The sequence below is a fragment of the Thermophilibacter provencensis genome (assembly GCF_030372065.1).
In the GTDB taxonomy this organism is placed as follows: domain Bacteria; phylum Actinomycetota; class Coriobacteriia; order Coriobacteriales; family Atopobiaceae; genus Thermophilibacter; species Thermophilibacter provencensis_A.
The window spans coordinates 1-56,500 of the sequence record NZ_JAUDEA010000008.1 but is presented as its reverse complement, the minus strand read 5'-3'; the positions used below and the strand labels follow the sequence as shown (position 1 = coordinate 56,500).

The following is a 56,500-nucleotide window of genomic DNA, read 5'->3' as shown; positions in this document are numbered from 1 at the left end:
CGAGTACTGGCAGCTCTGGACCGGCGCCAAGGAGCTGGACTAGCCGGGGGAGAAGGACTCGCGCTCGAGTGCTCGCGTGGACGCGCGCCGACGCTTTTGTCGCAGGAAGTGTCGCCTGGCGTCCCCGCTTTAGAAACGGGGACGCGAGCCGACGCTTTCTGCCGAAGAAGTGTCGGTTTGCGTCCCCATAGGCCATGGATGCGGGCGCGTCTCCGCTGGGGCGGTGCTGGCGTGGTATCGTTGCGAGGCCAACCGTCAACCGTGGGGAAGGGGACACCGCATGACCGAGCTTATCGCCGTTGCCGTGGGCGGCGCCGCGGGCAGCGTGGGGCGCTGGGGCCTGGGGCTCCTGCTCGCGACGCTGCTGCCGGGGTTGCCGGCGGGAACGTTTGTGGCCAACGTGCTCGCGGGCCTGGTCATCGGTGTCGTTTCCGGCCTGCACGCCGTCTCCCCGCTGCCGGAGCCCGCGCGCATGCTGCTCACGGTGGGTCTGTGCGGCGGCCTCTCCACGTTCTCGACCTTCTCAAACGAGACGCTTCAGATGATCGAGTCCGGCAACGGCGTGGGGGCTGCTCTTAATGTGGTACTTAATGTTGGAACGTGCCTCATCGCCGTGTGGGCGGGCACGCGCCTCGGCGGGGCCCTTGCGGCGTAGGTGTACTGATGCCGACCTTACACGAAGGCCATTATGAGGCAAGATCGAAGCTCCAAAATGACCTTCGTGTAAGGTGGGGTGTGCTACAAGGAGGAGACAGCATGGCAAAGCAGGTCTGGCAGGGCGGCAACATGCTCTACCCGCTGCCCGCGGTGATGGTGAGCTGTGCGAACGCCGCCGGCGAGAAGAACATCGTCACGGTGGCGTGGGCCGGCACCGTGTGCACCAACCCTCCGATGCTCTCGATCTCCCTGCGCCCGGAGCGGCACAGCTACGGCATTATCCGTGAGTCGGGCGAGTTTGTGGTGAACCTCGTGACGGCGCGGCTCCAGCGCGCGTGCGACTGGTGCGGCGTGCGCTCCGGCCGCGACCACGACAAGTGGGAGGAGTGCCACCTCACACCCGCATCGGCGGCAAAGCTCGAGCTTGCGCCCGCAATAGAGGAGAGCCCGGTCAACATTGAGTGCCACGTGCGCGACGTGCTCGAGCTGGGGAGCCATCACCTGTTCCTTGCGGACGTCCTGGCCGTGCAGGTGGACGACGCCCTGCTCAACGCTAACGGCAAGCTCGACCTGGCGCGCGCCTGCCTCACGGCCTACAGCCACGGCGAGTACTTCGAGCTGGGGCGCCGCCTCGGGACGTTTGGCTACTCCGTGCGCAAGAAGGCGCCCAAGGACCGCCGCCCGCGCCGCCGCTAGTATCCGCGGCTCATGCGCCGGCGGATGCCAAAGTACTCCATCACCAGCAGCACCAGCAGGATCGCCATCGAGACGAGCGAGCCCACCACGGCGCCCGCCAGCCCTGCAAAGTTGACGAGCAGCATCGCCACGGGAACGGCAAACGCAAAGGCGATGAGGTAGAGCTTGGAGACCTCGCCCTGCGCGCGCAGCACCGTGATGATCTGGTACAGGAAGTCGATGCACGCGCACACGCCGCCCGTGCCCACCATCACCAGGCAGAGCCCGCGGAACTGCTCGAAGTCCAGGCCGTACATGAGGCTCATGAGCGGGATGCCCACCGTCCCCATGGCGAGCGCCATGCCGCCCGTGATGAGCGCGATCACACCAATCATGGCAAGCACGAGCAGGTCAAAGCGCCGGTGCCGCTCGGGATCATCCCAGATGCGCGCCAGGCGCACGAGCTGCGGCTTGTAGATGAAGCCCGCCACCATGAGGATGGAGTGCGCCGGGAAGTACATGGCGTTGTAGTAGAGCTGGTTGTCATAGGAGAGCGCGCCCTCCATCGCAAACTTGGGCACCGAGTCGATGAGGTTGTAGAGGAAGAGCGCCACAAACAGCGGGAAGCACTCCACAAAGAGCTCCTTCACGCCACGTACGGTGGCGGGCAGGCTCTTCTCGGTCTCAAAGTACGCCAGCGGCACGGTGAGAAGAACGAGCGAGGCCACAGCGCCCACGGCCATGGCAAAGCTCGCCACGGCAAGGTTGCGCGTCACGAGCAGGACCAGCGAGAAGGCCACGAGCCCCAGCACGCAGCGCGCCGCCTGCGAGAGGCCGGCCAGGTAGAGCTTGTCCTTCTGCTGCAGGCGTCCCTCGTAGACGTCCGCGAGGCCGTCGGCGGCGCGAAACACCAGCACGCCCATGCAGATGGAGAACATGTACGCGTCGTATCCGCGGAACTGGCACCACATCCAGCCCACGAGCAGCATGGCCGCGCAGGTGACAAAGCGGTTGATCTGGTAGTCCAGGAAGGAGCGCATGTCGTCGAGGTCGGAGACCTGGTAGGTGCGCACGCCGTAGTTGGCGAGGAACAAAAGCAGCGTGCCCACCGTGAACGCCATGGAGAAAAGCCCCGCCTGCTCGGCGCCCACGAGCCAGGTGGCAACCATCGTGAGCAGCGGAAAGAGCATGCCCCACGTTGCCTGGCCGATGGTGTTGCACACGTAGTCGCGCGTGGTCTGGTGCGCGAGGTACTGCTCGGTCTGCTCGGAGAACTTGCCGCCAAAGACGGCGGCGATGAGGCGGTTCCACCAGTCGTTCACCACGCGGGCCAAGAAGGTGGGCTGCTTGCTGGACGCCTGCGCCGGCTTCTTGCGGCGCGCCTTCGTGACCACGCCGTAGCGCGGCGTCTTGGGCGTCGTGCGCGCCGGCCGCACGGGGGTGATCTCATGGCGTTTGAACGGGTTGCGTGGCATGGACGGGGCGTCTCCTCTCGAGGTTCTTCTCGGCACACGATTGTACCGCCCGCCCGCGACAGAAATGTAAGGCATGCCCCCGCGTGAACAACGCGTTTCTCGCCGGGGTCTTTTGTGTTGGGACTTTCGCACGGGGGCGCTCTCGGGGTACCCTCTAGAGAGAAACCGCACGCCCGTCAAAGGAGCAACGTTGGCCGAGAAGACCATGCACGTGGACGGCGCATCCTCTATTATGCCCGCCCTCGACGTTCCCGAGAGCATTGCCGAGAACATGGACCTGTTCCTGCGCCTGGTGCGCAACGTGCTCGGCGAGTTTGACCCGGACCTGCTCGAGACCTTTGACGTCCTGCTCTCCGACGCCTTCCGCGCGGGCGTGGACGAGACGGCCTTCCAGGACCTCACCCGCATCATCGACGGCCTCTCCGAGGAGCGCGCCACCCTTGTGATGCGCGCGTTCACCGCGTACTTCCACCTCGCCAACATCTGCGAGGAGAACTACCGCGTGACGTCGCTGCGCGCCCGCGAGAGCGCCGTTCCCACGAGCGAGCCCGCCGATCCGGTGAACGACATCACGATGGCGTATCGCCAGCTCGTGGACGAGTGCGGCCGCGGCCGCGCGATTGCGCTGCTGAGCCGGCTGGAATTTCGCCCGGTCTTTACCGCGCACCCCACCGAGGCGCGCCGCAAGGCCGTCGAGGGCAAGATTCGCCGCATCGCGGACCTTCTGGGGGAGCGCGGGGGCCTTTCCGGCGTGGCGCTCGCGGAGAACGAGCGGCGCCTGCTGCAGGAGATCGACGCGCTCTTTAGGACCTCGCCGATCGCGCACAAGAAGCCCACACCCGTCGAGGAGGCCGACACCATCGTCGACATCTTCGACAGCACGCTCTTTGACATGGTGCCGGACGTCTATCGTCGCTTTGACGACTGGGAGCTCGGCGAGAAGGCCGGAACCGTGCCGCCCGTCTGCCCGGCGTTCTTCCACCCGGGAAGCTGGATTGGCTCGGACCGCGACGGCAACCCCAACGTCACCGCGCGCGTGAGCCGCCAGGTGGCCGAGAAGTTCCGCTGCCACGTCCTCGAGCGCCTGGCCGACGCCACGCAGGCGTGCGGGCGCAACCTCACGCTCGATGCCATCTCGACCCCGCCCTCCGAGCAGCTCATGAATCTCTGGAGCCATCAGGTGGAGATGAGCGAGGCCCTCACGGCGCGCGCCCTCGGCGTCTCCGCGAGCGAGCTCCATCGCGCAACCATGCTCGTCATTGCCGAGCGCCTGCGCGCCACCATAGACCGCACGGCGGACGTCATGTACGCCAGTGCCGAGGACTACATCGCTGACCTGCGCGTCGTTCAGTCCTCGCTCGCGCGCGCCGGGGCGGTGCGCACGGCCTACGGCCCCGTCCAGCGCCTCATCTGGCAGGCGCAGACCTTTGGCTTCCACCTCGTTGAGATGGAGTTCCGCCAGCACTCGCTCGTGCACCGCCGCGCGCTTGCTGACATCGAGGAGCACGGCCGCTGGGGCGAGCGCGGCGAGCTCGAGCCCATGACGCGCGAGGTGCTGGACACCTTCCGCGCCATCGCGCAGATCCAGCGCAAGAACGGCGTGAACGCGGCGCGCCGCTACATCATCTCCTTTACCAAGTCGGCCGAGGACGTGGCCAACGTCTACCGTCTGGCGCACCTTGCCTTCGCGCACGAGGCGGACGTCCCCGTGCTCGACGTCATCCCGCTCTTTGAGCAGGTGGAGGACCTCGAGAACGCCGTTGCTACGCTCGACGCCATGATTCGCCTGCCGGAGGTGCAGCGCCGTCTCGACCAGACGGGACGTCGCCTCGAGGTCATGCTCGGCTACTCGGACTCCTCCAAGGACGCCGGCCCCACCTCGGCCACGCTCGTGCTGCACGCCACGCAGGGCGCCATCGCGCGCTGGGCGGAGGAGAACAGCATCGACCTCGTGCTCATGCACGGCCGCGGCGGCGCGGTCGGGCGCGGCGGCGGTCCCGCAAACCGCGCCGTGCTCTCGCAGCCCAAGGGCTCCGTCAACTGCTGCTTCAAGCTCACCGAGCAGGGCGAGGTCATCTTCGCGCGCTACGGCAACCCCACGCTGGCGCGCCGTCACGTGGAGTCCGTCGTGGGCGCCACGCTGCTGCAGTCCGCGCCGTCCATCGAGTGGACCAACACCAACACCACCGAGAAGTACGCCGACCTCGCGCACGAGCTGAACGAGGCGTCCCGCGAGCACTACCTCGACCTCCTGCACACCGAGGGCTTTGCCGAGTGGTTCTCCACCGTGACGCCGCTCACCGAGGTGGGCCTCATGCCCATTGGCTCGCGCCCCGCAAAGCGCGGCCTGGGCGCCAAGTCCCTCGACGACCTGCGCACCATCCCGTGGATCTTCTCGTGGAGCCAGGCGCGCATCAACCTTGCGGCGTGGTACGGTCTGGGCACGGCCTGCGAGCGCGTGGGCGACCTCGAGCGCCTGCGCGCGGCGTACGCGGAGTGGCCGCTCTTCACCACCTTTGTGGACAACGTCGAGATGTCGCTCTCCAAGGTGGACGAGCGCATCGCGCGGCTCTACCTGGGCCTGGGCAACCGCGAGGAGCTTGCCGAGAAGGTCGTGCAAGAGATGGAGCTCACGCGCCGCTGGGTGCTCGCCATCGTGGGCGACGAGTGGCCGCTGCAGCACCGTCGCGTGCTCGGCCCCGTGATTCGCATGCGTCTGCCATTTGTGAACGTGCTCTCCGTGACGCAGGCCCTGGCGCTGCGCCGTCTGCGCGGGGAGGAGCTCACGCCCGAGCAGCGCGACCGTCTCACGTACCTCATTCTCTGCACCGTCTCCGGCGTGGCGGCGGGCCTGCAGAACACGGGGTGACGCTGCCGGCGCCGGGCGATGGCGCCGGGCCCTGTGCCAAGTTGCCTGTGGGGCCGTGGCGCCGCTTTCGTGCTCTTGGCATGCCGTCAGTTGGGTATTTTCCACAGGGCGCCAATTAGGGCCCGGGGTCTAATATTTTATTTTTATGTATGTGTACGAAATGCGAATAGGCGAGAAGAACAAACTGTTTCGCGTTTATATTTTATCAAAGCCCCTCCCATCTCGTTATTGACGTATACATGAGATTTAGCACCGGGCCCACGTTTGTCGGCCTTGCCCAGCACAAGAAAATAAACGAATAGTAGACCCGTGGGCAATGTTCCCCCGGCCGCCTGACGCGCGGCAAGGGACGTGTCTCAGCAGAAACATATGTTCTTTTTATGTCCGGTCACGCTGCTATGCTCCGGGCAAGGGATAGAGACGCGGCACTGGGGGAGGGGACACGCGATGGAAGCAACGTCCGAAGTCATGAGCGTGCGGGCACCGCTCCAAAAGCCGCGTTCTTCTCGCCCTCTAGCGGTCCACGTCCGCGGCGGGGCCGTCCGTGAGGGCGCGCCGGCAGTCGGCGAGCCGTTCGCGCGCCCTGCGGGGGAGCTCGGGGTAGTGAGGGTCGATGTCCTCGAGCACGCCAAGCAGCACCTCCGAGACCAACGCGCGCGCGACCCACTTCTGGTCTGCGGGAATCACGTGCCAGGGCGCCCGCTCGGTGGCGGTGCCGGCAATCATGTCCTCGTAGGCGCGCTGGTACTGGTCCCACTCCATGCGCTCGGCGAGGTCGCTCTCGGAGAACTTCCAGTTCTTGGCGTCGTCGTCTATGCGCTCGAGGAACCGCTCGCGCTGCTTGTCCGCGCTCACGTTGAGGAAGACCTTGACCACGCGGTTGCCGGTGCGCCAGAGGTAGCGCTCGAAGGCGCGGATGTCCTCGAAGCGCTCCTCGAAGTAGCGCCTCTCGCTCATGTCCGTGCAGCGGCGCGGCAGCTGGTAGCTGCGCCAGAGACCGTGCACGCGCACGACCAGGCACTCCTCGTAGTAGGAGCGGTTGAACACCGCGATCTTGCCGCGCGGCGGCAGCGCGCCGAAGCTGCGCCAGAGAAACCCGTGCGCGCGGTCCACGCTGGTGGGCTGCTTGAAGCTGCGCACGTCGATGCCCGTGGGGTTGATGCCGCCCAGCACGTGGCGGATCATGGAGTCCTTGCCCGCGGCGTCCATGGCCTGCAGGATTATGATGACGCTTTCGCGCGCCTCGGCGTAGAGGCGGTCCTGCAGCGCCTCGATGCGCGCCTTGTTGTCGGCGAGGGTCCGCTCGTATTCGGGTCGCCGCGCGGAGTCGATCTTGAGCGAGGTGGGAAAGCGCTCCAGCTTGAGGTTCTTCTCGCCCGTCACGGTGAAGTCTCGGATGTCCATGCTGCCTCCCTGCTTGCGTTTTCTACCTTGTTCCCGTTTTCTTGCCCAGCGTGACGCCGCGCGGTCGACGGGGGCGGGGCTGGGCCGGCGCCCCGGAGGCACCGACGGGGGCGCAGGCCTTCTTACACCACAAAACAACGCGCCATCGAGGGAGACTTGTCCGGCCCCCCTCCGGAGGCTTAGGTCGGCCGGAATGTTGCGAATTTTGGGCCGCGGCACTGAAAAGGGGCGTGCGGGGGTCGCAACGGACGCTCGTCTCCTTGAGGGGACAGTGACATGACTCAAGATTTCGAAACGCTCGCGAGAGATTTTGTGCCATGACCGGCAAAAGCGTAACGCAGGTGGTCGGCGCGGCGTCAGACGCCCCGGATGTGGCCAGACGGCTTGTTGCCGCCGCCTGCGCGTCCCAAAAGTTCGCCCAATGTTACAAAATCGGCGAGCGGCCCTTGCGTTTCCATGAGTTAGTCCTATATTACTTGTGTTCAGTTGGTGAAGGGTAACTTCCGGGGCGGCCAAGCGCGGCAGGCGGCGGCGCGGGGCGACAAAGCGCGTCGAGCGCGGCAAACGCCCGTCCAGACACGGCCGAGCGCGTCCCGGGAGCGCCCGAAGGGGTACGAGAAGGACCCGCAGAGGTCTGAGGAGGCTCTATGGCTGCATCTGCACAGCTCCCGCTGGCGATGGTCGGCCCCGACGAGGTGGCGCGCGTGACGCGGGTTCGCGGCGACGCCGACCTGCGCCAGCATCTCGCCGAGCTCGGCTTCGTTGAGGGCTCGGAGGTCAAGGTCATCTCGCGTGCTGCTGGTGACGTCATCGTAAGCGTGAAGGGCGCGCGCCTTGCGCTCAACCGCACGATGGCAAACCACATCACCGTGATGCTTTAACTGACGCGAGGGGACCGATCCCCCGGCGTCGCGGAAGAAGGGAAGGTACATGGCAACACTCAAGGACGTGAGGGTGGGGGAGAGCTGCACGGTGTCCAAGCTCACGGGCACCGGAGCGCTCAAGCGCCGCATCATGGACATGGGTCTCACCAAGGGCACGGGCGTGTACGTGCGCAAGGTGGCCCCGCTCGGCGACCCCATCGAGATCACGGTGCGCGGCTACGAGCTCTCCATCCGCAAGGACGAGGCAGCGTACGTCGAGGTCACCGACGTCAGGCAGGGCGAGTAGCGGCGGCGGGACTCCCCGCGGGTCGCAGGCACGGCCGGGAGCGGCCGTTTTTCTCGCCGAACAAGTTAGCCATTTCTAACAAGTGATACCACGCAAGTAGCAATTGGCTAACTCGAAGAGGCGCGCACGCGAGAAGCGCGCACGGCACACAGAGGCACGCACAAGAAAGGCACGGTATGGCAGAGACAACCATCGGTCTCGCAGGAAACCCAAACTGCGGCAAGACCACGCTGTTCAACGAGCTCACGGGCTCGAACGGCTACGTCGGCAACTGGCCCGGCGTCACCGTCGAGAAGAAGCAGGCGAGCTGGCGCGCCGACAAGTCGGTCACCTTCGTCGACCTGCCGGGCATCTACTCGCTCTCACCCTACACGCCCGAGGAGGTCGTCTCGCGCGACTACATCGTCGGCGAGCGCCCGGACGCGATCATCAACCTCGTGGACGTGACCAACCTCGAGCGCAACCTCTACCTCACCACGCAGCTGCTCGAGGCAGGGCGCCCCGTGGTCATCGGCCTCAACATGTGCGACCTGCTCAAGGAGCGCGGTGACGTCATCGACGCCAAGAAGCTCTCCGCGGCGCTGGGCGTGCCGGTGGTGGAGGTCTCGGCGCTGCACAGCACCAACCTCGACGAGCTGGTGAGAAGGGCCGTGTCCGCCGGTCAGGCGGGAAAGGTCCAGCCGGGCGCCAAGTGCTTCTCGCCCGAGGTGGAGGATGCGCTCACGCAGATCGCGGGCATCATCTCCGGCAGCTGCGACGCCAACCTCGCGCGCTGGTACTCGGTCAAGGTCTTTGAGCGCGACGCTGAGGCGGTAAAGCAGCTGCACCTCAGCTCAGCGCAGCTCAACCAGGCCGAGAAGGTCATCAAGGCCGTCGAGAAGAGCCGCGACGACGATGCCGAGTCCATCGTCACCTCCGACCGCTACGACTGGATCGCCGAGACCATGGGCGCCTGCGTGAAGAAGGCCCCCAAGAAGCTCAGCGTTTCCGAGAAGATCGACCGCGTGGTCACCAACCGCGTCCTCGGCCTGCCGATCTTCGTGGCCGTGATGTTCGTGGTGTACTACCTCGCGGTCTCCACGGTGGGAACCTGGGGCACCGACTGGGCCAACGACGGCGTCTTCGGCGACGGCTGGCTGTGGAACCCCGCGGACCAGGCGGCCTACGAGACGGCCACCGAGGAGTATGACGCCGGCTACTACGGCGACAAGATCGACGGCTTCCTGGCGGCGGCAGAGGCCGATGGCGTGAGCACGGACGGCGTCGCCGACGCGGTCGCCACCCTCGCCGAGGACCCGGAGGCCGCCGACGCCCAGGCCGTCGTCACCGACTTCGTCGCCGAGGCCGAGGCTGCCGGCGTCGTGGCCACCGACGTCCCGATGCATGACGGCGACGGCAACTTCCTCGACTCGAACGAGGAGGTCGTCACGCGCATCGACGCCAACGGCGACCCGGTGCTGGCCGACGGGCAGGAGCTCGCGGTCATCGACACCGTGACCGCCGCCGACTTCGAGGAGGCCGTCGCGGCGCAGGAGAGCGCGCCGGCACTCGATGACTACAGCAGCTTCGTGCCGTCGATCCCCTCGCTCATCGAGGGGGCGCTCGTGGCCGCCGGCGCCTCCGACTTCGTCCAGGCGCTCGTGCTCGACGGCATCGTCGCCGGCGTCGGCGCGGTGCTCGGCTTCATCCCGCAGATGCTCGTGCTGTTCATGATGCTCGCGTTCCTCGAGGACTGCGGCTACATGAGCCGCGTGGCCTTCGTCATGGACCGCGTGTTCCGCCGCTTCGGCCTCTCCGGCAAGAGCTTCATCCCCATGCTCATCTCGTCCGGCTGCGGCGTGCCCGGCGTCATGGCCACCAAGACCATCGAGAACGAGAAGGACCGTCGCATGACGGCCATGCTCACCACCATGATCCCGTGCGGCGCCAAGACCCCGATCATCGCCCTGGTCATGGGCGTGCTCATCGGCGGCTCCGACGCCTGGTGGGTGGCCCCGATGTTCTACTTCCTGGGCCTTGCCGCCATCATCGTCTCCGCGCTCATGCTCAAGAAGACCAAGATGTTCGCCGGCGACCCCGCGCCGTTTGTGATGGAGCTGCCCAACTACCACCTCCCCACGATTAAGAGCTGGTGGCTGCATGTGTGGGAGCGCATCTCCGCGTACCTCAAGAAGGCCACGACGATCATCTTCGCCGCGTCCGTGGTGGTGTGGTTCCTGCTTGAGTTTGGCTTTGCCAACTGGGAGGGCGGCGACGGCTCCTTCGGCTTCATGTCGCTCATGCCCGGCGTGCCCGAGTACTACACCGACTACTCGCTGCTCGCCATCGTGGGCAACGCCATCGCCTGGATCTTCGCGCCGCTCGGCGCGGACAGCTGGCAGGCCGCCGCTGCCTCCATCAACGCGCTGATCGCCAAGGAGAACCTCGTCTCCACCTTCGGCGTCATCTACGGCATCGGCGACGCCACCGAGAACTCCGTGACCATGTGGAGCGGCTTCGCCGGCATGTTCACCGACGCCTCCGGCATCCTGCACGTCGGTGCGATGTGCGCCTTCGTGGCCTTCAACATGCTCGACGCGCCGTGCTTCGCCGCCATCGGCACCATCCGCAAGCAGATGGACTCGCCCAAGTGGTTCTGGTTCGCCATTGGCTACCAGTGCGTCTTCGCCTGGTGCGTGGGCCTGATCATCAACCAGCTCTGGGAGCTCTTCGTGCTGGGGAGCTTCGGGCTGTGGACGGTGGTCGCGTTCGTGCTGCTCGCGGGCATGATCTTCCAGATCGTGCGCCCGATGCCCAAGCAGGACGAGAAGGACGAGAAGGTCCTCGCCCAGCTCGCGTAACCCAAAAGGGGACGGGTCCGTTTTCGCAGCAAAAAAGGACAGGTCACTTTTGGGCCACCGACCAACAAAGGGTCCCACAAAGGGGCAGGCACCCTTCGTACCATCCGGGCGCGTCGTCGGCAACCCCTGCTGGCGGCGCGCCCTTCTCGCGAGAGGGAGGAGACGGCAATGGCAGATGCAATCATCTTCGTCGTGGTGGTGATGGCGGTGATCGTGGTCGCCGGGCGCTACGTGCGCACGCTGCGCCGCGGCGGCTGCGGCTGCGGCTGCTCGGGCAGGGACGAGGCACACGTCGCGCGCCCGACGGTGGCCGACACCGACGAGGCCCACTACCCCTACGCGGTCGACCTCACCGTCGAGGGGATGCACTGCGAGCACTGCCTGGCCTCGGTCGAGTCCGCGCTCGACGCGATCGGCGGCGTGTGGGCCCGCGCGAGCCTGCCCGACCGCGTGCGCGTCCTCTCGAAGGACCCCGTCGACCGGGCGGCGCTCTCCGCAGCCGTTGAGGCCGCGGGCTACCACGTGGCCGGCTAGGGGCGCGCGATGCCCGGCCGAGAGGAGGTCGCCCGCAGGGCGCGCGAGGTCCTTCTCGCCGACCTCTCCCGCCACCCCACGATCTCCGAGCTCGCCCGGGCGTGCGGCACGTCGCCCACCGTCCTCAAGGAGGCCTTCCGCGAGGAGTTTGGCATGCCCGTCTACCAGTGGGCGCGCCGCCGCCGCATGATCGCCGCGGCGCGCCTGCTCGCGCGGACCGACCTGCCGGTGGCGGACGTGGCGCGCGCCCTGGGCTACGCCAACGCGTCCAAGTTCGCCCGCGCCTTCGCCAGCTGCCTGCGCTTGAGCCCGACGGCGTTCCGGGAGCGCTACCGCCCGCGCGCGGGCGCCGGCCTTCCGAGAAGTTAGACACGGTACGCCCTTTTGGAGCGACGGGTCGACCTCCGCGCCGAGAGGAACAATACTGTCGGGGACAAGACGGCCAGACGAAGGAGGAGCCATGTCTCTTCACCATCACGTTCTCTTTGCCCTGGGCGGCGCCGCGCTCGCCGGTGTGACCGCGGGCCTCGCCGCCAAGGGCACCCTGCACAGGGCGGCCGTTGCCGCCACCACCGCGGCGATGCGCGTCTCCGACGCCGTGAGCGCCGAGGCCCAGTCCGTCGTGGACGACGCCAACGACGCCTGCGCCGAGGCGCGCCGCCAGGCCAAGATCGACGCGGCGGTCGCAGAGCGCCTCGCCACTCTCGAGGGCAAGGTCCGGGCAGAGGTCACCGCGCAGGTCGACGCCGAGAGCGCCGCCGCAGAGGCGTAAGGCCCATGCTCTTTGAGATCGTCTCGGAGATTCCGGGGCGCCTGCGCCTGCGATGCGGGCGCGACCTCATGACCGAGGCCGAGGCTCGCGGGGTCTCCCACTCGCTCATGGCCGTGCCCGGCGTCCTCTTCGCGGAGGCGCATGCCGCCAACGGCTCCATACTCCTGCGCACGGACCCGGCTGACCCCGCCGCGCGCACGGCGGCGCTCGATGCCGTGCGCTCGCTTGACGTTCTCGCGCTGCCGTCCGTCGAGGAGCCCGGGCTTGGCCCGCGCGAGACGGAGCTCGAGATGGCGCTCGAGAACAACCGCTTTCAGATGAGGGTCGTGCGCCTCCTGCTCGCGCGCGCCGCCCGCCGCGCGCTCGTGCCCGCCCCGGCGCGCGTCGCGCTCGTCTGCGTGCGCGCCGCACGTCACATCCTGCGCGGCATTCGGGTCCTGCTCTCCGGCCGCATGGCCGTCGAGGTGCTCGACGCGGCCGCGCTCGCCGCGGCGCTCTCCCGGAGGTCCTTCTCGGAGGCGGGGACGATCGCGTTTCTCCTGCGCCTCTCCTCCCTCATGGAGGAGCACGTCAACGCCCGGGCGCGCCTCGCGCTGCGCGACGGCCTCGTCGTGCGCGCGGAGAGCGTCTGGCAGGTGGTCGACGGCAGGGACGTGCGCATCGCCACCGTGGACGTGCGGGAGGGCATGGTGCTCCACCTCGCGCAGGGCGGTGTCCTTCCCGTAGACGGCACCGTCGTGGGCGGCGTGGGCGAGCTCGACGAGTCCTCGATGACCGGCGAGGCGGCGCTCGTGCGCAAGGAGGCCGGGTCCACCGTCTTCGCCGGCACCGCGCTGCGCGACGGCGACCTGCTCGTCCGCGTGGCCGCCGTCCCCGGCGCCGCGCGCATAGACCGGATCGCCCGCATGGTGGAGGAGTCCTCCGACCTCAAGGCCTCGGCCCAGGGCAGGGCGGAGCGCCTGGCGGACGCCATCGTGCCGTACAGCTTCCTCGCGTTTCTCGGCATCCTGGCCGTGACGAGGAACCTGCGCACGGCGATGTCGGTCCTGATGGTGGACTACTCGTGCGCGATCAAGCTCTCCACGCCGGTGGCGGTCATGAGCGCCATGAACGAGGCCGCCCGCCACGGCATAGTGGTGCGCGGCGGCAGGTACCTCGAGGCCATGGCTGCGGCGGACACGGTGGTCTTTGACAAGACGGGGACGCTCACCAACGCCGCACCCGCCGTGGAGCGCGTGATCTCCCTCGGGGACCTCGGCGAGGACGAGGTCCTGCGCCTGGCCGCCTGCATAGAGGAGCACTTCCCGCACAGCATGGCGCGCGCGATCGTGGCGGAGGCGGAGCGTCGCGGGCTCTCCCACGAAAGCGAGCTCCATGCGGAGGTGCGCTACATCGTGGCGCACGGCATCGCCACGCGCGTGGGCGAGAAGGACGTGCTCATCGGCAGCGCCCACTTCCTCTTTGAGGACGAGCTCGTCGAGCGGCCCGCGGGGCTCGACGAGCTCGTGGAGCGCGAGGCTCCGGCCGCGTCGGTGATCTACGTGGCGTGCGACGGCGCCCTGGTGGGTGCCATCTGCGTGAGCGACCCGCCGCGCGCGGAGGCGAGCGAGGTCGTGAGGGAGCTGCGCGGGCGCGGCATGGACGAGCTCGTGATGCTCACGGGCGACGCCGAGCCCGCGGCGCGCCGGGTGGCCTCGGAGCTCGGGCTCACGTCGTACCGCGCGCAGGTGCTGCCGGAGGGCAAGAGCGCCCACGTCGAGGCGCTTCGCCGGGAGGGCCGCACGGTCATGATGGTGGGCGACGGCATCAACGACTCGCCTGCGCTCGCCGCGGCAGACGTCTCCGTCGCGATGGGCGACGCGAGCGACGTGGCGCGCGCCGTGGCCGACGTGCTCGTGACGGAGCCCTCGCTCGGGGCGCTCGTGACGGCGCGCGACCTCTCCGAGCGCCTCATGGCCCGCATCCGGCGCGACTACCGCCTCATCGTGGGGTTCAACACGCTGCTCATAGCCCTGGGGCTCGGCGGCGCGATCTCGCTTACCACCGCAGCCTACTTGCACAACGCCTCGACGCTCGCGATCACGGCGCTCAACGCGCGCCCGCTTCTGCGCGAGTAGGGGGGCGCGGGCGGGCCGCGCGCCGGCGCGCCCGGCACCCGCCCCGCGCGCCCGCCGCGGCCTACAGCGTCCAGTCCTCCCCCGCGCGCTGCAGCTCCACCATGCGCGCGAACGCCCCCCGGCCGCGAGAAGCTCCGCCGGCGAGCCCTGCTCGACCATGCGCCCGCCGTCGAGCACGCAGATCTTGTCGGCGCCGCGCACGGTGGAGAGCCGGTGGGCGATCATGAGCACGGTGCGGCGGCTGCCGTCCGCCCCGCGCGCGAGGCGCCTGAAGGCGGCCTGAATGCGCGCCTCGTTCTCCGGGTCCGCGAAGGCCGTTGCCTCGTCGAGCACCACGATCGGGGCGCGCTTGAGAATCGCACGGGCGATCATGAGGCGCTGGACCTCGCCGCCGGAGAGGTAGACGCCGCCGGCGCCCACCACCGTGTCGATGCCGTCGGGGAGCTTGGCTACGATGTCGTCGCACCGCGCGGCGGAGAGCGCCTCCAGGACCTCCTCGCGGGTGGCGTCCGGGCGCGCGGCGCGGACGTTCTCCAGCACGCTGGCCTTGAACGGGCAGTTTGCCTGGAAGACGAAGGCCACCTGCTCCATGAGGACGTGCGGGTCCATCTGTCGCACGTCCACGCCGCCCACCAGCACCGATCCCGCGCCCACGTCCCAGAAGCGCGGCACGAGCGAGGCGGCCGTGGTCTTGCCGCCGCCGGAGGGGCCCACCAGGGCGACCGTCGAGCCCGCGGGCACCGTGACGCTCACGTGGTCGAGCGCGGGCGCCTCGGCGCCGGGGTAGGTGAAGCTCACGTCGCGCAGCTCGACGGAGGCGTCGCGGGGCGTCTGCGGCGCGGCGGGCCCCTCGATCACGGGCGCCGCGAGCACCTCGTCCACGCGGCTGACGGCGTCCGCCGCCGACTGGAAGGCCTCGGACATGAACATCACGCGCGTCATCGCGGTGGGGATCACGGCCGAGAAGATCGTGTAGAACGCGAAGTTGGCGAGAAACGCGGCGAAGTCCCCCTCGCCGGGCGCGACGAGGATGGCGGCGGGCACCAGGAACGCCGCCACGCAGTTGATGACCGTGAGCGAGAGCGACTGCGGCACCTGGCACCACTTCACGGCATAGTCCTGGGCGAGGCGCGTGAACTCCTCGATGGCGTCGTGGAAGGCGCGGAAGGAGCGGACCGTGGCCTGGAACACCTTGAGCACGGGGATGCCGCGCACGTACTCGGTGCCGGTCTTGTTCATCTTGACGAGCGCGCCCTGGTAGCGGGTCATGAAGTCCATGCCGCGGCCGCCCATCATGTAGAGCATGCACGCCAGCGAGATGACCACCGACGCGAGGCACGCGAGCCCCAGGCGCCAGTCAAAGACGAAGAAGAGCGCGAGCATGCCGACGATCATGGCAATGCTGCCTGCGGTGTCAGGGAGCTTATGTGCGAGAAGCCCCTCGGTCTCGGCGGCGCAGCCGTCCACGACGCGGCGCAGTGCGCCCGAGGCATGGTCGTCGAAGTAGCCCAGGCTCGTGTGCATGAGGTGCTCCGTGGCTGCCTTGCGCATGTTCGCCGCGGTGCGGAAGGCGGCGAGGTGCGTGCACATGAGGCCCGCGAAGTAGAGCAGGATGGAGAGCACGGAGAGCCCGAGCGCGCGCCACCCCAGGCCCGCGATGCCGGTCGCGGCGCCCCAGTCGGGCTCGATGGAGATGAGCTCGCGTGCCACCAGCCAGATGCAGAGGTAGGGGCCAAAGCTCACGAGCATGGAGACGGCGGAGGGCGCGCGGCCAAGATAGGTGAGCGCGCGCCGCGGCCCGGCGAAGGCGAGCAGGCGCCCGACGGGCCCAGGTTGCTTGGACATAGATGCCTCCCGGTTCTTCTCGGTTGTTTGTTAGCACTGACTAACTTACTATGGGCGTGTTCGGCGGGGCGTTCCGGGGAGCGAGATTGGGACGGATTCGAAAGTGGGCGGAGCTCTCGGAGCTCTACATGGCGCAGGTCGAGCAGTTCGGCGTGGAGCTGCGGCGCCGCGGCGCGGCGCTGCTGGCGGCGCGCGTGGCCGTCGCGGGGGCGGCGCGCCGGCCGGGCGCCGGGCGGGCGGCGGCGTGGCGGTCTTCGGGCAGGACCGCTCAGAGCGCACCTACCCCCTGCGCGCAGGCTCGGTGCAGGACGCGGTCTCGATGACGCTGCTGCCCGAGTGGCTCGGGCGCCTCGAGGGCGCGCGGCGCGACGCAGCCCGCGAGCTCGTCTATGGCGTGGGGGAGACGTGCACGGGCGAGGTTGCGGCCGCGCTCGACGCGCTCCTGCGCGCCGTGACGCCGCTTTTCGGGGGAGCGCTGGCGGACGAGGGTCAGGTGATGCGGCAGATGGGGCGCGCGGCGGAGGTGGCGCTCGTCTGGCACGAGGAGCGCGAGCGCGCCGAGGCGGCGGCCGGCACGCTCGAGCAGGCGCGGCTCGTGTGCGCGGCGCGCCATCACGTGGCGCAGCACCTGGGGGAGAGCCTCACCCTCGACGGGATCGCGCGCGACCTGCTCACGAGCCGCTCGAGGCTGTGCGCGGCCTTCCGGGCGGAGACTGGCGAGGGCCTGGGCGCCTACGTGCGCCGCGCGCGCATGGAGCGGGCGGCAAACCTGCTCGAGGTGGCGTCGGTGAGCGTGGCCGAGGTTGCGAGCGCCGTGGGCTACCCGCGCGCCTGGCGGTCAAAAGGGGACGGCGGTCAAAAGGGGACGGGTCCGTTTTCGCTGCAAAAAGGGGACGGGTCCGTTTTGACAGCGAAAACGGACCCGTCCCCTTTTGACAGATAATGGTACTGTTTGACGGTACTTGTCGCGCCGGCGAAGGAGCGCGCCGCATGCGGGCCGACGACGGCGGGGCCTCGCCGGACTTCTCCAGGAGGGCACATGGTCGACAACATCCCGCAGGCGTTCACGTGGGCGGCGCTCGGCTGCGGCTTCACGTGGATCATGACCACGGCGGGCTCGGCGGTGGTGTTCTTCTTCCGATCCGAGCGCAAGCTCATGCACCACATCTTCCTCGGCTTTGCCGCGGGCGTCATGGTGGCGGCGAGCGTGTGGTCGCTGCTCAACCCAGCGATCGAACAGGCCGAGGCCCAGGGCGTCCCGGGATGGCTGCCCGCCGCGGGCGGCTTCGTCCTGGGCGTGGCCTTCCTAATGGCGCTCGACACCTTCCTGCCGCACCTGCACGCGGACGCCGAGGAGCCCGAGGGCGTGCCCTCCGGGTGGAAGCGCACGACGCTTCTGGTATCCGCGGTGACGCTGCACAACATCCCCGAGGGAATGTCGGTGGGGCTGCTGTTTGCGATGGCGGCGCAGTCTTCGGGCGCGGCGGGGGAAGCCTACCTCGGCATGGCCGTGGCGCTGGCGATGGGCATCGGCCTGCAGAACTTCCCGGAGGGCGCGGCGATCTCCCTGCCGCTCGCGCGCGAGGGCATGAGCCGCAGGCGCGCCTTTCTCGCCGGCAGCCTCTCCGGCATCGTGGAGCCGGTCTTCGGCGTGGCGGTGGTGCTGGCCAGCGGCTGGATTGCCCCATATATGCCATGGCTTCTGGCCTTTGCCGCGGGCGCGATGATCTATGTGGTGGTGGAGGAGCTCATCCCCGAGGCGCATCTCGGCGAGCACTCCAACGTGGGCACGCTCGGGTTTATCGCCGGCTTTGTGGTGATGATGGTGCTCGACGTGGCGTTGGGGTAGGGCGCGCGGCCGCGCCGCCGCTGCGTGGGCGCCGCCCGGTTGCCTCGCGGCGTGCGCCGCTGTCCCAAAAGGTCCCTGTCCCTAAGTGGGACAGACCTAGGTGACCAGCCTCGGGCAAGTTGTGAAGAAAGTGTGTTAACCTAGGTTTACACTAGGGATTCGAAGCAAGTTAACCTATTCTAACTATGCGCCGAGAAGAACAAGCGACTCGAAGCGACAGCGTCTCGGACCGGCGCAGTGCGTTTAACCCTGCCCAAGCGGCGGATCCTCTCCCCGCCGCGAACGGCGCACCTTCGCGCCACCTGCCAACCCCCTCTGCGGCAGGTGGCGCCTTTGTGTGTGGCGTCAGCTGCCGGCGTGTCTGTCTGCTGCGTCTTTGCTGCGCTTTCAGCCCTCGAGCATGGGCAAGCGAGTCTCAGCCAGCCCTCTCTGGACAACGAGTAAACCATGGCGTACTTTATCGACTGAAGTTAGTGTCATCTAACAAAAGGAGACGGACGTGGGACAGGGCATGGACAGCAGCGCGGTCGGCCTCGGGATGGCTGCGACGCCCGAGGAGCTCCTCGAGGCTCAGCTCGTCCGATGCCTCGTGTGCCAGGCCGGTCTGGTGATGGCGGGTCGCAAGCCCGCTGCGGTCTTTGGCTTCAGGCCGCGCACGACGGATGCGACGGACACCGCGGGCGCGGCGGCACGCACGGCGGACGCGACACGCGCGGCGGTCGCGGCGCCACGCGAGCCGAGTACACCGCACCCGCGCCGCCTCGTCGCGCGGCTGCTCTCGGTCTATGCGGGGCAGACGCGCCCGCTGGGGCTTCGCATCTCGTGCCTCGGGTGGCGCGGCGAGCGCGTCATGCTGCTCGTCTGGAGGCCCGAGCTCGTCGAGGTTCTTCTCGCCGAGCGGGAGGTCCGCCGCTTCCTGGCGCGCCGCGGGCTCCCGGGCGACCCCGCGTCCCTCGTCTCCAGGCTCGCCGGGCTTCTCCGCTCATACTACGCCGGTCGGCGCCCCTTCCCGCACGAGGTGGGGATCGTCCTGGGATACCCGGTCGAGGACGTCGAGGGGTTCCTGGCCGACGGCGGCCGCAACGCCGCGGCGTGCGGCAGGTGGAAGGTCTACGGGGACGTGCGTGCCGCCCGGCGGCGCTTCGAGGAGCTGGACCGGGCGGATAGCCACGTCAAGAGGCTTTTCTCCGCGGGGGTCCCCATGCGGGAGCTGCTGCGGATGGGAGCGGCATAAGGGCTGCGGCCACCGGCCGCGCGAGAAAGGAACGCAATAGGCAAGAACGTCGCGATCGTGTACTGGACGAGCACGGGCAACACCGAGGAGATGGCGCGCGCCCTCGAGGAGGGCGTCGGCGAGGCGGGCGGCACGGCGCGGCTCGTCGCCGTCGCCGACTTCTCGGCAGACGAGGTCTCCGACTACGACGCCCTGGCCTTCGGCTGCCCCGCCATGGGCGCCGAGGAGCTCGAGGCGGACGAGTTCGAGCCGGTCTGGGACGCCTGCAAGGACGCGCTGGGCGAGAAGCCCGTGGTGCTGTTCGGCAGCTACGACTGGGGGACCGGAGAGTGGATGGACACGTGGAAGGAGGGTGCGGAGGATGCTGGCGTGAACGTGGTCGCCGCGGTCATCGCCAACCTGGCGTCCGACGCTGCCGCCGTCTCCGAGCTCAAGGCCGCCGCCGAGGCCCTCGTTAAGGCCTAGCGCCCCGCCGGCCCGCCCCGCCGCCGGCATCCCGCCCGCGGTCGGCGACCCGCGACCCGGAACGCGCAAGGCCCCCGGGGTTCCGGAGAGAAGTTTCGCGCAGCGCACTTCTCGTAGGAACTCCGGGGGCCTTCTCTACGCGCTCAGGGGCGAACGCAGCCTACTTCTTGACCTTGCCCTGGTTGGCAACGGCGTTGATCTTGGCCTCGATGGTGGCCGGGTCGCCGATGTAGTGCTTGTCGACGACGTTCCAGTCCTTGTCGAAGGTGTAGGCGCACGGCACGCCGGTCGGGATGTTGACCTCGAGGATCTCCTCGGGGGTCAGCTTCTCGAACTGCATGACGAGGGCGCGCAGGCTGTTGCCGTGAGCGGCGATGAGCACGCGCTTGCCGGCCTCCATCTGCGGCTTGATCTCCTGCTCAAAGTACGGCCAGGCGCGGGCGATGGTGTCCTTGAGGCACTCGGTGTAGGGGAGGTCCTCCTTGGGTACGTCGCGGAACATCTCCTGGACGTGCGGGTCGCGCTCGTCGCCGGGCTCGAGGGCGGGCGGCTGAACGTCAAAGGAGCGACGCCAGATCTTGACCTGGTCCTCGCCGTGCTCGGCAGCGGCGTCGGCCTTGTTCAGGCCCTGGAGGGCGCCGTAGTGGCGCTCGTTGAGCTGCCAGGCCTTGGTGACGGGCAACCAGTTGCGGTCGAGCTCGTCGAGCACGCAGTTGAGCGTGTGGATGGCGCGCTTGAGCAGCGAGGTGTAGCAGACGTCGAAGTCGTAGCCGGCCTCCTTGAGGGCCTTGCCGCCCGCGTGGGCCTCCTCGCGGCCGGTGTCGGTGAGGTCAACGTCGGTCCAGCCGGTGAAGAGGTTGAGCTTGTTCCACTCGGACTCGCCGTGGCGGACGATGACGAGCTGCATGGTCTGATCGTCGTTCATTGGAGACACGTCCCTTCTCGATGCTGAGTTTGTGCGGCGGGCGCCGCCCAACATGTATAGTATGACGCAATGGGTATAGTTGCGTTAGGTTAACACTGAGGTTTTTCAGCTGTCGGAGGGAGCGGGAGCGTGAGTACGACCGATTTTCTTGTCATAGCGGTGATTGCGGTGCTGCTGGTGCTTGCCGTACGCTCCATCGTGCGGTCTCAAGCCAACGGCTGCTCGGACTGCGGCAGCCGCGGGAGCTGCTCCGCGCACGTTACCGGTGCGCCGTGCCCCGCTGCCAAGGATATGCTCAGCCACGTGGAGGACCGCCTCAACAAGCTGTAAAAGGGGGACGGGTTCTACCTCTCAGAGTTTTTGGGACAGGCCTCGAGTGTTGTTCGAGGCCTGTCCCAAAAACTCTGAGAGGTAGAACCCGTCCCCCTTTTACAGCTCCTAATGGGAAACAGGGGCGAAACACTTCTGTGAGAACCTACGAAAGACTATGAACCGCTCGCGTCCGCACCGGGGAGGACCTCGCATGAGCACCGAGAAAGACATCGACTTCGTCCTGCGCACCGTCGAGAAGCGCGACATCCGCTTCGTGCAGCTGTGGTTCACGGACGTTCTTGGCAACCTCAAGTGCTTTGCCATCTCGCCGGAGGAGCTGGAGGAGGCCTTTGAGGAGGGCATTGGCTTTGACGGCTCCGCCGTTGACGGCTTTGCCTCTCTTGAGGAGTCGGACATGCTGGCCTTCCCGGACCCTGCCACGTTTGCGCTGCTCCCGTGGCGTCCCAAGGAGTCCGGCGTGGCGCGCGTCTTCTGCGACGTCTCCACCCCCTCGCGCGAGCCCTTTGACGGCGACCCGCGCCGCTGCCTGCGCAAGGTCTTCGAGAAGGCCGACGAGCAGGGCTTTGTTCCCAACGTGGGTCCCAAGATCGAGTACTTCTACTTCGATAACGACCTCGATCCCGTGCCGCTGGACACCGCCGGCTACTTTGACCTCACGCCGATGGATCGCGCCAACGACCTGCGCCGCCAGACCACGCTCACCTTGGAGAAGATGTCCATCCCGGTGCAGTACTCCTATCACGCCGCCGGCCCGTCCCAGAACGGCGTTGAGCTGCGCTTCACCGAGGCCGTGAGCTGCGCGGACAACATCATGACGGCGCGCCTGGTCATCAAGCAGGAGGCTGCGGGCCAGGGCATGTTCGCCTCGTTCATGCCCAAGCCCATCGCGAGCGCCCCGGGATCGGCGATGTATCTCTACCAGTCCCTTCTCGACCACGAGGGCGAGAACCTCTTCTGGGGCCCCAAGGAGCACCACCCCGCGCACCTCTCCGACATCGGGCAGCACTACATTGCGGGCATCCTCAAGTACGCCCCGGAGTTCACGCTGGTCACCAACCCCACGGTCAACTCCTACAAGCGCTTTGTCTCCACGGGCGAGGTGCCCACCTATGCCACCTGGGGTCGCCGCAACCGCTCCGCGCTCGTGCGCATCCCCACGCACAAGCCCGGCAAGCACATCGCCACGCGCATCGAGCTGCGCAGCCCCGACCCCACGGCCAACCCGTACCTGGCGCTCGCCGTCACCATCGCGGCCGGACTCAAGGGCATCGAGGAGAGACTCCCGCTGCCCGAGGAGTCCACGTGCGACACCTTCAACCTGAGCGAGGCCGAGCTCGCCGCCAAGGGGATCTGCCGCCTGCCGCGCACCCTCGGCGAGGCCATCGACCGCTTTGAGTCCTCCGAGCTCATGCGCGAGGTTCTCGGCGACCACATCTTCACCTACTTCGTGCGCGAGAAGCGCCGCGAGTGGGAGGAGTTCTGCACCGCCGTCACGGACTGGGAGCGCGAGCACTACTACGGTGGCGTCTAAGCCCGTCAATGGGGCCGCCCCGAATGAGCGCAAGGGAGCCGCGAGCCGCTTGGGCACGCGGCTCCTCTCTTACTGTGCCATGCCGTACCAGGCCGTTCCCTCGTAGCACCAGCCCTGGCGCTTGAGGGCTACGAGCTCGTCGTAGCTCGTGGTATAGTGGTGCGAGCCCGTCTGGGCGTAGGGGTTAAAGAGCCGGTAGAGCCGCACGCCGCGCTCGTCATCCGAGTACCAGCCAATACCCTCCTGCCGCCAGCCGAGGCGCCCAAGCTGGTCATACTCGGCCTTGTTTGTGGTGTAGTGGTGGTCCCCTCCGCTCACGTAGGGGTTGTAGAGCCGGTAGACGGGCGTCTTTGACGAGAGGGGCGCGGTCCAGGCCTCGCCCTCGGCGGACCAGCCCAGCTCGACCAGCGCCTCGCCCTCGTCGGCGTCCGCAGTGTAGAGATGCTCGCCGGTGTAGGGGTTGTAGAAGCGCAGCATCGTCATGTCAGTGGGCTCGGGCTCAGGTTCGGGTTCCGGTTCCGGCTCCGGCTCGGGCGTTGGCTCCGGCTCCGGTGCCTCTTCGGCCGACTCATCGGGATCCGTCCCCTGCTCGGGCCGCTCCTCCGGTTGCTCCTCGGGCTCGCCCTGCGGGTCCTTCTCGCCCTGGTCCTCATTTGGCTCCTGCACCACTACCTCGTCGGTGGTGGGGGAGTCTACAACAGCCTCGTCCGCGCGGGCCGCCAGGGGCGAGCCGGCGACAAGCGCCAGGGCGGTGACAAGCGCAACGGCGAGAAGTGCGGCGTGCTTTCCTGCATATCCCATGCGCGTCATGGCGTACCCTCCTGTGACGATGTTGGCCTCTCTCACCATACGCGCGGGCGTCACGTTTTGACCCTGCGCTTCTCCGTGCGGCGTAGATTTGGCGGTGGTCAGCGCGGGGGGGCACGGAGCGCATGCTGAAAGTGGCCACAGTGGTCAAATATGCAATTTTCTTCTCGAAGTATGCAGAAAACCGCAACCTTGAGGACGAGTATGCAGACCAGCGGGTTCTCGCGCGCAAAATCATGTCAATCTTGTTAAGAAAGCCAAAGGCGCGGGGCTTATGAGGGCAAATGAACCAAACTAGCTCCTTGGCGACAGGCGAGGCCGCGGCCTCGACACGGGGAAGACCCCGTGCCCTCTGTCGGGAAAGGGCGTGACCACGCGCCAAAGCACTGGGGGAAGGAACCCTATCATGAAGCTCTCCAGCCGGATTGCGGGCGGCCTTGCGGTTGCCTGCGCACTCGCCGTGACGATCGCGGGATGCAGCGGGGGAGGGCAGACCAGCACCCCCGCCTCTGACAACACCTCCGAGGCGTCCTACACCCTCGTCACCGATGGCACCATCACCGTTGCCTCCGACCTGGCCAACGCCCCGCTCGACTTTGTTGACGAGAACACCGGCGAGGCCCAGGGCTTTGAGATCGACCTCATCAACGCCGTGGCCGACAAGCTCGGCCTAGAGTGCGAGGTCCTTCCCGCGATGAAGTTCGACACCATCGTCCCGCTCATCGAGCAGGGCGGCAAGGCCGACGTGGGCGTCTCCAACATCACCATCACGGACGCCCGCATGGAGCAGGTGGACTTCACCGACTCCTACATGGACTCCAACCAGGGCCTCGTGACGCTTGCGGCAAACGCGGACGTGACCGAGGACGATCTCAACGTCGAGGGCACCAAGATCGCCGTCCAGGCGGGCACGACCGGCGCCTCCTGGGCCGAGGAGAACCTGCCCAACGCGGAGATCGTGGCGCTTGACGACCCGGTGGTCGCGATCACCGGCGTGCAGACCGGCCTCTACTCCGCCGCGGTGGCGGACCTGCCCGTGATGACCTACCTCTGCTCCAGCTCGTTCACCGACTGCCAGGTGGCCATCGAGATCCCCACGGGCGAGCAGTACGGCATTGCCGTCAACAAGGACAACCCCGGCCTCACCGAGGCCATCAACGGCGCCCTGGCCGAGCTCGAGGAGGAGGGCTACATCTCCGAGCTCGAGGTCAAGTGGCTCGGCGCCGAGCTCTAGCAGTAAGCGTGCAAAGGGGACAGGAACCTTTGCACATCACAATGGGAGGAAATGAAATGTCCAGCATGACCCGTCGCAACTTCGTCGCAACCCTCGGCGCCGCCGGCGCCCTCGCCCTCGCCGGCTGCGGCGGCTCCGAGCAGCCCGCCGAGAACACCACCGACCAGACCACCGATGACCAGACCACCGACCAGACCCCCGAGGAGGCCTCCTACACCCTCGTGAAGGAGGGCGTGCTCACCAACGTGGCCGAGCTCGGCTTCTCGCCCTTCGAGTACATCGACGAGGACGGCAACACCGTGGGCTTTGACGTGGACCTCTCCAACGCCATTGCGGAGAAGATGGGTCTCACCTGCGAGTGGCTGCCCAACCAGGCCTTCGACACGCTCGTCCCCACCATCAAGCAGGGCGGAAAGGCCGACATCTCCATCGCTGGCGTCACCATCACCGACGAGCGCCTTGAGGACGTTGACTTCTCCGATCCCTACCTCAACTCCAACCAGGCCCTCATCGTGGCCGCCAGCTCCAGCTACGCCACCGACGACCTCGACACCGAGGAGATCCAGATCGCATGCCAGACCGGCACCACCGGCGACGCCTGGATCCAGGAGAACCTGCCCAATGCCACGCGCGTGCCGCTGGCTGACGTCACGGCCGGCATGATGGGCGTCTCCACGGGCTCCTACCAGGCCATGGTCATCGACCTGCCCGTTGCCCAGAACATGCTCGCGCAGTCCTTCTCCGACCTCAAGGTCCTCGAGGAGATCCCCACGGGCGAGCAGTACGGCATCGCCGTCTCCTACGACAACCCGGGCCTCAAGGACGCCATCAACGACGCCCTCGCCCAGATCGAGGAGGACGGCACGATGGACGAGCTCAAGCAGAAGTGGTTCGGCACCACCGAGATCTAAGCGAGAAGAACCTGCGGGCCGCGGCCGGTGCTGACAAAGGTGACAGGGCACTTTGTCATGATTGCCGCGGCCCACGCGCATCATGACAAAGTGCCCTGTCACCTTTGTCAGCACCGAAACGGAGGAAGCATGCAGCATAAACGGGGGGCGCTTCTCGTTGCGCTCGCGCTGGCGCTCACGGGCGTCTTTGCGCTCGCGGCGCCGCAGCCCGCTCAGGCGCTCACCACCGAGAAGGCCACCGCTCGTCCCAACGAGGACGGCGGTGACGGTGTCATTGGCGGGATGGACACGCGCCTCACCTGGGAGGGCACGGTCGAGGGCGGCGAGGAGGTCACCTCGGTCACGCTGACCCTTCCCGAGGGCTCCACGTTTGACGGCTCCACCACGCGCATCACCGCCCTCGAGGGCCTGAAGCGCATGGACGTCACCGGCGAGGCCACGCCTTCGGGCCCCTCCATCACGGTGAGCTTTGACCAGCCCGTTCCCGAGGGGTCGCTCCTGCGCCTTGAGATCACCAACATGCAGTTCCCCTCCGAGGGTGGGGAGTGCGTCGTCTCGGGCAGCTACGAGAGCGCGGGCCAGACCCACGAGCTCGCCGACTCCAAGCCCATCGAGACCATCGCCAACACCCCGCTGCAGTCGATCGTCAACTGGCTCGACGAGCAGCCGTGGGTGGAGGCGTGGAACTCAAACCAGTTCCTGGGCATGTTCCTCAAGCCCCAGCTGCTCGTGACGTCCTTCTCGTCCCTTGCGCCGGGCTGGATCCTCTGCCTGGGCATCGTGGTGGCGGCCTACCCGTTTGCCATCGCGCTGGGACTGCTGTTTGCCATGCTCAAGATCTCCAAGTGGCGCATCCTGCGCGCCATCGCGGTGATCTACATCAACGTGCTGCGCGGAACGCCGCTCTTCCTGCAGATCTACATCATGTTCTTTGGCCTGCCGATGCTCAACATCAACATCGACAACAACCTGCTGGGCATCATCGTCATGGCCATCAACTCATCGGCCTACCTCGCCGAGATCTTCCGCGCGGGCATCCAGTCCATCCCGCAGGGCCAGTACGAGGCCGCGAGCTCGCTTGGCATGAACTACGTGCAGACGATGTTCACCATCATCCTGCCGCAGACCGTGCGCCGCGTGATCCCCACCGTGACGAGCGACTTCATTACCGCCTTCAAGGACACGTCGCTGCTCTCCTCGGTGGGCGTCATGGAGCTCATGATGTTCTCCAAGAACCTCACCACGGTCTCCGGCAACATCACCCCCTACGTGGCCGCCGGCATCTTCTACCTCATCGTCACGCTGCCGCTGATCAAGGTCGTGGGCATCGTCGAGGAGAACATCGCCCGCTCCGAGCGTGGCGGCGGCCCGCGCCCCAAGCGCCGCGCCGACGTGGCCGACAACGCCGCCGCCCAGATGAAGGAGGTCGCCGCCGATGCCTGCTAAGAAGTTCGGTCACGCGCGCACCATCGACGTCCCGCCGGCGCTTCCCGCCGAGGAGGCCGCGCGCATTGCCTACGAGGCCGACCAGGGCCTCACGAGCCACCACTTCACGCCCGGCGAGCACCCCATCGTGCGCATCGAACACCTCAACAAGAGCTTTGACGACACGCTCGTCCTGAAGGACGTGAACCTCAACGTCTGGCCTGGCGAGGTCGTGGTGGTCCTGGGTCCCTCCGGCTCCGGTAAGTCCACGATGCTGCGCTGCATCAACCTACTCGAGACGCCGAGCGCCGGTCACATCCTCATCGAGGATGACGAGATCACCAACAAGAGCGCCGCTGAGGTCAACAAGCTGCGCCGCGACGTGGGCATGGTCTTCCAGCAGTTCAACCTCTTCCCGCACCTCACGGCCAAGGAAAACGTCATGATCGGCCAGACCAAGGTGCTCAAGAAGGACAAGGCCGAGGCCGAGGCGGAGGCCATGAAGCAGCTCGATGCCGTGGGTCTTGCGGACCGCGCGGACTTTAAGCCCGCGCAGCTCTCCGGTGGCCAACAGCAGCGCGTGGCCATCGCGCGCGCGGTTGCCATGCACCCCAACGTGCTGCTCTTTGACGAGCCCACCTCGGCCCTTGACCCCGAGCTCGTGCGCGGCGTCCTCGACGTCATGCGCGACCTCGCGGAGAACTCCGGCATGACCATGATCGTCGTGACCCACGAGATGGGCTTCGCGCGTGACGTGGCCGACCGCGTGGTCTTCATGGAGGAGGGCGTGGTGGTGGAGCAGGGCCTCCCCGAGAAGGTCTTCGACCACCCCGAGAACCCCCGCACCGCCGAGTTCCTCGGCTCGATCAAGTAGCCCCTTCTTCTCGCGCTGTGGGCCGCCGGAATGTTCCTTCGAGAAGTGCGCTTCGCGAAACTTCTCTACGGAACATTCCGGCGGCCGTCGTGAGCCCCTTCGACGTTCCGTAAGAAAGTTCCGCGCAGCGCACTTTCTGGAGGAACGTCGAAGGGGCTCCTCGTGTGAGGTGGAGTAGAAGTCTTTGTGGTAGTATTCGGTAGTTCATGCGTCCTTACTTCGGGGGGTCGACCGGATGCATCACAAGAACATTCTGCTTGTCTCCGCCACCACGCTCCTGCACGATCGCATGCGAGAGCTCTCTCACGCCATCGACGTCTCCATTGCCCTTGCAAACGAGGAGACCTTCTCGCAGGCCGTGAGCTCAGGGCATGAGTTTGACCTTGTGATTCTTGACGGCGAGGGCATGAGCCAGGACATCCTCAATGCTGTTGACGCCTTTGTCCAGGAGAACGGCTTCATCCCCATGCTGCTTGTCCAGGACCCCGACAAGCTGGCTATGCTCCACATGCCCACGCAGGGCTCCAACGACTTTATCCTCTCCACTGCAGGCTCCGCCGAGTTTGAGCTGCGCTGCACGCTTCTGCTCTGGCCGGGCGAGGAGAGCGCCCCGGCAGACCTTGTCACCGTGGACAACATGACCATCAACCTGGCCACGTATCAGGTCTACATTGACGAGAAGCCCGTGGACCTCACGCTCATGGAGTACTCGCTGCTGTCCTTTTTGGCCACGCACCCGAGCCGTGCCTACTCGCGCGAGACGCTGCTGCACCGCGTCTGGGGCTTCGAGTACTGCGGCGGCACGCGCACCGTTGACGTGCACATCCGTCGCGTGCGCTCCAAGGTGGGCCCGCAGGTGGCAAGCCACATCGTCACCATCCGCGGTGTGGGCTACCTCTTCCGCATCTAGTCGTCTGCGGGCCGAGAAAACCGCGCCTCTGTACCAGATTCCAAAATGAGCGCCGAGAAAACCTCGGGGCTGTACCAGATGTCCGAAGACCTGCCGAGAAAAGCGTCCCCCTGTACCAACCGATGGTCCGCATTCGGATCAATGCTGGTACAGAGGGCGGGTTTTATCGGCGAGAAGTGCGGTGGCGGGTACAGGGGCCGGTATTTCTCGGCACCCCATCGAAGCGCGTGGTACAGCCCCCTGATTTTCTCGCCACGGTCTTGAGAAAGTGGTACGGAGGCCGATATTTCTCGTCGGCACGCAAGACAGGCCTGGCGTGCCCTTTCAGACAACCAAAAGCAACATGGCACGCATGTGACAATTCCCGTACACCTGTCTTGACGGCGGAGCGCTGGGGGTACATTCCCTCTTGACCACGAAGGACGCATCCGCGCCGACGTTTGGCGCGTCAGAAGAAGAGAGGCAGCCATGAGCGAGTATCCATATGGGACCTCCGATCCCGAGCGTTCCGAGGAGCCCCAGACCGAGGTTCGCCCGGAGCCGTACACCCCGCCGGTGCCGGGTGCAAACACCACCCCGGAGCCGCCGGAGTTTGACTACGGACAGCACGCCGCCCACGCTCACCATGAGGACCACGACCAGCACAACAAACGTGCGTACTCCGGGCTCAAGGCGGTTCTCGCCGGCCTTCTTGGCGGCGTGATCGGTGCGGCGGCGCTCACGGGCGCGCTCTACGCGGGCGGCGTGATCGGCAAGACCACCGTGGTCGCCGGCGGCAGCTCGGGCCAGCAGGTCACGATTGACCCCAACGACGAGGACACCACCGTAGCCAACGCCGTGGCGGCAAAGGCCCTGCCCTCCGTGGTCACGGTCTACAGCACTTACGCCGACGGCGAGGGCATGGGCTCCGGCGTCATCTATGACAAGAACGGCAACATCATTACCAACAACCACGTCATCGAGGATGCCGAGTCCATCTCGGTTACCATGAACGGGCAGAGCTACGCGGCGACCCTCGTGGGCACCGACGCCTCCTCCGACCTGGCCGTCATCCACGCTGACTTTGGCGATGCCGAGGTCACGCCCATGGAGATCGGCAACTCCTCGGACCTGCAGGTGGGCGACTGGGTCATGTCCGTGGGCAGCCCGTTTGGCCTTGAGAACTCCGTCTCGCAGGGCATTGTCTCGGCCCTCTCGCGCAACACCCTCATGGAAGGCGCCTCGGGCAACACGCTCTACACCAACCTCATCCAGACCGACGCCACGATCAACCCCGGCAACTCCGGCGGCGCGCTCGTGAACGCCGAGGGCCAGCTTGTGGGCATCTGCACGCTCTACTCGTCCGACACGCAGAGCTTTGCCGGCATTGGCTATGCCATCCCGAGCGACTACGCCGTGGAGGTTGCCGACAAGATCATCGCCGGAGAAACGGTCACGCACGCCTACATCGGCCTTACCATGCAGACCGTGAACGCGCAGAACGCCTTCAGGAACAACCTCGCTGTTGACCAGGGCGCCTACGTGGTCGAGGTTGCCGAGGGCGGTCCGGCAGCCGCGGCGGGCATCCAGGTGGGAGACGTCATCACCGCCATTGGCGACGAGCAGATCACCTCGGCCGACGGAGCCATCCTCGCGGTGCGCTCCCACAGCGAGGGCGAGACCGTGCCCGTGACCGTGATGCGCGGCAGCGAGCAGATGACCTTCGACGTGACCCTTGGCTCCGACGAGACCCTCCAGCAACAGCAGCAGGAGCAGCAGAACCAGACCGTCAACGTGAACGGCCAGGACGTCTCCCTCGAGGACCTCATCGATCTCTACCAGCAGTATCAGGAGCAGCAGTACAGTCCCTTCGGCGGCCGCTAGGCGCAAGAGGCAAGAAGAACGGCGACTCGGGCCCCACGGCATCTGCCGTGGGGCCCTCTTTGTCACCACCTTTGTCACCAACCCACCCCCATGCCCTTCTCGGCGCTGGTGATACCGACCGGTTTTGGGCAAAAGATTTGATATCCAACGCCGTCCTGCACGTTAAGGGGCCCCTGCCAAGCAGAACGACCTGCGGAAACGTTGACCACGTGACCCGCGATGCCTTCCAAAGGCATTGAGTACATAAAAAGTGTTGCCCAAAACCACCTCAAACCTCACGGAAACGGCCTCCCCGCGAGCGCGGGACGGCAAAAGTGCGCCAGGTGCATTCCGGGCGAATGAAAAACATCAAACTATGGCAATTCTCGTTCCAAAGGCGCGATGCACTTCTCGGCAATTGTTGTCCGGTGGTACGAGTAAGCTGGTCATAGTCGAGAAGGACGGAGAGCCCCATGGCAGAGATCAAGTGCCCGCACTGCGGCGAGGTATTTCAGGTAGACGAGTCCGAGTATGCCCAGATAGTGCGACAGGTCCGAGACGCCGAGTTCACGCGCGAGCTCGCGGAGCGCGAGCGCCTTGCGGAGCGCGAGCGCGCGAGTGCCGTGGACGCCGCCGTGGCCCTCGCCCGGCAGGAGGCCACCCAGGCCACCGCGGAGCGCGACGCGGAGATCGTGCGGCTGAAGGCCCAGCTTCGCGAGGGCTCGGATGCCCTTGCGCTCGAGCGCGCCAATGCCGAGAAGACCCTCGCGGAGCGCCTTGCGGAGGGGGAGCGCCGAATTGCGGAGCTGGAGGCCCAGCTCAAGACTCGTGAAGCGTCCTTTGCCTCGGAGAAGGCGCTCGCCATCACGGAGGCAACGGGCGAGCAGGACAAGCAGATCGTTCGCCTTGAGAGCGACCTGCGCGCCGCCAAGCTCGAGCGCGAGCAGGTGGAGGCATCCCTCAAGCAGCAGCTCACGGAGCAGGCCAACCTCAAGGACCAGACCATCCGCGACCGCGAGGATGAGATCGAGCGCCTGCGCAACCAGCGCTCCAAGCTCACGACCAAGCTCATCGGAGAGACGCTCGAGCAGCACTGCGAGATGGAGTTCAACCGCTGGCGCAGCCTCGGCTTTCGCAACGCGGAGTTCCACAAGGACAACGAGGTCGTGGACGGCTCCAAGGGCGACTACGTCTTTCGCGAGAAGGACGCGGACGGCGTTGAGATCGTCTCCATCATGTTTGAGATGAAGAGCGAGGAGGACGCTTCCGCCGCGCGCAGCCGCCACAAGAACTCGGACTTCTTCAGGAAGCTCGACCAGGACCGGCGCAACAAGGGCTGCGAGTACGCCGTGCTGGTCTCGCTGCTTGAGCCGGAGAGCGAGCTCTACAACTCGGGCATCGTCGACGTGTCGTACGAGTACGAGAAGATGTACGTCATCCGCCCGCAGTTCTTCATCCCCATGATCACGCTTCTGAGAAACACCGCCGAGAACGCGCACTCCTACCGCCGCGAGCTCGCCGAGATTCGCCAGCAAAACATTGACATCACGCACTTTGAGGACGCGCTCGAGAAGTTCAAGGAGGGCTTTGGCAAGAACTACGACACGGCGAGCCGCAAGTTCCAGACCGCAATCGAGGAGATCGACAAGACGATTCAGCACCTCCAGAAGGTGAAGGAGAACCTCACCTCGTCCGAGAACCAGCTGCGCCTTGCCAACAAGAAGGCCGACGAGCTCACCATCCGCAAGCTCACGTGGAAGAACCCCACGATGCGCGAGAAGTTCGAGGAGGCGCGGAGCGAGAAGCCCGTGGAGCCCGACGACGTGGAGTGATATGCCCCGGGGGATGAAGTAAAGTTGTTGGACCCAAAAAGCGTTTCGCAAGCTAGGCAGGGAGGCTATGTGTGAATCTCGAGACTTTCTTCGTCGAGGTCGTCGGCGTCTCTGACGCAAACCTCGCTCATGTTCTTGCCGAGTCGGCGGCTGAGACCGCGCTCAAGAAGGGCGACCTCCTCCTGACGCGTGGGGAGACGCCCACCACGGTGCACTTCCTCGCGTCCGGCGTGGCTCGGAGCTTCTCGTTTGACGCGGACGGCCATGAGGTCACGGACTGCATCGTCTGGCGGCCGGGAAGCGTGCTCGCGCCCACTCCAGAGCTCGGAGATCCGTCCATCGCGACCGTTGAGATGCTCACGGACGGCACCGTCGTCTCGGTGGGACTGCCGCTCATCGCCCGTCTTCTGGAGACGAGCCTGCCCGCCAACCACCTCTACATTCGCCTTCTGAGCGAGGCGTGGCGCGAGCACTGGACCGTCCGTCGCATCGTCTCGCAGATGCGCGCCCGCGATCGCTACCTCTGGTTCCTGGAGACCCACCCCGGCCTCATCGACGAGGTCCCCAACAAGTACGTGGCGTCCCTGCTCGGCATGACGCCCGTCACGCTCTCGCGCCTGCGCGGAGAGCTGCGCGACGAGCAGGAGGGATAGGGAGAGGCGCCCGCGCGGACCTATGCCGTGCGGACGTTGGTGACGCCCAGCGTCTCGAGCACGTCCGCGGTGATGCCCTCGGCCGTCATGCCGCAGCTGGCGAGAAGCTCCTCGGGCACGTAGCGGTCGGGGAAGGCGCGGGGCAGTCCGTAGCAGCGAACGCGCACGCGGCCCCGCTCGGCGAGCACCCGAGCGCAGCGCTCGCCAAAGCCGCCGTCCACGATGCCGTCCTCAATGGTGACGACCAGCTCGTGGTTCTCGGCAAGGTCGGCGAGAAGCCCCTCGTCGACGGTCGTAGCCAGGCGCGGGTTTACCAGGGTGGCGCTCACGCCGCGCGCGGCGAGCTCGTCCGCGACCTTCTCGCCCAGCGGGAAGAGGTCGCCCAGGGCGAGAAGTGCCACCTTGGAGCCCCTGCGCACAAGCTCATACCCGCACGCGTAGTCGGAGGGGCGCGCGAAGTCCGGCCTGGACTCGACGCCTGCCACCGGGACGCGGATGGCCACGGGCCCCGCGGTCTGGTCGAGCGCCCAGTCGAGCATGTCGAGGTACTCCTCGCGGCAGGTGGGAGCGAGGTAGGGGAGGCCGGGCATGTCGCCGAGCATGGCGATGTCGTAGAAGCCGAGGTGCGTGGCATCCGTGGTGCCAAAGGCCGAGGCGCCAAAGACGAGAATGACGGCGGGTGCCGCGTTGAGGCAGAGGTCGTGCCAGAGCTCGTCATAGGAGCGCTGGAGGAAGGTTGCGTAGATGCCGAGCACCGGGCACGCCCCGCCGCGCGCGAGCCCGGTCACGTAGGTGACGGCGTGCTCCTCTGCGATGCCCACGTCAACAAACTGGGCGCCAGCGCGCTCGCGCAGCTCCGGGGTGAAGCCCATGATGTAGGGCGTGGCAGCGCTCACGGCCACGAGAGAGCGGTCCCGCTCCATGCGGCGCACGAGGTGGTCCGCCGTGATGCTCGCGTAGTCGTCCGAGCCGAGGTCCTGCGCGGGGCTGCCGGTTGCCACGTCAAAGGGGGTGGCGTGATGCCAGCCCTCGGGGTCGGCGAGCGCGGGCTCGTAGCCGTGGCCCTTCTCGGTGTGGACGTGGAGGACCACGGGGCGGTCCGTGCCCGCGAGCTCGCGCAGCGCCTCCTCGAGCGCGGCGACGTCGTGGCCGTTCTCGAGGTAGCGGTAGTCGAGTCCGAGCGAGCGGAAGACGTTGTGCTCGCTCGCGCCGCGGGTGGCGCGCAGCTCAGCGAGGTTGCGGTAGATGCCGCCGTGGTTGGGCGCGATCGACCACTCGTTGTCGTTGACTACGATGATGAGGCCGCTTCCCAGCTCGGCGGCGTTGTCAAGGCCCTCGAAGGCCAGGCCGCCGGAGAGCGAGCCGTCGCCGATGACGGCCACCACGTCGTACTTCTCGCCGGCGAGGTCGCGTGCCGTGGCAAGTCCGCAGGCAAGGCTCACCGAGGTGGAGGTGTGGCCCATCGCAAAGAGGTCATGCTCGGACTCGCCGGGGTTGGAGAAGCCGGAGACGTCCTCGTAGCGCGCGGGGTCGAGAAACGCGGGCGCGCGGCCCGTGAGCATCTTGTGGGCGTAGGTCTGGTGCGAGACGTCGAAGACGATCTTGTCCCGCGGGGTCTCAAAGACGCGGTGCAGGGCAACGGTGAGCTCGACGACGGCGAGGTTTGAGCCCATATGGCCGCCCACGACGGACGAGCTCTCGATGATGCCGCGGCGAATCTCCTCGCAGAGTGTGGGGAGCGCGCGGGCAGGGAGGGCGCGCACGTCTTCCGGCGAGCTGATGCGCTCAAGATACATGGTGCCCCCTCCTCACGGTTGTCTCTCATCATAGTTGCAGCAATACAGCATCTCACATTTTCAGGCCGGAGTTGTGTCGCATCTGCGGAAAGAGCGTTCGGAATGCAAAAGGCGCACGCCCGGCAAAAGCGCGGCCGGGTTGCGGGGCCGCTGCCCGTACAATCGGGTCGCTCGGGTGGTGATGATGACAATTAACCCTGTCACTTTTGTCAACTTTTGTCAGGTTTCAGGTTTGGGAGGGGAGCTATGGCAAGGATCGTGATCACGGCGGAGACCGGCTGCGACATCCCGGCGGCCGAGGCGGCGGAGCTGGGCGTGGTGCTCGTGCCCATGCACGTGACCATTGGCGACAAGACCATCGACGACGGCGAGCTCTCTGCCGCGGAGATGCTCGAGCAGTGCCGTCAGCTCGGCGTGCTGCCCAAGACGAGCGGCTGCACCCCGCACGACTTCGAGGTCGCCTTTGACCGCATCCACGAGGAGGACCCCGAGGCGCAGATCCTGCACATCGCCTACTCGGCGGTCACGACCTGCTCGCTTGAGTCCGCCATCGCCGCGGCCGAGGGGCGCGACTACGTCACGACGCTCGACACGCGACACGTGACGATTGGCCAGGGGCTCGTGGTGCGAGAGACCCTCGCCTGGGTGAGCGAGCACCCCGAGGCAACCGCGGCCGAGGCACGCGCCTACGCCGAGGGCCTTTCCGCGCGCGTGCGCATGGCGTTTCTCCCCGGTGACCTCGGCTACCTGCGCGCGGGAGGGCGTCTCTCCAACGTGGCGTTTCTCGGCGCCACGCTGCTCAAGATCAAGCCGGTGGTGGAGCTCATCGATGGAAGGCTCGTCGCCACCAAGAAGCTGCGCGGCTCCATGGGCTCTGCTGCGCTCGCGCTGCTCGACTACCTCGTTCCGGAGGAGGGCTTTGACCCGGCGCGCATCGTCTTCGTGAAGTCTCCCGGTCTGCCCGAGCAGGTGCGGCGTGCCGTGACCGACCGCGCCGTCGAGTGGGGCTTTGTTGAGGTCGAGTGGTACGAGACCGGCAACGTCATCACCTCCCACTGCGGGCCGGGCGCCATCGGCGTGGCCTTTGCGATGAGGGGGTAGCGGCCCCACGCCTCTCATACGGGCAGCTCTCGGACGTTTCAGCGAGAAGAACCGTCCGCGTGCTGCCCCTTTGCCGCGGGCCCTCACGCTACAATTGCCTCCGGACGGAGCAATGAGAGAGGGCCGCATGAACCTTGACGAGCTTGAGATAGGCAAGGACGCGATCGTTGCGTCGGTTGACTGCGACGAGGCGTCCCTGCGCCAGCACATACTGGACATGGGCCTCACGCCCGGCGTGGAGGTCACGCTCATGAAGCGCGCCCCCATGGGCGACCCGCTGGAGATCCGCCTGCGTGGCTACGAGCTCACGTTGCGCCGCGATGACGCCGCGCACATCGCGCTCACGCAGGTGCACGACATGCACGACGCCCCGCGCGGGATCGAGCGCCTGGAGGCCTCAGACCACCCCGCCATTGGCGAGAAGTACGCGCCCCGCGCCGCCGGCAAGGCCATCCCGGAGGGTCGTCCCCTCACCCTGGCCCTGGCCGGCAACCAGAACTGCGGCAAGACCACGCTCTTCAACGCGCTCACGGGCTCCAACCAGCACGTGGGCAACTTCCCGGGCGTCACGGTGGACCGCAAGGACGGCCAGATCAAGGGCCACCCCGAGGCCACGGTCACGGACCTGCCGGGCATCTACTCGCTCTCCCCGTACACGAGCGAGGAGGTGGTCTCGCGCCGCTTCATCCTCGAGGACAACCCGGACGCGATCATCGACATCGTGGACGCAACCAACATCGAGCGCAACCTCTACCTGACGCTCCAGCTCATGGAGCTCGACCGGCCGATGGTCCTTGCGCTCAACATGATGGACGAGCTCACGGCCAACGGCGGCACGGTGAGCGTGAACCGCCTGGAGGCCGCGCTCGGCATCCCCGTGGTGCCCATCTCCGCGGCGCGCGAGGAGGGCATCTCAGAGCTCGTTGAGCACGTGCTGCACGTGGCGCGCTTCCGCGAGCACCCCGGGCGCGTGGACTTCTGCGCGGCGGACGGCCCTGACCACGGCGCCCTGCACCGCTGCATCCACGGCATCTGCCACATCATCGAGGACCACGCCGCGGCGGCGAGCCTCCCCGTGCGCTTTGCGGCAACCAAGCTCATCGAGGGCGACGTTCTCGTCGTGCGCGCCCTCGGGCTCGATCAAAACGAGCTCGACGCCGTGGAGCACATCATCTGCCAGATGGAGGGGGAGAGCGGGCGCGACCGCATGGCCGCCCTCGCCGACATGCGCTTCTCGTTCATCGAGGGCGTGTGCGCCGAGTGCGTGGTCAAGCCGCACGAGAGCCGCGAGCACGCGCGCTCGGTGGCGGCCGACCGCATCCTCACGGGCAAGTACACGGCCATTCCCGTCTTCATCGGAATCATGGCGCTCGTCTTCTGGCTCACCTTTGACGTGGTGGGTCAGCGGCTCTCAGACCTTCTCGCCCTGGGCATTGACTGGGTGACGGCGCAGGTTGACGCCGCGCTCACGGCCTTTGGGCTCAACCCCGTGGTGCACAGCCTGGTCATAGACGGCGTCTTTGCCGGCGTGGGCAGCGTGCTCTCCTTCCTGCCGATCATCGTGGTGCTCTTCATCCTGCTCTCCATCCTCGAGGACTCCGGCTACATGGCGCGCGTGGCCTTTGTGATGGACAAGCTGCTGCGGCGCCTGGGCCTCTCCGGCCGCAGCTTCGTGCCCATGCTCATCGGCTTTGGCTGCAGCGTGCCCGCCATCATGGCCACGCGCACCCTGCCCTCCGAGCACGACCGCAAGATGACGGTCATGCTCACGCCGTTCATGAGCTGCTCGGCCAAGGTGCCGGTCTACGCGCTCTTCTCGGCGGCGTTCTTCCCGGAGTGCGCGCCGCTCGTAACTATTGCGCTCTACCTCATGGGCATCGTGGTGGGCATCCTCGTGGCACTGGTGCTCAAGGGGACGGCCTTCAAGGGCGACCCGGTGCCGTTTGTGATGGAGCTCCCCAACTACCGCATGCCCGCGCCGCGCACCGTGGCGCGCCTTGCCTGGGACAAGGCCAAGGGCTTTGCAACCAAGGCGTTCACGATCATCTTTGTGGCGAGCGTGGTGATCTGGTTCCTGCAGACCTTTGACGTACGCCTCAACGTGGTCTCCGACCAGTCCGCGAGCATGCTCGCGGCGCTCGGCGCGCTGCTGGCCCCGCTCTTTGTGCCGCTCGGCTTTGGCAACTGGCGCGCGGCGGCGGCCCTGGCGGCCGGCTTTGGCGCCAAGGAGAACGTGGTGGCCACGCTGACCGTCCTCATGGGCGGGTCCACGGCGGGGCTGCCGGAGCTCTTCTCGCCGCTCACGGCGTTTGCGTTCCTGACGTTCACGCTGCTCTACACGCCGTGCGTGGCTGCGGTCTCGGCCGTCAAGGCCGAGCTGGGCACGCGCATGATGTGGGCTGTGGTTGCCATGCAGTGCGGCGTGGCGTGGGTCGTGGCGCTGGTGGTGCGCCTCGTGGGCATGGCGCTCGGTCTGGGGTAGGCGCGCGCACGGCGATATGCCGAGAATAGCGGCCGGCCGTGCCGCCGGGTGGGGCTCGTGCCGAGAATATCCACCCTCTGTACCGCTTTCCAGAATTCGCGCCGAGAAAATCGCGAGACTGTACCGGGCATACTTCTCCACTTCATCCCCGCGACCAACCAAGTGGTACAGGGACGCTTTTTTCTCGGCATAAGTGGTACAGCGGGATGATTCTCTCGGCACCCCTTCACATGCACTGGTACAGCCGGCCGGTATTCTCGGCATGAGTGTGAGCTGCTTGGTACAGAGGACCAACTTTCTCGGCACGATTTCCAGAAGGTGGTACAGACCCAGGCTTTTCTCGGCACGGCCTCTCTTGTGTGGTACAGACCCGGGCTTTTCTCGGCACGGGGCGTTCACCCTGGTTTTGGGCAACATTTTTGATATCGCGTCACTCTTGGGCGAGCAAAACTTCCCCAAACGTGCGCTCTTCTCGCCGTCTTGCTAGAAACACAGACTTTTGTTTTCCGTCATATAAAACATTTGCCCAAAAACTGCCTGAAGGCGACAAAGCTCGGCACCCGTGCCGTCGCGCGAACCGCCGCGGGAAATGGGTACACAAAGCATATGGCGCCCCTTACCCGTCTCTGACGTGGCGGGCGTAACGTAATCCTTCCGTCAGAAGGAGAAAACATGGCAGACGAGAAGAGCCCGGCGGTCCATCACGACGAGGACCCGCTCGGTCAGACCTACCATCGCGGCCCCGTCATCATGCGTGGGCCGATGATCCCCGAGAAGACCACCACGACCAACCTGCTGGAACCGGAGTCCGACACCGACTGGCTGCACATGGACCCGTGGCGCGTCCTGCGCATCCAGGCGGAGTTTGTCGATGGCTTTGGCGCGCTTGCGGAGCTGGGCCCGGCCGTGACCGTCTTTGGGTCGGCGCGCACGTCGCGCACGGACCCGATGTATCGCGCCGCCCGTCACGTGGGTCGTAAGCTGGCCGAGCAGGGCGTGGCCGTGATTACGGGCGGCGGTCCCGGCATCATGGAGGCCGCCAACTGCGGCGCGGCCAAGGCCGGCGGCAAGTCCGTGGGCCTGGGGATCGAGCTCCCGCACGAGCAGGGCATCAACAAGTGGGTCAACCTCGGCATCACCTTCCGCTACTTCTTTGTGCGCAAGACGATGTTCGTCAAGTACTCGAGCGGCGCCATCATCTTCCCGGGCGGCTTTGGCACGCTCGACGAGGCCTTCGAGCTGCTCACCCTCGTGCAGACGCACAAGGTGGCGCGCACGCCGGTGGTGCTCTTTGGCACCGAGTACTGGCAGGGCCTCATGGACTGGCTCGAGGGCACGGTGCGCGAGGCGGGCAACATCTCGCCGCTCGACCCGGAGCTCGTGGTCATGACCGACGACGAGGACGAGGCCGTGCGCGTGGCCCTCTCCGAGCTGTGCCGGTAGCGTCCCGCGGCGCGGTTAGAACGTTGCCATGATCTTCTTGATGGCCTGCGCCGCGGTGGCCTCGTCCGGCCCCTCGATGCGCACGACGATGTGCTCGCCGGAGCGGACCCCGAGCATCATCATCTCGAGCGGCTGCTTGCCGTCCACGCTGCGCCCCGCGTGCTCAAGGGTCACGCGGCTGCGCCACCGCTCGGCCTCGCTGGCGAGAAGAACCGCGAGCTGTACGTGCAGGCCCAAGGGGTCGGTGATGTCGCAGGGTATCTCGAGCATGGCTTCCTCTCGGGGGTCGGAGCGTGCCCACGTCCATAAACCTAAGCCCGCGGCGCGCGAGCGGCGGGAAAACTCGCCGAGCGGGCGGGCGGCTCTCGGCGGGCGGTAGCTTTGCGCCGGTAGGCGCGCTACCATGGGCCCATGGCAGAGTACCAGCACATATCCCACGGATTCAAGCCGGTCTTCGACGAGCGGAGCCGCGTGCTCGTGCTGGGGTCGTTTCCCTCGGTGCTCTCGCGCGAGAACCGCTTCTACTACGGCAACCCTCAGAACCGCTTTTGGCGCGTGATGGCGACTGTGCTGGGGGAGCCGGACCCGGACGTGGACGACATCCCGGGCAAGCGTGCGATGCTGCTGCGCCACGGCATCGCGCTCTGGGACGTGATCGAGAGCTGCGACGTGCGCGGCTCGTCTGATGCCTCCATACGCAACGTGGTTCCGGCGGACGTGGCGAGAATAACGCGCGCGGCGCCGATTCGCTCCGTGCTCTGCAACGGGGGCACCGCGGGGCACCTCTACCGGCGGTGGCTTCTCCCCGTGACGGGCATTGAGGCCGAGGTGCTGCCGAGCACGAGCCCGGCCAACGCCGCGTGGGGCCTCGAGCGCCTCACGGAGCGCTGGCGCGCCGCCCTTTCATGACAACTCACCCTGTCACCTTTGTCATGACCTACTCGGCGAGAAGGGCCTCCACGTCGGAGCGTTCGGGCATGGCGGGGATGGCGCCGCGCTTGCGGACGCACAGGGATGCGACGGCGTTGCCGAGGCGCGCGAAGCCCGCGGCGTCCTCAACGGTGACCTCGTCCGCCGCCTTGCCGCTCTCGCAGAAGCCCGCGAGAAATCCGCCCCAGAAGGAGTCGCCGGCGCCCGTGGCGTCCACGGCGTCGGCGGGGAAACCCGGGACCTCTACGCCGCCGTCGGCCGTGCGCACGTACGCGCCGCCTGCGCCGAGCGTCACGGCCACGACCTTGGGGCCGTGCGTCAGGAGCGCTGCCGCCGCGGCCTTGGGGTCCTTCTCGCCGGTGAGCAGCTCGCACTCTTCGTCGGAGAGCTTCATGAGGTCCATCTGCGGCACCACGGCGCGCATCTGCTCCACGGCGGCCTCGCGCGAGGGCCAGAGGTTCGCGCGGTAGTTGGGGTCGTAGGAGAGGGTGCAGCCGGCCTCGCGCGCGCAGGCGAGCGCGGCGAGCGTGGCCGAGCGGGCGGGCTCGTCAGTGAGCGAGAGCGAGCCCACGTGGAAGACCTTCGACGCGGCGATCACGTCGCGCGCGAGCTCACCCTCGGTGATACGGGTGTCCGCGCCGGGCTTGCGGGCAAAGGAGAACTCGCGCTCGCCGTCCGCCGAGAGGGCAACAAAGGCCAGCGTGGTGAAGGCGTCCGGGTCGCTGATGAGCCCCGTGGTGTCGATGCCCTGCTCCTCTAGGGTGGCGCGCAGAAACTCGCCGTGCATGTCCTGGCCGACCTTGCCGAGAAACGCCGTCTTGTGCCCGAGCTTCTCCAGCGCCACGAGTACGTTTGCCGGCGCGCCGCCGGCGTTGCGCTCAAAGAGGCGCTGCCCGCTCGCCGAGGTGCCGGCGTCGGTGAAGTCGATGAGAAGCTCGCCCAGGGCAGAGACGGAGAACATAAGGAGTCCTTTCGGTCAGGCTGCGGAATCGATTCCACATCATTATGCCGCGGAATGCGCCAGCGCACTGTTCTTCTCGGCAAACGGGCGTCATTTGGACGGTTTCACGACAGAAAACGTCCGGAACTTGCCTCAGCGAGAGGTGCGGGCGGCGTGCGGACGGTTTGGGCCCCGGGAACGTCCACAACTCGCCCCAACGAGAAGAGCGGGCGCCCCAGCCTCATCTACCGCGTGGAGTTCCTCGTCATCACCTCGTAGCCCATCTTGAGCTTGCGCGGCACGTACTCCTCGCCGGTCATGAAGCCCACGAGCAGCTTGGCCGCCGCGTCGCCCGAGGTCTTGTACGGGTGATGGACGGTGGTCAGCGTGGGCGTGACGATCTGCGAGATCTCCGAGTCGTCGATGCCGGTCACGACCACGTCCTCCGGAACGCGGTGCCCGTACTCGCGCAGGCAGGTGAGCGCGCCGTAGGCAATGGCGTCGGTGGCGCACACGATGCCGTCGAGCTCGGGGTAGTCCTCGAGCAGCGCCTCGGCCTGCTCGTAGCCGGAGTCCACGGTAAACTGGGCGATGCGCATTGCGCGCTCGGGGACCTCCACGCCCGCCTCGGCGCACGCATCAAGGAAGCCGCGCCGGCGCATCTGGCCCACGGCCACGTCGTCCTCAAAGACGCCGATGTAGGCGGGGCGGCGAGACGTGCGCAGCGCCACGCCGGCCACCTCGCGCATGGCCTCGTAGTCGTTCTGGAAGACGCACGAGCAGCAGTCCACGTCCTGATCGAGCACCACAATCGGCACGGGCAGGGCGGCGATGGCCTCGCGGTGCGCGTCGGTGATGACGGTGGCTATGAGGATGACGCCGTCTACCTGGTTCTTCTCGGAAAAGAAGCGTAGGAAGTCCACCTCGCGCGAGGCATTGTTGTCCGTGTTGGCAAGAAGGACCTGGTAGCCGGCGGCGTTGAGCACGGGCGTGATGCCCGCGACCATGCGGCTCACCGATGCCGAGTTGATCTTGGGGATGATGATCCCCACCACGTTGGTCTTGCCGGTGCGCAGGGTCTTTGCGTGCTGGGAGGGGACGTAGCCGGTCTTCTCGATGACGCGGCGGATGGCCGCGCGCTTCTCCTGGCTCACGTAGCCGTCGTTGAGGTAGCGCGAGACCGTCGCGCGGGAGACGCCTGCCATCTGGGCAATCTGGTTGATGTCCATCTCTGAGCCCTGCCTTTCCCTTTCCCGTTCAAAGTGTAGCGCATGGCGGGGTGCGCTCTGCGAGCGTAGACGCGCGCCGACGCTTTTGTCGGCGGAAGTGTCGCCGCCCGTCCACGGATGATTGACGGGGACGCGCGCCGACGGTTTTCTCGCCAGGAGTGTCGGCCCGCGTCCCCACTTGGATACGGGGACATGCGCCGACGGTCTGCCGCCGGAAAGCGTCGCCGCCGGTCCCCAAACCGCCGGCGGCCGGCGGGCGGCGTATCATGAACCAAGAAGAACCGTGGCGAGAAGAACCTCGAGGGGGCCGCATGCGGGCGAATCAGCCGGACGTCATCAAGGTGCGCGGCGCGCGCGTGCACAACCTCAAGAACGTGGAAGTGGACATCCCGCTCGGCGAGCTCGTGGCCATTGCCGGCGTGTCGGGCTCGGGCAAGAGCTCGCTCGCGCTCGGCACGCTCTACGCCGAGGGCAGCCGCCGCTACCTGGACGCCCTTTCCACCTACACGCGCCGCCGCATCTCCCAGACCGGGCGTGCCACGGTGGACGAGGTGCTCCACGTGCCTGCCGCGCTTGCCCTGCGCCAGCGCCCGGGTGTGGGCGGCGTGCACTCCACCTTTGGCACCTCCACCGAGCTCCTCAACTACCTGCGGCTGCTCTTCTCGCGCCTTGGCAGCCACGTGTGCCCCAACGGGCACCGCGTGGAGCCGAGCCCGGATGTGGCGCTCGGGCGCGTGACGCGCTGCCCCGTCTGCGGCGTCGAGTTCATGGGCCCCGGCGCCGAGGACCTGGCCTTCAACAGCGCCGGCGCCTGCAAGACCTGCGGCGGCACCGGCATCGTGCGCACCGTTGACGAGGCGAGCCTCGTGCCCGACGAGTCCATCTCCATCGATGACGGCGCCGTGCTGCCGTGGGGCAGCCTCATGTGGGACCTCATGAAGCAGGTCTGCGGTGCCATGGGCGTGCGCACCAACGTGCCCTTCCGCGAGCTCACGCCCGAGGAGCGCGACATCGTCTTTCACGGCCCGGCGGTCAAGAAGCACATCCTCTATCACCCCAAGAAGGGTGACGACTTTGCCGAGCTGGACTTCACCTACTTCAACGCCGTCTACACGGTGGAGAACGCCCTCTCCAAGGTCAAGGACGAGAAGGGCCTCGCGCGCGTTTCTCGCTTCCTGCGCGAGGATGTGTGCCCGGACTGCGGCGGCACGCGTCTCTCGGCGGCCGCCCGCGCGCCGCGCCTGGACGGCATGTCGCTCGCCGACGCCACGGCGATGACGCTCGACGAGCTGCGCGCGTGGGTTCCGCGCGTGCCGTCGCTTGTGGAGGGCGAGCTGCGCGCCATGGCCCGTGCCATCTGCGACGAGATGGCGGAGCCCATGGAGCGCCTCGTGCAGCTGGGCCTGGGCTATCTCTCGCTCGACCGCGCCTCTGCCACGCTCTCCACGGGCGAGCGCCAGCGCGTGCAGCTCGCGCGCGCCGTTCGCAACCGCACGACGGGCGTGCTCTACGTGCTCGACGAACCGTCCATCGGCCTGCACCCCTCTAACGTGGAGGGGCTTCTCGGCGTGGTGGACGACCTGTTGGCGGACGGCAACTCCGTGGTCCTGGTGGACCATGACGTGCGCGTGCTGCGCCATGCGGACCATCTGATTGAGATTGGCCCCGGCTCGGGCGCGGACGGCGGGCGCGTCATCTGCCAGGGCACGCTTGAGGACGTCGAGAGGGACCCGGCCTCGCGGATCGGCCCGTTTCTGTCGGGCGACCGGCGCGTCCGTGCCTGCGAGCGCGCCGCGGCGGGAGAGGTGTTCTCGGCCGGTGCGCTGCGGCTGGAGACGGATGTCATCCATACGGTGAAGCCGCTCTCGGTGGAGATCCCACGCGGCCGCCTCACGGCGGTGACGGGGGTCTCCGGATCGGGCAAGACCACGCTCGTGCTGGAGAGCCTGGTGCCGGCCCTGCGCGCGGCCATTGCGGGGGAGCGTCTGCCGGAGCATGTGCGCGGCGTGGAGGCCGGCGGGCTGCGGCGCGCCAACCTCATCGACGCCACGCCCATCGGCGCCAACGTGCGCTCGACGGTGGCCACGTACTCGGGCGTCCTCGACGACCTGCGGCGCGCCTACGCCAAGCTGCCCGAGGCCCGCGAGCGCGGCCTCAAGGCGGGCGCGTTCTCGTACAACACCGGCAGCCTGCGCTGCCCCACCTGCGACGGCACGGGGCAGATCTCGCTTGACGTGCAGTTCTTGCCCGACGTGGACATCCCGTGCCCGGACTGCGGCGGCTCGCGCTACGCCCGGGCGGCGTGGGAGGTGCGCCTTGCGGGCGACCTCAGCCTGCCGGAGCTTATGAGCTACACCGTTGACCAGGCGCTCGAGGCGCTCGCGGAGACGCGCCTGCGCACGGCGCGCGCCAAGCTCGAGGTGCTGCACGACCTGGGGCTCGGCTACCTCACGCTCGGAGAGGCCACGCCGGCGCTCTCGGGCGGCGAGGCGCAGCGCCTCAAGCTGGCAAGCGAGCTCACGCGTGACCAGGCGGATGCCCTCTTCGTGTTTGACGAGCCCACCATCGGCCTTCACCCGCTCGACGTGGAGGTCCTTCTCGGCGTGCTGCGGCGCCTCATTAAGAACGGCGCCACCGTCGTGGTGATCGAGCACGACCTGGACATGATCGCGGCGGCGGACTGGGTGATCGACATGGGCCCGGGCGGCGGGGACGCGGGCGGGCGCATCGTCTGTGCCGGAACGCCCGAGCAAGTTGCCGCCTGCCCGGAGAGCGTCACGGGCCGCTACCTTGCCGAGGAGCTGCGCTGACGGCGCTCGGCCCTGACGCCGAGCGACCGGGTATCGGCCAGCGTTGGGCCGCCGCTGGCCGAAGGTGAGCGTCCATATATCCTGAGCAGCGTCTTTCTCGGTTGCGCACCCCTTAGAATCACATCACGGTTCAAGGAGGGGAGTGCCATGGTCTCTCGGGACGCGCTTGCGGTGAGGCTCTTTCACGCGAGCATGCAGATCATCACGTCGGAACGCGAGCTCGAGCAGATCGACCCTACGGAGGGTCAGCTCATGGTCGAGGTCGCCTCGGCGATAAGCGCCGCGGTGGCCGCCTCCGACGGCTCCATCAAGGACCTCTTTGAGGACGTTGCGCGCTCCGTCTCGCGGATCGAGGGCCACGGTGCGGGCGTCGCGTTCTGGTCGGCCTGGCTCGACGGCCTTGCCGAGGCCGCCCCCAACGAGGACGACGCCGACTTCGACGACCTCCACGCCATGTTTGACGAGGCGTTTGACGATGTCTCCCACGCGCTGGCCTCTGGCCTGTGCGACGTTGCGCCCACGGACGTCCTAGCGGTGGCGTGCGTTGCCGTGGCGGAGTGCGACGACGAGCTCGACGCCTTTGACGCCGCCGCGGACGCCTCCGAGCGGACCGTCACGGGCGATACGGACGTCGTCACGCTCGCGCTCGTGCGCTTCCTGCGCGGCATGGCCCAGGCGTAGCGCGGCGGGATGCGCCTCCTAGTGCAGGTACCAGCGGAAGTCCCAGCTTTCGAGCTCGAAGGTCTGGAACTCGGCCGCCTCTCCGCTCACGAGGTCGAGGTACTCGCCCTCCTCGGGCATCCAGAGCGTGCGGCGCTCGTCACAGAAGTTGAAGACGGCGTCGAGCACGCGCCCGTCCATCCGGCGGCGAATCCACAGGATCGAGGGGTCGCTGTAGTCAACGACCTCGGCGTCGGCGTCGGCGTCAAAGGCCGGCTCCTCGCGGCGGATGGCCTCGAGGCGCGAGAGCGCGCCAAAGAGACGGCCCTGAACCGTTGTCTTGCGCTTGCGGATGTTGGCCGTGAGCTCCCACGGAAAGCGCCCGCGGTGGATGTAGCGCGAGTCCTCGGCCTTCTCGGGGTCGTCCTTGTAGGTGTAGTCGTTCACCTGGCCAATTTCGTCTCCGCTGTAGATGATCGGCAGGCCGGACTGGCTGAACATATAGGCGTGGAGCATGACGTCCTTGCGGATGGCCACGTCCATGGCCTCGGCGTTGCCCTCAAAGCCTGCCGCCTCGATGCCGCACATGGAGGCCGTGGTGGCGCAGAAGCGCGCGTCTCCGGTCACGGGGTCCGCGTTGTAGAGCTCGCCGCGGCTCACGCTGCCGGGCACGTGCCCCTGAAAGTACTCGTTGAGGTAGGCCTTGTGCGGGACCTCCTCCATGCCCCAGTTTGAGAGCGTCGCATAGTCCAGGCCCCAGCCAATGTCGTCGTGGCAGCGCAGGTAGTTGAGGAACGTGTACTCGCGCGGCAGGCCGCAGACGGCCTCGAGCTGCCCGCGGAGCAGCCGCGTGTCGCGCGTGGCCACGGTGTTCCAGGTGGTCGCCATCGTGGTGACGTTGTAGAGCATGTGACACTCGGGCTTCTCGACGGTCCCAAAGTAGGGGACCACCTCCACGGGCGCCATCACCACCTCGCCGAGAAGGACGATGCCCGGGCAGACGATCTCGCCGATCATGCGCATCATGCGCACGATGGTGTGGACCTGTGGCAGGTTGCGGCAGTTGGTTCCGAGCTGCTTCCAGATGTAGGGGACGGCGTCGATGCGGATGATGTCCATGCCCTGGTTGGCCAGGAAGAGGAAGTTGTACATCATCTCGTTGAAGACGCGCGGGTTGCGATAGTTGAGGTCCCACTGGTAGGGGTAGAACTGCGTCATCACAGACTGGCCGAGCTCCGGCAGGTAGGTGAAGTGCCCGGGTGCGGTGGTGGGGAAGACCTGCGGCACGTCGTGCGTGTACTGGTCGATGAGCGCCTGGTCGGCGGTGAAGAAGTAGCGGCTCATGTACTCGCCCTCGCCGGCCCGGGCGCGCCGCGCCCACTCGTGCTCGTCCGAGGTGTGGTTCATGACAAAGTCCATGCAGAGACTGATGCCCCGCTCGTGGCACTTCTCGGCAAGGTGAGCGAGGTCGTCCATCGTGCCCAGGCTGGGCTTCACGCGACGGAAGTCGGAGACCGCATAGCCGCCGTCGGAGCGGCTCTTGTCGGCGGGCGTGTCAAGAAACGGCATGAGGTGGAGGTAGTTGACGTTGCACTTCTTGAGGTAGGGGAGCTTCTCCTCCACGCCCGCGAGGGTGCCGGCGAAGTTGTCCACGTACATCTGCATGCCGAGCATGGTGCGGCGGCGATACCACGCGCCCTCCGCCTCGCGCTCGGCGTCGAGCCGCTTGAGCGCCGCGGGGCGCTCGTCAAAGAAGCGCTTCATCTGGCCGCAGAGCTCGGCGAACATGTCGCCGTTGTCATAGAGCTCCATGTAGAGCCAGCGGAGCTCGTCGTGGTGGCGCTCCAGGCGGCTCTGAAACGTTGCGTTGGGTGCGTCCTGCGCAGCGGCGCTCTTTGTGGTCCCGGCCTTCTTCTCCGCCATGGGTGCCCTTTCTGTCCCAAAGATTTCTTCACAACCGTGCATTGTAGGTCGTGCGATCGCGAGGGCAAGAATCAATTCTCCGAACGTGGTAAATGATGGCGGGAACGTTCTCGCATTAACAAAAGAAAAGCTACTTCTTGATACTCAACCCAACGTTAAGGAAGGTGCTGAGTCCATGTTTCCATCCCGTTGCGTGCCAATATAGAAAGGCTAAACGCAACAGGCCTTGGATCAGGAGGGATCCGTTGAACATCAAGCAGCTCAAGTACGTCTGCGCAATCGTGGACTCGGGGAGCTTTTCCTCGGCGGCGGCGTGTGAGGGTGTTTCTGTTCAGGCAGTTTCCAAGGCCATGGCCGAGCTCGAGGGCAAGCTCGGGACCCCGCTCTTTGAGCGCATGAGCGTGGGCGTGCGCCCCACCCCCTTTGGTCGCGCCTTTGCCGCTCGTGCCCGACGCGTGCTCGACGAGTGGGACAGCCTCGAGCGCTTTGCCCGCAACAGCACGCTCGGCGCCGCGGACGTGCCCTTTCGCATGGGCTTCTGCTGCCCCAGCTACTCGGGCGTCGAGAAGTTTTGCATGCTCATCTCCACGGTTACCGGCCGCGTCCTTGGCCGCAAGGTCGAGGTGACCCTCGAAGCCTGCTCCGAGGCGCTCGACGACCTGCGCTCGGGCAAGCTTGACGGCATCATCACCGTGGGTCCGGTCTCGGGGGACGATGTGGTGTGCGGCGCGCTGGGCACCATCGGCTCCTGCGTGCTCTTTGCCAAGGGCCACCCGCTCGAGGCCAAGGAGTGCGTCACCCTGGATGACCTCGCGGACTATCCCGTGCTCGACCCCACCAACTTCGAGCACTTCCATGACGCGGTGCTGAGCGCCTACCTCGCGCATGGCCTGCTCTCCGAGCCCCATGAGGTGACCACGCACGACACGAGCATCGAGTTCTTCACCAAGAAGAACGGATACACCTTCATAGTGGGCGGCAACGTCACCGGTGCCGCCGAGGGTCTTGTCATGCGCCCCCTCGTCCCCGGCGACGCGCTCGCCATCCCGATCTGCCTCACCACGCCCAAGGGCGCCTCGTCGGTGGACTTCGTCGAGTTCCGCCACGCTCTCTCCCGGCTGACGCTCTTCGCGTAGCGCGGTGCAACCGCGCGGCGCAGCGCCCTTCTTGGCGTTTTTTCGTCCCCTTGCGGCCGCAACCAAAACGCAACCTGCCGTTGCGCGATAGGTGCTGGCCGCAACCGCCCCCTCTGACCTAAGGTGGGGCAAGAAGACGGAGAGAGGAGGCCGCCATGTTGTACGGGATTGGACCTGCGGAGCTCTTTGCGGTCGTTTTGCCGCTCATCATCGCTAACGTGCTGCCCTGGGTGCTCTTTGTGGTGTTGTGCATCCTTGCCATCCGCTGGTTCCTTCGTCAGGAGCGTGCCGGCAAGGATCCCCAGAGCGTGGCGGTGCGGCGCTCCCTTGCCGAGGTGCTGCGCTCGCATAGGGAGCGCTGCAAGATGACGCAGGAGTTCGTGGCCGAGAAGATCGGCGTGAGCCGGCAGGCGGTCTCCAAGTGGGAGCAGGGGGCGTCCGAGCCCTCGACCACCAATCTCGTGAAGCTCGCGCGCCTCTACGGCGTTGACCCGGCCGACCTGCTGCGCGAGGTCGAGGGATAGGCGCGGCTGCCGCCCGCGATGTGGGGACGCGGGCCGACGGTCTTCTCGCCAGAAATGTCGCCGCGGGTCCCCACTGGGGTTTTGGGCAACATTTTTGATGGGCTCTGGGGACCCCGCACGTTTGAGGAAGAATTGGGCAACACCTTTGATGGTCCTTCTCGCCTGCGCATCAAAGGTGTTGCCCACAACAGGCTGAATCCGGGAAATGTGTGCCCTCGCCGGTCCTTCTCGCAAAACGGATATAAAAGATGTTGCCCAAAACCAGGGAAAACGCAGCGAGAAGGACAGCCCCACGAGCGCGCAGAGACGCAAAACGCAAAAGTTCCCGTTTTGGGCTGCGGCGCATCTTGGCGTCGTGAGAAGCCGCGCCCCCTCCGCTCGTTGGGGTATAACAATCCCAGGGTCAACAAAGGAGGCAACCATGAACGAGATCATCCAGGCCATGGAGGAGCGCCGCAGCGTGCGCGCCTACACCGACGAGATGCCCACGGACGAGCAGATCGAGCAGGTCATCGAGGCGGGCCTCTGGGCTGCGAGCAGCATGAACCGGCAAGGCCCCATCATCGTGGCCGTTACCAACTGCGAGCTGCGCGATCGTCTCTCTGCCATGAACGCCGAGGTCATAGGTGACCCGAGCCGCGACCCGTTCTACGGCGCGCCCGTCGTGCTGGTGGTGCTTGCGCCGCGCGACCAGCCCAACCGCGTCTACGACGGCAGCCTCGTGATGGGCAACCTCATGCTCGCGGCGCACGCGCTCGGGCTGGGAAGCTGCTGGATCCACCGCGCGCGTGAGGAGTTTGACACGCCCGAGGGTAAGGCCATCCTGGCCGAGCTGGGCGTGGAGGGCGACTACGAGGGCATCGGCCACTGCATCCTGGGCTATCCCGCCGAGACGCCGGAGCCCAAGCCGCGCGCCGAGGGCCGCGTCTTCTACGCCAAGTAGCACAGGACGTGCTAGCCTTGCCTAAAAGGGGACTGTCCCCTTTTAGGCAACTTTTGTGAAACGGGGGAGTAGTGGACCTCAGCCAAGCCATAGAGTGCGCGAGCGCCTTCGTCTTTCCGGGGTTTCTCACCGACGACGCCTCGCTCTCCGCGGAGCGGGCCAAGAACGAGGAGGCGCTCGGGGTGCTGCGCGCCGCCTGGGCAGACGCGCCGGCGGGCAGGGAGCCCTTCTCCTATGACCTCGTCCTCTCGCTCGCGGACAGGAACCGCGACGTCTGCGACCGCTTTGGCATCGAGAAGCTCCGCGACGTCTCTCCCTCGAGCCTCTCGCGCGGCCTCTCCAATGCCGAGCTCATCCACGCCGTGGCCGTCCTGCAGCACCGCTCGGACGCCCAGGTGGCGGCCATCTCCGGCCCGGACGCGCGCGACCTCAACATCGCGTGGGTGGACGCACCGGTCTCCGGCATGGTGGTGGGCATCGACATCGAGACCACGGACCGCGACCCCGCGCGCGGCTACATCATCAACGTGGGCCTCGAGTTCATGACCATCGGCCCCAAGGCCAAGCCGCACGACCCGTTTGCCGGCTACTTTGGCCTGCCCCAGATGTACGCCGAGAAGGGCGTGCCGCTGGCGGACATCCATAAGATCCAGTGGTCCGACCTCGAGGGGCGCCGCCCCTTCCGCGAGGACAAGCAGGTGCAGGAGGCCCTTCTTGCCGCCATGAGCGCGTACCCGTTCATGGCGCACAACGCGGCCTTTGAGGACTCCTGGTTCATGCTGCACATTGACGGCTACGCCGAGGCGCGCAAGGCCGGGCGCGTGGTGCCCATCGACTCGCGCGACATCTGCCGGCGCGTGGACCCCGAGACGCGCACGCTGCCGCACGAGATGCGCCCTGCCTCGCTTGAGAGCTGGGCGCGCCGTCGCGGCACGCTCAAGGCGGGGGAGTCCGAGCGCCACCTCGGCCTCGACGACGTGGAGCTCATGCTTGCCACGGTTCAGGCCGAGTTTGCTGCCCGCAACATGCTGTAGGCCCGCCAAAAGGGGGCGTGTCAAAAGGGGACGTGTTTTTCCTCTCAGAGAAATGGGGACAGGCCCCGGAGCCTTGGCTCCGGGGCCTGTCCCCATTTCTCTGAGAGGAAAAACACGTCCCCTTTTGACACGCCCCCTTTTGGCGGGCCTACTCGTCGCCGAAGCTGATGCCGAGGGCCTTGGCCTCCTTGACGAGGTCGCCCTTGGGGTCGACGTACTTGAGCTTACCGGCAACATCCTCGAGCGGAACGCGGCACATCTTGCCGTTGACCTGGGCAATCATGACGCCGAACTTGCCCTTGAGGCAGGCGAGCGCCGCCTCGACGCCGCACTGCGTGGCAAAGATGCGGTCCTGGGCGTCCGGGGTGCCGCCGCGCTGGGTGTGACCGGGGACGGCGATGCGAATCTCGCGCCCAGTGCGCTTGTCAATCTCGTTGGCAATGTCGTAGGCAACCGACGGAGTGGTGCGGGCGGCCACGAGCTTCTTGTACTCCTTCTTGGGAAGCGCGGCCTCCTCCTTGGAGATGGCGCCCTCGGCGACGACGACGATAGTGAAGCGGGAACCAGCCTTGTCGCGCTCCTCGATTACGCGGATGACGTTCTCAATGTCATAGGGGATCTCGGGGATGAGGATGACGTCGGCGCCGCCGGCAACGCCCGCGTACAGTGGGATCCAGCCGACCTTGTGGCCCATGATCTCGATCACGAAGACGCGGCCGTGGGAGCTCGCGGTGGTGTGGATCTCGTCGATGCAGCGGGTGGCAACCTCGACGGAGCTCGTGAATCCGAAGGTCATGTCCGTGCCGTAGGTGTCGTTGTCGATGGTCTTGGGCAGCGCGATGACGTTCAGTCCCTCCTGGGAGAGGCGGTTGGCGGTCTTGGTGGAGCCGTTGCCGCCGAGCATGAACAGGCAGTCCAGTTTGAGCTTCTTGTAGGTGTCCTTCATCGCCTGGACCTTGTTGACGCCGTCGGCCTCGGGCGTGTCGAGCAGCTTGAAGGGGGTGCGGCTCGTGCCGAGCACGGTGCCGCCGCGAGTGAGGAGGCCGGAGAAGTCGCGGTTGTCCATCATGCGGTAGCGCTCGTAGATGAGGCCCTGGTAGCCGTCCTCAAAGCCGTAGACCTCAACGGGCTCGTCGGACTGGCGGTAGAGCGTCTTGACAATGCCGCGCATGGTGGCGTTGAGCGCCTGGCAGTCGCCGCCGCTCGTGAGAAGACCAACTCGAAGCATGGTGCATCCTTCCCCTCGTGCTCACAGATAGTCAAAGTATGCACCTCGTTCGGTGTGATGCGGAATAATCTCCGTGAGCGGTATCGTTCCCAGTGTGACAGGGGGGACGGAGGCTTTGTCGCCGCTCTGTCCCCCTGTCACCACTGCTACTATGGCGATAAGAGCGTCGAGCTGAGGAGGAGCCGTGAGGGCTGACGAGCGACGAGAGGTGGCCGAGGCAGTGGCGGCGGGACGTCGCGCGCTCACCTCTCTTGAGACGGCGGCGGACGCCCTCGGCAGCGCGAGCAACTGGGGCCTCTTCGACATCCTCGCTGGCGGCATCATCTCGAGCCTCGTCAAACGCTCCCGGCTCGATGACGCCGAGGAGGCGCTCGAGCGCGCCCGCGCCGACCTCTATGCGTTCACGCGCGAGGTCTCGGACGTCCGTGGCATCGAGGAGCTCCGCGTGAACGTGGGTGGCCTCGCCTCCGCGCTCGACATCCTCGTGGACAATCCCTTCGTTGACCTCTACGTGCAGAAGCGCATCGATGACGCTGAGGAGAACGTGCAGGCGGCGATCAAGGCAACCAAGACGGTGCTCCGCCGCCTCGAGGCACTGAGCTAAGGCTCCCGGGTCGCGCCGGCCAACGGGATGCTGCCCCCATCGGGTCTCTCCATCCTGGCAGAAGGCCTCGCCATGGGATTGTGCGCCTCTCTGAGGATCAATCTGCGTAAGTAGTGTAGTTTGCGGGCGTCCCCTCAAGTAGCCTCTCGCCGCGTGACGAGCAAATCCGCTGGCACACGAATTGCCACCAGCTGGGCAGTACTTCACGGGGCGGCAGCAAACTACACTACAAAAGAGCGAGTCGGTCAGATTGTCGGGAAAATGCGTTCCGCGGGGGCGGACTCCCGTAGACAACCGTTTCCGTTTGCGAACGCCCGTGGCGAGCCCGCCCCATTCGCCATAAAATCTCCCCATCTGTGGTTTGGGTTCCAGAAAGGGTAGGGCAAATGCAGGAGATTCTCCACGCGCCCCACGAGCAGATCGAGCAGATCCAGCTCGAGGGCATCAAGAAGACCGTGATCGCGTGCTACGAGAACGTGCCGTTCTACAAGAAGAGCTTCGACGACGCCGGCTTTGACCCGTATGCCGTCAAGGCCCTCGATGACCTGCAAAAGGCGCCGTTCGTCACCAAGCAGGACCTGCGCGACAACTACCCCTACGGCATGTTTGCCACGCCCCTCTCCGAGGTGAAGGAGATCCACATGTCCTCCGGCACCACCGGAGTGGCGACGGTGGGCGGCTACACGCAGCATGACCTCGACATCTGGGGCGAGTGCTTCGCGCGCGGCATCGAGTACGCCAACGGCGGCAAGGATGACGTCGTCCACGTCTGCTACGGCTACGGCCTCTTCACCGGCGGCCTGGGCGCGCACTACGGCGGACTCTACTCCGGCGCCACCACGATCCCCATGTCTGCGGGCAACACCGAGCGCCAGATCCGCGTGCTCAAGGAGATGGGCTCCACGATCATCTGCTGCACGCCGAGCTACGCCATGCACATCGCCGACACTGCCCTCGAGATGGGCATCGACCCGGCGCGCGACTTCCACCTGCGCGCGGGCATCCACGGGGCCGAGCCCTTCTCCGACAACTTCCGTCGTGACCTCGAGCGCAAGCTCAACTACCACGTGCTCGACGTCTACGGCCTCACCGAGACCATGGGCCCGGGCGTGGCCATCGAGTGCTGGGAGCAGAACGGCCTGCACCTCGCCGAGGACTACTTCTACGCCGAGATCATCGACCCCAACACCGGCGAGGTCCTGCCCGACGGCGAGTGGGGCGAGCTCGTGCTCACCACGATCGACCGCGAGGCATCTCCGGTCGTGCGCTACCGCACGCGTGACATCACGCGCATCCTGCCGGGCGAGTGCGCCTGCGGCTGCACGCACCGCCGCATCGACCGCATCCACGGCCGCACCGACGACATGCTCATCATCCGCGGCGTCAACATCTTCCCGAGCCAGATCGAGGACGTCATGAAGACCTTCGACCAGGTCTCCTCCTGGTACCAGATTGAGGTCGACACCGACCACCGCTCGCTCGACATGGTCACGCTCAAGGCCGAGGTCAACCCCGACTTTGCCTTCGACTCCGTCGCCGCGGTCGAGCGCCTGCAGAAGGAGATCTCGGCGCGCCTCAAGACGGCGCTCTCCGTGGGCGTCAAGGTCAAGCTCGTGGAGCCCAAGACCATCGCGCGCAGCGAGGGCAAGGCAAAGCGCATCGTCGACCTGCGAAAGGGGATCAAGTAATGATTGAACAGATTACGGTTTTCCTCGAGAACGAGAAGGGCCGCATCGCGGCGCTCTGCCGCACCCTCGGTGATGCCAATATCAACATGGCGGCGCTCTCGGTGGCCGATACCACCGAGTACGGTATCGTGCGCATCATCTGTGGCAACACCGCCGCTGCGCTGGCGGCGCTTGATGCCGGCGGATACCGCGCCATAAAGACCGAGGTCATGGCTATTGCCGTGCCGCACCACCCGGGTGGCGCCGCGGACCTTCTCGAGAAGCTCGATGACCTTGACGTGAACATCGAGTACTTTTACTGCTTCTCCACCACCGACGACCTTGCCGTCCTGGCGCTCAAGATCGCCGACCCTGCCAGCGCGGCGGAGGCGAGCTGGGCCATCGAGAAGGCCGGCTTCCACGTCTTTGACCAGGATGAGATCGAGTAGGGGAGTGCTTCTCGGCACTTGATCGCGGTGAAGGGGTCTGCCATACACGGCTTGTATGGCAGACCCCTCTTTTATGTATTTTACCGTGGGCTGACAGCGACCTACCATAGGGCGAGAAGAACCGCGTCCTAGGAGGCAGCCATGTTGCTTGGCATGGGAATTCCCGAGCTTGCCATCATCCTTGTTGTGGTGCTCGTTATCTTTGGGCCAAAGAACCTACCCAAGATCGGCTCGGCCATTGGCAAGACCGTCAAGAACGTGCGCGAGGGCATGGAGGAGGGCTCCGGCGACTCGGGGCCCTCTCATGAAGAGCCCATTCAGTAGCGTCCTTCCTCCCAGCCCCCGGAACCTTTCCCGCCGGGGGCTCTGCCGTTTGGGACGGTGGCGGCGGGGGTCATGACAGGGGTGACAGGGCAGA

The 56,500-nt window shown here is 66.7% G+C and carries 50 protein-coding genes and 2 pseudogenes (1 of these 52 cut by a window edge); 40 read left to right on the top strand and 12 right to left on the bottom strand.

Annotation, left to right across the window (positions count from 1 at the left end):
- The 3 genes from QUW25_RS06335 to QUW25_RS06325 form a co-directional block, all read left to right on the top strand.
- Window positions 1-43, top strand: partial view of an ABC transporter ATP-binding protein gene (locus QUW25_RS06335; RefSeq protein WP_289511368.1) — the 3' end only. 1,796 nt of this gene lie to the left of the window's left edge; 43 of the gene's 1,839 nt are visible here — the last part of the coding sequence; the start codon falls outside the window, past its left edge; the stop codon is at window positions 41-43.
- Between the two features lie 237 nt (window positions 44-280).
- Window positions 281-655 carry a fluoride efflux transporter CrcB gene (gene crcB, locus QUW25_RS06330; protein ID WP_289511367.1) on the top strand — a complete coding sequence of 125 codons (375 nt, stop codon included), beginning with the start codon at window positions 281-283 and terminating at the stop codon, window positions 653-655.
- 101 nt (window positions 656-756) lie between these two features.
- Window positions 757-1,353 carry a flavin reductase family protein gene (locus tag QUW25_RS06325; RefSeq protein ID WP_289511366.1) on the top strand — a complete coding sequence of 199 codons (597 nt, stop codon included), beginning with the start codon at window positions 757-759 and terminating at the stop codon, window positions 1,351-1,353.
- Here QUW25_RS06325 and QUW25_RS06320 read toward each other — a convergent pair.
- Window positions 1,350-2,807, bottom strand: coding sequence for a lipopolysaccharide biosynthesis protein (locus QUW25_RS06320; RefSeq protein WP_289511365.1), 1,458 nt, complete (start codon window positions 2,805-2,807; stop codon window positions 1,350-1,352). The two genes, QUW25_RS06325 and QUW25_RS06320, sit on opposite strands and share 4 nt — an antisense overlap.
- A gap of 232 nt (window positions 2,808-3,039) precedes the next feature.
- Between QUW25_RS06320 and QUW25_RS06315 the strand changes: the two genes are divergently transcribed.
- Window positions 3,040-5,676 carry a phosphoenolpyruvate carboxylase gene (locus QUW25_RS06315; RefSeq protein WP_436317679.1) on the top strand — a complete coding sequence of 879 codons (2,637 nt, stop codon included), beginning with the start codon at window positions 3,040-3,042 and terminating at the stop codon, window positions 5,674-5,676.
- Window positions 5,677-6,189: 513 nt separating this feature from the next.
- Here QUW25_RS06315 and QUW25_RS06310 read toward each other — a convergent pair.
- Window positions 6,190-7,080 (bottom strand): PPK2 family polyphosphate kinase, encoded by an 891-nt coding sequence (locus tag QUW25_RS06310; RefSeq protein ID WP_289511364.1) that lies wholly within the window; start codon window positions 7,078-7,080, stop codon window positions 6,190-6,192.
- A 647-nt stretch (window positions 7,081-7,727) separates the two neighbouring features.
- Here QUW25_RS06310 and QUW25_RS06305 point away from each other — a divergent pair.
- From QUW25_RS06305 to QUW25_RS06275, 7 genes are all read left to right on the top strand, one after another.
- Window positions 7,728-7,961, top strand: coding sequence for a FeoA family protein (locus tag QUW25_RS06305; protein ID WP_087322308.1), 234 nt, complete (start codon window positions 7,728-7,730; stop codon window positions 7,959-7,961).
- A 49-nt stretch (window positions 7,962-8,010) separates the two neighbouring features.
- Window positions 8,011-8,250, top strand: a complete 240-nt coding sequence (locus tag QUW25_RS06300) for a FeoA family protein (RefSeq protein WP_087322306.1) — start codon at window positions 8,011-8,013, stop codon at window positions 8,248-8,250.
- 176 nt (window positions 8,251-8,426) lie between these two features.
- Window positions 8,427-11,090, top strand: a complete 2,664-nt coding sequence (gene feoB, locus QUW25_RS06295) for a ferrous iron transporter B (RefSeq protein WP_289511363.1) — start codon at window positions 8,427-8,429, stop codon at window positions 11,088-11,090.
- 168 nt (window positions 11,091-11,258) lie between these two features.
- Complete coding sequence (locus QUW25_RS06290) at window positions 11,259-11,624, top strand: heavy-metal-associated domain-containing protein (RefSeq protein WP_289511362.1); 366 nt, start codon at window positions 11,259-11,261, stop codon at window positions 11,622-11,624.
- A 9-nt stretch (window positions 11,625-11,633) separates the two neighbouring features.
- On the top strand, window positions 11,634-11,993 hold the full coding sequence (locus tag QUW25_RS06285) for a helix-turn-helix domain-containing protein (protein ID WP_289511361.1): 360 nt from the start codon (window positions 11,634-11,636) through the stop codon (window positions 11,991-11,993).
- A gap of 91 nt (window positions 11,994-12,084) precedes the next feature.
- The gene (locus QUW25_RS06280; RefSeq protein WP_087322298.1) at window positions 12,085-12,396 is read left to right on the top strand and encodes a DUF1490 domain-containing protein; all 312 of its coding nucleotides are present in this window, start codon (window positions 12,085-12,087) and stop codon (window positions 12,394-12,396) included.
- 5 nt (window positions 12,397-12,401) lie between these two features.
- On the top strand, window positions 12,402-14,513 hold the full coding sequence (locus tag QUW25_RS06275; RefSeq protein WP_289511360.1) for a heavy metal translocating P-type ATPase: 2,112 nt from the start codon (window positions 12,402-12,404) through the stop codon (window positions 14,511-14,513).
- Window positions 14,514-14,885: 372 nt separating this feature from the next.
- On the opposite strand, the pseudogene QUW25_RS06270 reads toward QUW25_RS06275, so the two are convergent.
- Window positions 14,886-15,227 (bottom strand): annotated as a pseudogene (locus QUW25_RS06270) (ATP-binding cassette domain-containing protein); the annotation flags it as partial.
- Window positions 15,228-15,300: 73 nt separating this feature from the next.
- Here QUW25_RS06270 and QUW25_RS06265 point away from each other — a divergent pair.
- Entirely contained in the window at window positions 15,301-15,489 is a 189-nt protein-coding gene (locus tag QUW25_RS06265; protein WP_289511359.1) for a hypothetical protein, read from the top strand.
- A gap of 44 nt (window positions 15,490-15,533) precedes the next feature.
- Here QUW25_RS06265 and QUW25_RS06260 read toward each other — a convergent pair.
- Window positions 15,534-16,136, bottom strand: a pseudogene (locus QUW25_RS06260) (ABC transporter transmembrane domain-containing protein); the annotation flags it as partial.
- Between the two features lie 466 nt (window positions 16,137-16,602).
- Here QUW25_RS06260 and QUW25_RS06255 point away from each other — a divergent pair.
- The 4 genes from QUW25_RS06255 (at window position 16,603) to QUW25_RS06240 (ending at window position 19,906) form a co-directional block, all read left to right on the top strand.
- Window positions 16,603-17,301 (top strand): helix-turn-helix transcriptional regulator, encoded by a 699-nt coding sequence (locus QUW25_RS06255; protein WP_289511358.1) that lies wholly within the window; start codon window positions 16,603-16,605, stop codon window positions 17,299-17,301.
- Window positions 17,302-17,397: 96 nt separating this feature from the next.
- Window positions 17,398-18,207, top strand: coding sequence for a ZIP family metal transporter (locus QUW25_RS06250; RefSeq protein WP_289511357.1), 810 nt, complete (start codon window positions 17,398-17,400; stop codon window positions 18,205-18,207).
- A gap of 499 nt (window positions 18,208-18,706) precedes the next feature.
- Window positions 18,707-19,441, top strand: a complete 735-nt coding sequence (locus QUW25_RS06245; protein WP_289511356.1) for a DUF3793 family protein — start codon at window positions 18,707-18,709, stop codon at window positions 19,439-19,441.
- Window positions 19,442-19,498: 57 nt separating this feature from the next.
- Window positions 19,499-19,906, top strand: coding sequence for a flavodoxin domain-containing protein (locus tag QUW25_RS06240; protein WP_289511355.1), 408 nt, complete (start codon window positions 19,499-19,501; stop codon window positions 19,904-19,906).
- A gap of 160 nt (window positions 19,907-20,066) precedes the next feature.
- Here QUW25_RS06240 and gpmA read toward each other — a convergent pair whose 3' ends face one another.
- Entirely contained in the window at window positions 20,067-20,831 is a 765-nt protein-coding gene (gene gpmA / locus QUW25_RS06235; RefSeq protein ID WP_289511354.1) for a 2,3-diphosphoglycerate-dependent phosphoglycerate mutase, read from the bottom strand.
- A 129-nt stretch (window positions 20,832-20,960) separates the two neighbouring features.
- Between gpmA and QUW25_RS06230 the strand changes: the two genes are divergently transcribed.
- Both QUW25_RS06230 and QUW25_RS06225 read left to right on the top strand, forming a co-directional pair.
- Entirely contained in the window at window positions 20,961-21,161 is a 201-nt protein-coding gene (locus QUW25_RS06230; protein WP_289511353.1) for a FeoB-associated Cys-rich membrane protein, read from the top strand.
- 193 nt (window positions 21,162-21,354) lie between these two features.
- Window positions 21,355-22,695 (top strand): glutamine synthetase family protein, encoded by a 1,341-nt coding sequence (locus QUW25_RS06225; protein ID WP_289511352.1) that lies wholly within the window; start codon window positions 21,355-21,357, stop codon window positions 22,693-22,695.
- A 69-nt stretch (window positions 22,696-22,764) separates the two neighbouring features.
- Here QUW25_RS06225 and QUW25_RS06220 read toward each other — a convergent pair whose 3' ends face one another.
- On the bottom strand, window positions 22,765-23,505 hold the full coding sequence (locus QUW25_RS06220; protein WP_289511351.1) for a hypothetical protein: 741 nt from the start codon (window positions 23,503-23,505) through the stop codon (window positions 22,765-22,767).
- 403 nt (window positions 23,506-23,908) lie between these two features.
- Here QUW25_RS06220 and QUW25_RS06215 point away from each other — a divergent pair, with 403 nt between their 5' ends.
- From QUW25_RS06215 to QUW25_RS06180, 8 genes are all read left to right on the top strand, one after another.
- Window positions 23,909-24,736 (top strand): ABC transporter substrate-binding protein, encoded by an 828-nt coding sequence (locus tag QUW25_RS06215; protein WP_289511350.1) that lies wholly within the window; start codon window positions 23,909-23,911, stop codon window positions 24,734-24,736.
- 56 nt (window positions 24,737-24,792) lie between these two features.
- On the top strand, window positions 24,793-25,647 hold the full coding sequence (locus QUW25_RS06210) for an ABC transporter substrate-binding protein (protein ID WP_289511349.1): 855 nt from the start codon (window positions 24,793-24,795) through the stop codon (window positions 25,645-25,647).
- A gap of 129 nt (window positions 25,648-25,776) precedes the next feature.
- Window positions 25,777-27,093 carry an ABC transporter permease subunit gene (locus tag QUW25_RS06205; RefSeq protein WP_289511348.1) on the top strand — a complete coding sequence of 439 codons (1,317 nt, stop codon included), beginning with the start codon at window positions 25,777-25,779 and terminating at the stop codon, window positions 27,091-27,093.
- Window positions 27,083-27,946, top strand: coding sequence for an amino acid ABC transporter ATP-binding protein (locus QUW25_RS06200; RefSeq protein ID WP_289511347.1), 864 nt, complete (start codon window positions 27,083-27,085; stop codon window positions 27,944-27,946). Before QUW25_RS06205 ends, QUW25_RS06200 begins: the two co-directional genes overlap by 11 nt.
- Before the next feature lie 235 nt (window positions 27,947-28,181).
- Complete coding sequence (locus QUW25_RS06195; protein WP_289511346.1) at window positions 28,182-28,856, top strand: response regulator transcription factor; 675 nt, start codon at window positions 28,182-28,184, stop codon at window positions 28,854-28,856.
- Between the two features lie 468 nt (window positions 28,857-29,324).
- On the top strand, window positions 29,325-30,719 hold the full coding sequence (locus tag QUW25_RS06190; protein ID WP_289511345.1) for a S1C family serine protease: 1,395 nt from the start codon (window positions 29,325-29,327) through the stop codon (window positions 30,717-30,719).
- A gap of 452 nt (window positions 30,720-31,171) precedes the next feature.
- A complete protein-coding gene (locus QUW25_RS06185; protein WP_289511344.1) occupies window positions 31,172-32,530 on the top strand; it encodes a DUF2130 domain-containing protein in 1,359 nt (452 codons plus the stop codon).
- A 71-nt stretch (window positions 32,531-32,601) separates the two neighbouring features.
- Complete coding sequence (locus QUW25_RS06180; protein ID WP_289511343.1) at window positions 32,602-33,183, top strand: Crp/Fnr family transcriptional regulator; 582 nt, start codon at window positions 32,602-32,604, stop codon at window positions 33,181-33,183.
- A 20-nt stretch (window positions 33,184-33,203) separates the two neighbouring features.
- Here QUW25_RS06180 and QUW25_RS06175 read toward each other — a convergent pair whose 3' ends face one another.
- Complete coding sequence (locus tag QUW25_RS06175; protein ID WP_289511342.1) at window positions 33,204-34,979, bottom strand: 1-deoxy-D-xylulose-5-phosphate synthase; 1,776 nt, start codon at window positions 34,977-34,979, stop codon at window positions 33,204-33,206.
- Window positions 34,980-35,225: 246 nt separating this feature from the next.
- On the opposite strand from QUW25_RS06175, the gene QUW25_RS06170 reads away from it, so the two are divergent.
- The 3 genes from QUW25_RS06170 (at window position 35,226) to QUW25_RS06160 (ending at window position 40,005) form a co-directional block, all read left to right on the top strand.
- The gene (locus QUW25_RS06170; protein WP_289511341.1) at window positions 35,226-36,080 is read left to right on the top strand and encodes a DegV family protein; all 855 of its coding nucleotides are present in this window, start codon (window positions 35,226-35,228) and stop codon (window positions 36,078-36,080) included.
- Between the two features lie 127 nt (window positions 36,081-36,207).
- Window positions 36,208-38,562 carry a ferrous iron transport protein B gene (gene feoB, locus QUW25_RS06165; RefSeq protein ID WP_289511340.1) on the top strand — a complete coding sequence of 785 codons (2,355 nt, stop codon included), beginning with the start codon at window positions 36,208-36,210 and terminating at the stop codon, window positions 38,560-38,562.
- 672 nt (window positions 38,563-39,234) lie between these two features.
- Complete coding sequence (locus QUW25_RS06160) at window positions 39,235-40,005, top strand: TIGR00730 family Rossman fold protein (protein WP_289511339.1); 771 nt, start codon at window positions 39,235-39,237, stop codon at window positions 40,003-40,005.
- A 15-nt stretch (window positions 40,006-40,020) separates the two neighbouring features.
- Here QUW25_RS06160 and QUW25_RS06155 read toward each other — a convergent pair whose 3' ends face one another.
- Window positions 40,021-40,275 (bottom strand): HPr family phosphocarrier protein, encoded by a 255-nt coding sequence (locus tag QUW25_RS06155; protein ID WP_289511338.1) that lies wholly within the window; start codon window positions 40,273-40,275, stop codon window positions 40,021-40,023.
- A 141-nt stretch (window positions 40,276-40,416) separates the two neighbouring features.
- Between QUW25_RS06155 and QUW25_RS06150 the strand changes: the two genes are divergently transcribed.
- Entirely contained in the window at window positions 40,417-40,914 is a 498-nt protein-coding gene (locus QUW25_RS06150) for a DNA-deoxyinosine glycosylase (RefSeq protein ID WP_289511337.1), read from the top strand.
- A 28-nt stretch (window positions 40,915-40,942) separates the two neighbouring features.
- Here the strand turns inward: QUW25_RS06150 and QUW25_RS06145 are convergent, their stop codons facing one another.
- Both QUW25_RS06145 and QUW25_RS06140 read right to left on the bottom strand, forming a co-directional pair.
- Entirely contained in the window at window positions 40,943-41,896 is a 954-nt protein-coding gene (locus QUW25_RS06145; RefSeq protein ID WP_289511336.1) for a carbohydrate kinase family protein, read from the bottom strand.
- 224 nt (window positions 41,897-42,120) lie between these two features.
- Window positions 42,121-43,104 (bottom strand): LacI family DNA-binding transcriptional regulator, encoded by a 984-nt coding sequence (locus QUW25_RS06140; RefSeq protein WP_289511335.1) that lies wholly within the window; start codon window positions 43,102-43,104, stop codon window positions 42,121-42,123.
- A 311-nt stretch (window positions 43,105-43,415) separates the two neighbouring features.
- Here QUW25_RS06140 and QUW25_RS06135 point away from each other — a divergent pair, with 311 nt between their 5' ends.
- Both QUW25_RS06135 and QUW25_RS06130 read left to right on the top strand, forming a co-directional pair.
- Entirely contained in the window at window positions 43,416-45,914 is a 2,499-nt protein-coding gene (locus QUW25_RS06135; RefSeq protein ID WP_289511334.1) for an excinuclease ABC subunit UvrA, read from the top strand.
- A gap of 147 nt (window positions 45,915-46,061) precedes the next feature.
- Entirely contained in the window at window positions 46,062-46,595 is a 534-nt protein-coding gene (locus tag QUW25_RS06130; protein ID WP_289511333.1) for a hypothetical protein, read from the top strand.
- Between the two features lie 18 nt (window positions 46,596-46,613).
- Here the strand turns inward: QUW25_RS06130 and QUW25_RS06125 are convergent, their stop codons facing one another.
- Window positions 46,614-48,497, bottom strand: coding sequence for an amylosucrase (locus tag QUW25_RS06125; RefSeq protein ID WP_289511332.1), 1,884 nt, complete (start codon window positions 48,495-48,497; stop codon window positions 46,614-46,616).
- Window positions 48,498-48,742: 245 nt separating this feature from the next.
- Here QUW25_RS06125 and QUW25_RS06120 point away from each other — a divergent pair, with 245 nt between their 5' ends.
- From QUW25_RS06120 to QUW25_RS06105, 4 genes are all read left to right on the top strand, one after another.
- The gene (locus tag QUW25_RS06120; RefSeq protein WP_289511331.1) at window positions 48,743-49,633 is read left to right on the top strand and encodes a LysR family transcriptional regulator; all 891 of its coding nucleotides are present in this window, start codon (window positions 48,743-48,745) and stop codon (window positions 49,631-49,633) included.
- 155 nt (window positions 49,634-49,788) lie between these two features.
- On the top strand, window positions 49,789-50,157 hold the full coding sequence (locus QUW25_RS06115) for a helix-turn-helix domain-containing protein (protein WP_289511330.1): 369 nt from the start codon (window positions 49,789-49,791) through the stop codon (window positions 50,155-50,157).
- 421 nt (window positions 50,158-50,578) lie between these two features.
- Window positions 50,579-51,100 carry a nitroreductase family protein gene (locus QUW25_RS06110; protein ID WP_289511329.1) on the top strand — a complete coding sequence of 174 codons (522 nt, stop codon included), beginning with the start codon at window positions 50,579-50,581 and terminating at the stop codon, window positions 51,098-51,100.
- A 71-nt stretch (window positions 51,101-51,171) separates the two neighbouring features.
- On the top strand, window positions 51,172-52,134 hold the full coding sequence (locus tag QUW25_RS06105; RefSeq protein ID WP_289511328.1) for a 3'-5' exonuclease: 963 nt from the start codon (window positions 51,172-51,174) through the stop codon (window positions 52,132-52,134).
- 148 nt (window positions 52,135-52,282) lie between these two features.
- On the opposite strand, the gene QUW25_RS06100 is transcribed toward QUW25_RS06105, so the two are convergent.
- Window positions 52,283-53,362, bottom strand: coding sequence for a 6-phosphofructokinase (locus QUW25_RS06100; protein ID WP_289511327.1), 1,080 nt, complete (start codon window positions 53,360-53,362; stop codon window positions 52,283-52,285).
- 184 nt (window positions 53,363-53,546) lie between these two features.
- Here QUW25_RS06100 and QUW25_RS06095 point away from each other — a divergent pair, with 184 nt between their 5' ends.
- The 4 genes from QUW25_RS06095 to QUW25_RS06080 all read left to right on the top strand — a co-directional run bounded on the left by QUW25_RS06095 (window position 53,547) and on the right by QUW25_RS06080 (window position 56,406).
- The gene (locus QUW25_RS06095; protein WP_075280596.1) at window positions 53,547-53,966 is read left to right on the top strand and encodes a hypothetical protein; all 420 of its coding nucleotides are present in this window, start codon (window positions 53,547-53,549) and stop codon (window positions 53,964-53,966) included.
- A 386-nt stretch (window positions 53,967-54,352) separates the two neighbouring features.
- A complete protein-coding gene (locus tag QUW25_RS06090) occupies window positions 54,353-55,654 on the top strand; it encodes a phenylacetate--CoA ligase family protein (protein WP_289511326.1) in 1,302 nt (433 codons plus the stop codon).
- Window positions 55,654-56,082 carry an ACT domain-containing protein gene (locus QUW25_RS06085; RefSeq protein ID WP_289511325.1) on the top strand — a complete coding sequence of 143 codons (429 nt, stop codon included), beginning with the start codon at window positions 55,654-55,656 and terminating at the stop codon, window positions 56,080-56,082. The genes QUW25_RS06090 and QUW25_RS06085 overlap by 1 nt, the downstream gene beginning before the upstream one ends.
- 141 nt (window positions 56,083-56,223) lie before the next feature.
- Window positions 56,224-56,406 carry a Sec-independent protein translocase subunit TatA/TatB gene (locus QUW25_RS06080; RefSeq protein ID WP_289511324.1) on the top strand — a complete coding sequence of 61 codons (183 nt, stop codon included), beginning with the start codon at window positions 56,224-56,226 and terminating at the stop codon, window positions 56,404-56,406.
- Window positions 56,407-56,500: the final 94 nt, after the last annotated feature.

Excerpts from the sequence above, each read along its gene's own strand:
- crcB (WP_289511367.1), top strand. The coding sequence starts at position 281 with ATGACCGAGCTTATCGCCGTTGCCGTGGGCGGCGCCGCGGGCAGCGTG.
- QUW25_RS06325 (WP_289511366.1), top strand. The coding sequence starts at position 757 with ATGGCAAAGCAGGTCTGGCAGGGCGGCAACATGCTCTACCCGCTGCCC.
- QUW25_RS06320 (WP_289511365.1), bottom strand. The coding sequence starts at position 2,807 with ATGCCACGCAACCCGTTCAAACGCCATGAGATCACCCCCGTGCGGCCG.
- QUW25_RS06315 (WP_436317679.1), top strand. The coding sequence starts at position 3,040 with ATGCCCGCCCTCGACGTTCCCGAGAGCATTGCCGAGAACATGGACCTG.
- QUW25_RS06310 (WP_289511364.1), bottom strand. The coding sequence starts at position 7,080 with ATGGACATCCGAGACTTCACCGTGACGGGCGAGAAGAACCTCAAGCTG.
- QUW25_RS06305 (WP_087322308.1), top strand. The coding sequence starts at position 7,728 with ATGGCTGCATCTGCACAGCTCCCGCTGGCGATGGTCGGCCCCGACGAG.
- QUW25_RS06300 (WP_087322306.1), top strand. The coding sequence starts at position 8,011 with ATGGCAACACTCAAGGACGTGAGGGTGGGGGAGAGCTGCACGGTGTCC.
- feoB (WP_289511363.1), top strand. The coding sequence starts at position 8,427 with ATGGCAGAGACAACCATCGGTCTCGCAGGAAACCCAAACTGCGGCAAG.
- QUW25_RS06290 (WP_289511362.1), top strand. The coding sequence starts at position 11,259 with ATGGCAGATGCAATCATCTTCGTCGTGGTGGTGATGGCGGTGATCGTG.
- QUW25_RS06285 (WP_289511361.1), top strand. The coding sequence starts at position 11,634 with ATGCCCGGCCGAGAGGAGGTCGCCCGCAGGGCGCGCGAGGTCCTTCTC.
- QUW25_RS06280 (WP_087322298.1), top strand. The coding sequence starts at position 12,085 with ATGTCTCTTCACCATCACGTTCTCTTTGCCCTGGGCGGCGCCGCGCTC.
- QUW25_RS06275 (WP_289511360.1), top strand. The coding sequence starts at position 12,402 with ATGCTCTTTGAGATCGTCTCGGAGATTCCGGGGCGCCTGCGCCTGCGA.
- QUW25_RS06250 (WP_289511357.1), top strand. The coding sequence starts at position 17,398 with ATGGTCGACAACATCCCGCAGGCGTTCACGTGGGCGGCGCTCGGCTGC.
- gpmA (WP_289511354.1), bottom strand. The coding sequence starts at position 20,831 with ATGAACGACGATCAGACCATGCAGCTCGTCATCGTCCGCCACGGCGAG.
- QUW25_RS06225 (WP_289511352.1), top strand. The coding sequence starts at position 21,355 with ATGAGCACCGAGAAAGACATCGACTTCGTCCTGCGCACCGTCGAGAAG.
- QUW25_RS06220 (WP_289511351.1), bottom strand. The coding sequence starts at position 23,505 with ATGACGCGCATGGGATATGCAGGAAAGCACGCCGCACTTCTCGCCGTT.
- QUW25_RS06215 (WP_289511350.1), top strand. The coding sequence starts at position 23,909 with ATGAAGCTCTCCAGCCGGATTGCGGGCGGCCTTGCGGTTGCCTGCGCA.
- QUW25_RS06210 (WP_289511349.1), top strand. The coding sequence starts at position 24,793 with ATGTCCAGCATGACCCGTCGCAACTTCGTCGCAACCCTCGGCGCCGCC.
- QUW25_RS06205 (WP_289511348.1), top strand. The coding sequence starts at position 25,777 with ATGCAGCATAAACGGGGGGCGCTTCTCGTTGCGCTCGCGCTGGCGCTC.
- QUW25_RS06200 (WP_289511347.1), top strand. The coding sequence starts at position 27,083 with ATGCCTGCTAAGAAGTTCGGTCACGCGCGCACCATCGACGTCCCGCCG.
- QUW25_RS06195 (WP_289511346.1), top strand. The coding sequence starts at position 28,182 with ATGCATCACAAGAACATTCTGCTTGTCTCCGCCACCACGCTCCTGCAC.
- QUW25_RS06190 (WP_289511345.1), top strand. The coding sequence starts at position 29,325 with ATGAGCGAGTATCCATATGGGACCTCCGATCCCGAGCGTTCCGAGGAG.
- QUW25_RS06185 (WP_289511344.1), top strand. The coding sequence starts at position 31,172 with ATGGCAGAGATCAAGTGCCCGCACTGCGGCGAGGTATTTCAGGTAGAC.
- QUW25_RS06175 (WP_289511342.1), bottom strand. The coding sequence starts at position 34,979 with ATGTATCTTGAGCGCATCAGCTCGCCGGAAGACGTGCGCGCCCTCCCT.
- QUW25_RS06170 (WP_289511341.1), top strand. The coding sequence starts at position 35,226 with ATGGCAAGGATCGTGATCACGGCGGAGACCGGCTGCGACATCCCGGCG.
- feoB (WP_289511340.1), top strand. The coding sequence starts at position 36,208 with ATGAACCTTGACGAGCTTGAGATAGGCAAGGACGCGATCGTTGCGTCG.
- QUW25_RS06160 (WP_289511339.1), top strand. The coding sequence starts at position 39,235 with ATGGCAGACGAGAAGAGCCCGGCGGTCCATCACGACGAGGACCCGCTC.
- QUW25_RS06155 (WP_289511338.1), bottom strand. The coding sequence starts at position 40,275 with ATGCTCGAGATACCCTGCGACATCACCGACCCCTTGGGCCTGCACGTA.
- QUW25_RS06150 (WP_289511337.1), top strand. The coding sequence starts at position 40,417 with ATGGCAGAGTACCAGCACATATCCCACGGATTCAAGCCGGTCTTCGAC.
- QUW25_RS06145 (WP_289511336.1), bottom strand. The coding sequence starts at position 41,896 with ATGTTCTCCGTCTCTGCCCTGGGCGAGCTTCTCATCGACTTCACCGAC.
- QUW25_RS06140 (WP_289511335.1), bottom strand. The coding sequence starts at position 43,104 with ATGGACATCAACCAGATTGCCCAGATGGCAGGCGTCTCCCGCGCGACG.
- QUW25_RS06135 (WP_289511334.1), top strand. The coding sequence starts at position 43,416 with ATGCGGGCGAATCAGCCGGACGTCATCAAGGTGCGCGGCGCGCGCGTG.
- QUW25_RS06130 (WP_289511333.1), top strand. The coding sequence starts at position 46,062 with ATGGTCTCTCGGGACGCGCTTGCGGTGAGGCTCTTTCACGCGAGCATG.
- QUW25_RS06125 (WP_289511332.1), bottom strand. The coding sequence starts at position 48,497 with ATGGCGGAGAAGAAGGCCGGGACCACAAAGAGCGCCGCTGCGCAGGAC.
- QUW25_RS06115 (WP_289511330.1), top strand. The coding sequence starts at position 49,789 with ATGTTGTACGGGATTGGACCTGCGGAGCTCTTTGCGGTCGTTTTGCCG.
- QUW25_RS06110 (WP_289511329.1), top strand. The coding sequence starts at position 50,579 with ATGAACGAGATCATCCAGGCCATGGAGGAGCGCCGCAGCGTGCGCGCC.
- QUW25_RS06100 (WP_289511327.1), bottom strand. The coding sequence starts at position 53,362 with ATGCTTCGAGTTGGTCTTCTCACGAGCGGCGGCGACTGCCAGGCGCTC.
- QUW25_RS06090 (WP_289511326.1), top strand. The coding sequence starts at position 54,353 with ATGCAGGAGATTCTCCACGCGCCCCACGAGCAGATCGAGCAGATCCAG.
- QUW25_RS06085 (WP_289511325.1), top strand. The coding sequence starts at position 55,654 with ATGATTGAACAGATTACGGTTTTCCTCGAGAACGAGAAGGGCCGCATC.
- QUW25_RS06080 (WP_289511324.1), top strand. The coding sequence starts at position 56,224 with ATGTTGCTTGGCATGGGAATTCCCGAGCTTGCCATCATCCTTGTTGTG.